This is a genomic window from Dactylosporangium thailandense (genome assembly GCF_059739745.1).
Genome location: NZ_AP029195.1, coordinates 115343 through 172678, shown reverse-complemented (window position 1 = coordinate 172678; position 57336 = coordinate 115343). Strand labels below are relative to the sequence as shown.

The 57336-nt window shown below is 69.5% G+C and carries 50 protein-coding genes and 4 pseudogenes (2 of these 54 only partly in view); 26 read left to right on the top strand and 28 right to left on the bottom strand.

Annotated elements, in window-relative coordinates; genetic code table 11:
- Together AC6JBM_RS00685 and AC6JBM_RS00680 are read right to left on the bottom strand one after the other, a co-directional pair.
- Window positions 1–21: the 5' end (the start) of an ABC transporter permease gene (locus AC6JBM_RS00685; RefSeq protein WP_497981661.1), read on the bottom strand. It extends 1641 nt beyond the left edge of the window; the window shows 21 of its 1662 coding nt (coding positions 1–21); it begins with the start codon at window positions 19–21; its stop codon lies beyond the left edge, outside the window.
- A gap of 13 nt (window positions 22–34) precedes the next feature.
- Window positions 35–1135 carry an ABC transporter substrate-binding protein gene (locus AC6JBM_RS00680; protein WP_497981660.1) on the bottom strand — a complete coding sequence of 367 codons (1101 nt, stop codon included), beginning with the start codon at window positions 1133–1135 and terminating at the stop codon, window positions 35–37.
- Window positions 1136–1429: 294 nt separating this feature from the next.
- On the opposite strand from AC6JBM_RS00680, the gene AC6JBM_RS00675 reads away from it, so the two are divergent.
- Genes AC6JBM_RS00675 through AC6JBM_RS00665 form a run of 3 tightly spaced genes read left to right on the top strand, consistent with a single transcriptional unit; the run spans window position 1430 to window position 5385 of the window.
- Entirely contained in the window at window positions 1430–3163 is a 1734-nt protein-coding gene (locus AC6JBM_RS00675) for a class I adenylate-forming enzyme family protein (protein WP_497981659.1), read from the top strand.
- 4 nt (window positions 3164–3167) lie between these two features.
- Complete coding sequence (locus tag AC6JBM_RS00670; RefSeq protein WP_497981658.1) at window positions 3168–4376, top strand: acyl-CoA dehydrogenase family protein; 1209 nt, start codon at window positions 3168–3170, stop codon at window positions 4374–4376.
- Window positions 4369–5385 (top strand): phosphotransferase family protein, encoded by a 1017-nt coding sequence (locus tag AC6JBM_RS00665; protein WP_497981657.1) that lies wholly within the window; start codon window positions 4369–4371, stop codon window positions 5383–5385. Before AC6JBM_RS00670 ends, AC6JBM_RS00665 begins: the two co-directional genes overlap by 8 nt.
- A 124-nt stretch (window positions 5386–5509) precedes the next feature.
- Here the strand turns inward: AC6JBM_RS00665 and AC6JBM_RS00660 are convergent.
- The 3 genes and pseudogenes from AC6JBM_RS00660 to AC6JBM_RS00650 form a co-directional block, all read right to left on the bottom strand.
- Window positions 5510–5881 (bottom strand): annotated as a pseudogene (locus AC6JBM_RS00660) (transposase); the annotation flags it as partial.
- A 267-nt stretch (window positions 5882–6148) separates the two neighbouring features.
- A pseudogene (locus AC6JBM_RS00655) lies at window positions 6149–7108 on the bottom strand (transposase); the annotation flags it as partial.
- A gap of 9 nt (window positions 7109–7117) precedes the next feature.
- Window positions 7118–8314: a TetR/AcrR family transcriptional regulator gene (locus AC6JBM_RS00650; protein WP_497981656.1), complete on the bottom strand. Its 1197-nt coding sequence runs from the start codon at window positions 8312–8314 to the stop codon at window positions 7118–7120.
- 159 nt (window positions 8315–8473) lie between these two features.
- Between AC6JBM_RS00650 and AC6JBM_RS00645 the strand changes: the two genes are divergently transcribed.
- The 7 genes from AC6JBM_RS00645 to AC6JBM_RS00615 all read left to right on the top strand — a co-directional run bounded on the left by AC6JBM_RS00645 (window position 8474) and on the right by AC6JBM_RS00615 (window position 15250).
- Window positions 8474–9406: an SDR family oxidoreductase gene (locus tag AC6JBM_RS00645; protein WP_497981655.1), complete on the top strand. Its 933-nt coding sequence runs from the start codon at window positions 8474–8476 to the stop codon at window positions 9404–9406.
- Between the two features lie 14 nt (window positions 9407–9420).
- Window positions 9421–9852 (top strand): MaoC family dehydratase N-terminal domain-containing protein, encoded by a 432-nt coding sequence (locus tag AC6JBM_RS00640; protein WP_497981654.1) that lies wholly within the window; start codon window positions 9421–9423, stop codon window positions 9850–9852.
- Window positions 9849–10265 carry a MaoC/PaaZ C-terminal domain-containing protein gene (locus AC6JBM_RS00635; RefSeq protein ID WP_497981653.1) on the top strand — a complete coding sequence of 139 codons (417 nt, stop codon included), beginning with the start codon at window positions 9849–9851 and terminating at the stop codon, window positions 10263–10265. The genes AC6JBM_RS00640 and AC6JBM_RS00635 overlap by 4 nt, the downstream gene beginning before the upstream one ends.
- On the top strand, window positions 10262–11320 hold the full coding sequence (locus AC6JBM_RS00630; RefSeq protein ID WP_497981652.1) for an LLM class F420-dependent oxidoreductase: 1059 nt from the start codon (window positions 10262–10264) through the stop codon (window positions 11318–11320). The genes AC6JBM_RS00635 and AC6JBM_RS00630 overlap by 4 nt, the downstream gene beginning before the upstream one ends.
- Before the next feature lie 171 nt (window positions 11321–11491).
- Window positions 11492–12913, top strand: coding sequence for an OB-fold domain-containing protein (locus AC6JBM_RS00625; RefSeq protein WP_497981651.1), 1422 nt, complete (start codon window positions 11492–11494; stop codon window positions 12911–12913).
- Window positions 12910–14103 (top strand): acetyl-CoA acetyltransferase, encoded by a 1194-nt coding sequence (locus AC6JBM_RS00620; protein ID WP_497981650.1) that lies wholly within the window; start codon window positions 12910–12912, stop codon window positions 14101–14103. The genes AC6JBM_RS00625 and AC6JBM_RS00620 overlap by 4 nt, the downstream gene beginning before the upstream one ends.
- 1 nt (window position 14104) lies before the next feature.
- The gene (locus AC6JBM_RS00615; protein WP_497981649.1) at window positions 14105–15250 is read left to right on the top strand and encodes an acyl-CoA dehydrogenase family protein; all 1146 of its coding nucleotides are present in this window, start codon (window positions 14105–14107) and stop codon (window positions 15248–15250) included.
- A gap of 769 nt (window positions 15251–16019) precedes the next feature.
- Here the strand turns inward: AC6JBM_RS00615 and AC6JBM_RS00610 are convergent.
- The 3 genes from AC6JBM_RS00610 to AC6JBM_RS00600 form a co-directional block, all read right to left on the bottom strand.
- The gene (locus AC6JBM_RS00610; RefSeq protein WP_497981648.1) at window positions 16020–16250 is read right to left on the bottom strand and encodes a hypothetical protein; all 231 of its coding nucleotides are present in this window, start codon (window positions 16248–16250) and stop codon (window positions 16020–16022) included.
- A gap of 271 nt (window positions 16251–16521) precedes the next feature.
- On the bottom strand, window positions 16522–17211 hold the full coding sequence (locus AC6JBM_RS00605) for a GntR family transcriptional regulator (protein ID WP_497981647.1): 690 nt from the start codon (window positions 17209–17211) through the stop codon (window positions 16522–16524).
- Between the two features lie 97 nt (window positions 17212–17308).
- Window positions 17309–19639: an ATP-binding protein gene (locus tag AC6JBM_RS00600; protein ID WP_497981646.1), complete on the bottom strand. Its 2331-nt coding sequence runs from the start codon at window positions 19637–19639 to the stop codon at window positions 17309–17311.
- Window positions 19640–19768: 129 nt separating this feature from the next.
- Here AC6JBM_RS00600 and AC6JBM_RS00595 point away from each other — a divergent pair, with 129 nt between their 5' ends.
- On the top strand, window positions 19769–20356 hold the full coding sequence (locus AC6JBM_RS00595) for an SGNH/GDSL hydrolase family protein (protein WP_497981645.1): 588 nt from the start codon (window positions 19769–19771) through the stop codon (window positions 20354–20356).
- Window positions 20357–20448: 92 nt separating this feature from the next.
- Here the strand turns inward: AC6JBM_RS00595 and AC6JBM_RS00590 are convergent, their stop codons facing one another.
- From AC6JBM_RS00590 to AC6JBM_RS00565, 6 genes are all read right to left on the bottom strand, one after another.
- On the bottom strand, window positions 20449–21408 hold the full coding sequence (locus tag AC6JBM_RS00590; protein ID WP_497981644.1) for an NmrA/HSCARG family protein: 960 nt from the start codon (window positions 21406–21408) through the stop codon (window positions 20449–20451).
- A gap of 278 nt (window positions 21409–21686) precedes the next feature.
- Complete coding sequence (locus AC6JBM_RS00585; RefSeq protein ID WP_497981643.1) at window positions 21687–22451, bottom strand: 2-keto-4-pentenoate hydratase; 765 nt, start codon at window positions 22449–22451, stop codon at window positions 21687–21689.
- A 292-nt stretch (window positions 22452–22743) separates the two neighbouring features.
- The gene (locus AC6JBM_RS00580) at window positions 22744–23277 is read right to left on the bottom strand and encodes a flavin reductase family protein (RefSeq protein WP_497981642.1); all 534 of its coding nucleotides are present in this window, start codon (window positions 23275–23277) and stop codon (window positions 22744–22746) included.
- Between the two features lie 11 nt (window positions 23278–23288).
- Window positions 23289–24029 (bottom strand): ABC transporter ATP-binding protein, encoded by a 741-nt coding sequence (locus AC6JBM_RS00575; protein WP_497981641.1) that lies wholly within the window; start codon window positions 24027–24029, stop codon window positions 23289–23291.
- Window positions 24026–26842: an ABC transporter permease subunit gene (locus AC6JBM_RS00570; protein WP_497981640.1), complete on the bottom strand. Its 2817-nt coding sequence runs from the start codon at window positions 26840–26842 to the stop codon at window positions 24026–24028. The genes AC6JBM_RS00575 and AC6JBM_RS00570 overlap by 4 nt, the downstream gene beginning before the upstream one ends.
- A 39-nt stretch (window positions 26843–26881) precedes the next feature.
- A complete protein-coding gene (locus tag AC6JBM_RS00565; RefSeq protein ID WP_497981639.1) occupies window positions 26882–28144 on the bottom strand; it encodes an ABC transporter substrate-binding protein in 1263 nt (420 codons plus the stop codon).
- Window positions 28145–28276: 132 nt separating this feature from the next.
- Here AC6JBM_RS00565 and AC6JBM_RS00560 point away from each other — a divergent pair, with 132 nt between their 5' ends.
- From AC6JBM_RS00560 to AC6JBM_RS00545, 4 genes are read left to right on the top strand one after another with little or no spacing between them, the layout of a single operon-like run.
- A complete protein-coding gene (locus AC6JBM_RS00560; protein WP_497981638.1) occupies window positions 28277–29095 on the top strand; it encodes a cupin domain-containing protein in 819 nt (272 codons plus the stop codon).
- Window positions 29092–29238 carry a nitroreductase family protein gene (locus AC6JBM_RS00555; protein ID WP_497981637.1) on the top strand — a complete coding sequence of 49 codons (147 nt, stop codon included), beginning with the start codon at window positions 29092–29094 and terminating at the stop codon, window positions 29236–29238. The genes AC6JBM_RS00560 and AC6JBM_RS00555 overlap by 4 nt, the downstream gene beginning before the upstream one ends.
- Before the next feature lie 35 nt (window positions 29239–29273).
- Window positions 29274–29522: a nitroreductase family protein gene (locus AC6JBM_RS00550; RefSeq protein WP_497981636.1), complete on the top strand. Its 249-nt coding sequence runs from the start codon at window positions 29274–29276 to the stop codon at window positions 29520–29522.
- A 46-nt stretch (window positions 29523–29568) separates the two neighbouring features.
- The gene (locus AC6JBM_RS00545; protein ID WP_497981635.1) at window positions 29569–30603 is read left to right on the top strand and encodes an alpha/beta hydrolase; all 1035 of its coding nucleotides are present in this window, start codon (window positions 29569–29571) and stop codon (window positions 30601–30603) included.
- 40 nt (window positions 30604–30643) lie between these two features.
- Here the strand turns inward: AC6JBM_RS00545 and AC6JBM_RS00540 are convergent, their stop codons facing one another.
- Window positions 30644–31561 (bottom strand): SDR family NAD(P)-dependent oxidoreductase, encoded by a 918-nt coding sequence (locus AC6JBM_RS00540; RefSeq protein ID WP_497981634.1) that lies wholly within the window; start codon window positions 31559–31561, stop codon window positions 30644–30646.
- 31 nt (window positions 31562–31592) lie between these two features.
- Window positions 31593–32786 (bottom strand): LLM class flavin-dependent oxidoreductase, encoded by a 1194-nt coding sequence (locus AC6JBM_RS00535; RefSeq protein ID WP_497981633.1) that lies wholly within the window; start codon window positions 32784–32786, stop codon window positions 31593–31595.
- Between the two features lie 211 nt (window positions 32787–32997).
- Between AC6JBM_RS00535 and AC6JBM_RS00530 the strand changes: the two genes are divergently transcribed.
- Window positions 32998–33915 carry a TIGR03619 family F420-dependent LLM class oxidoreductase gene (locus AC6JBM_RS00530; protein WP_497981632.1) on the top strand — a complete coding sequence of 306 codons (918 nt, stop codon included), beginning with the start codon at window positions 32998–33000 and terminating at the stop codon, window positions 33913–33915.
- 60 nt (window positions 33916–33975) lie between these two features.
- A pseudogene (locus tag AC6JBM_RS00525) lies at window positions 33976–34428 on the top strand (SMP-30/gluconolactonase/LRE family protein); the annotation flags it as partial.
- Window positions 34429–34443: 15 nt separating this feature from the next.
- Here the strand turns inward: AC6JBM_RS00525 and AC6JBM_RS00520 are convergent.
- Entirely contained in the window at window positions 34444–37086 is a 2643-nt protein-coding gene (locus AC6JBM_RS00520; protein ID WP_497981631.1) for a CaiB/BaiF CoA transferase family protein, read from the bottom strand.
- A gap of 147 nt (window positions 37087–37233) precedes the next feature.
- Here AC6JBM_RS00520 and AC6JBM_RS00515 point away from each other — a divergent pair, with 147 nt between their 5' ends.
- The 4 genes from AC6JBM_RS00515 (at window position 37234) to AC6JBM_RS00500 (ending at window position 40696) form a co-directional block, all read left to right on the top strand.
- Entirely contained in the window at window positions 37234–37866 is a 633-nt protein-coding gene (locus AC6JBM_RS00515; RefSeq protein WP_497981630.1) for a GntR family transcriptional regulator, read from the top strand.
- 8 nt (window positions 37867–37874) lie between these two features.
- A complete protein-coding gene (locus AC6JBM_RS00510) occupies window positions 37875–38285 on the top strand; it encodes a Zn-ribbon domain-containing OB-fold protein (RefSeq protein WP_497981629.1) in 411 nt (136 codons plus the stop codon).
- The gene (locus tag AC6JBM_RS00505; RefSeq protein WP_497981628.1) at window positions 38282–39418 is read left to right on the top strand and encodes a thiolase family protein; all 1137 of its coding nucleotides are present in this window, start codon (window positions 38282–38284) and stop codon (window positions 39416–39418) included. Before AC6JBM_RS00510 ends, AC6JBM_RS00505 begins: the two co-directional genes overlap by 4 nt.
- Window positions 39419–39481: 63 nt before the next feature.
- Window positions 39482–40696: an amidohydrolase family protein gene (locus AC6JBM_RS00500; RefSeq protein WP_497981627.1), complete on the top strand. Its 1215-nt coding sequence runs from the start codon at window positions 39482–39484 to the stop codon at window positions 40694–40696.
- Between the two features lie 77 nt (window positions 40697–40773).
- Here AC6JBM_RS00500 and AC6JBM_RS00495 read toward each other — a convergent pair whose 3' ends face one another.
- From AC6JBM_RS00495 to AC6JBM_RS00485, 3 genes are read right to left on the bottom strand one after another with little or no spacing between them, the layout of a single operon-like run.
- Window positions 40774–42078, bottom strand: a complete 1305-nt coding sequence (locus tag AC6JBM_RS00495; RefSeq protein ID WP_497981626.1) for an aspartate aminotransferase family protein — start codon at window positions 42076–42078, stop codon at window positions 40774–40776.
- Between the two features lie 24 nt (window positions 42079–42102).
- Complete coding sequence (locus AC6JBM_RS00490) at window positions 42103–44136, bottom strand: hydantoinase/oxoprolinase family protein (protein ID WP_497981625.1); 2034 nt, start codon at window positions 44134–44136, stop codon at window positions 42103–42105.
- A gap of 2 nt (window positions 44137–44138) precedes the next feature.
- Window positions 44139–45815: a hydantoinase B/oxoprolinase family protein gene (locus AC6JBM_RS00485; RefSeq protein WP_497981624.1), complete on the bottom strand. Its 1677-nt coding sequence runs from the start codon at window positions 45813–45815 to the stop codon at window positions 44139–44141.
- A gap of 148 nt (window positions 45816–45963) precedes the next feature.
- Between AC6JBM_RS00485 and AC6JBM_RS00480 the strand changes: the two genes are divergently transcribed.
- From AC6JBM_RS00480 to AC6JBM_RS00460, 5 genes are all read left to right on the top strand, one after another.
- Window positions 45964–46785: a beta-keto acid cleavage family enzyme gene (locus AC6JBM_RS00480; protein WP_497981623.1), complete on the top strand. Its 822-nt coding sequence runs from the start codon at window positions 45964–45966 to the stop codon at window positions 46783–46785.
- A gap of 5 nt (window positions 46786–46790) precedes the next feature.
- On the top strand, window positions 46791–48200 hold the full coding sequence (locus AC6JBM_RS00475) for an aldehyde dehydrogenase family protein (protein WP_497981622.1): 1410 nt from the start codon (window positions 46791–46793) through the stop codon (window positions 48198–48200).
- Window positions 48197–49519 carry a hypothetical protein gene (locus AC6JBM_RS00470; RefSeq protein WP_497981621.1) on the top strand — a complete coding sequence of 441 codons (1323 nt, stop codon included), beginning with the start codon at window positions 48197–48199 and terminating at the stop codon, window positions 49517–49519. Before AC6JBM_RS00475 ends, AC6JBM_RS00470 begins: the two co-directional genes overlap by 4 nt.
- Window positions 49516–50433 carry an SDR family NAD(P)-dependent oxidoreductase gene (locus AC6JBM_RS00465; protein ID WP_497981620.1) on the top strand — a complete coding sequence of 306 codons (918 nt, stop codon included), beginning with the start codon at window positions 49516–49518 and terminating at the stop codon, window positions 50431–50433. Before AC6JBM_RS00470 ends, AC6JBM_RS00465 begins: the two co-directional genes overlap by 4 nt.
- A gap of 83 nt (window positions 50434–50516) precedes the next feature.
- Window positions 50517–51287 (top strand): crotonase/enoyl-CoA hydratase family protein, encoded by a 771-nt coding sequence (locus tag AC6JBM_RS00460; RefSeq protein ID WP_497981619.1) that lies wholly within the window; start codon window positions 50517–50519, stop codon window positions 51285–51287.
- A 13-nt stretch (window positions 51288–51300) separates the two neighbouring features.
- Here the strand turns inward: AC6JBM_RS00460 and AC6JBM_RS00455 are convergent, their stop codons facing one another.
- The 8 genes and pseudogenes from AC6JBM_RS00455 to AC6JBM_RS00420 all read right to left on the bottom strand — a co-directional run.
- The gene (locus AC6JBM_RS00455; RefSeq protein WP_497981618.1) at window positions 51301–51675 is read right to left on the bottom strand and encodes a hypothetical protein; all 375 of its coding nucleotides are present in this window, start codon (window positions 51673–51675) and stop codon (window positions 51301–51303) included.
- Window positions 51676–51679: 4 nt separating this feature from the next.
- Window positions 51680–52516, bottom strand: coding sequence for a fumarylacetoacetate hydrolase family protein (locus AC6JBM_RS00450; RefSeq protein ID WP_497981617.1), 837 nt, complete (start codon window positions 52514–52516; stop codon window positions 51680–51682).
- Window positions 52513–52842, bottom strand: coding sequence for an SDR family oxidoreductase (locus AC6JBM_RS00445; RefSeq protein ID WP_497981616.1), 330 nt, complete (start codon window positions 52840–52842; stop codon window positions 52513–52515). The genes AC6JBM_RS00450 and AC6JBM_RS00445 overlap by 4 nt, the downstream gene beginning before the upstream one ends.
- 59 nt (window positions 52843–52901) lie before the next feature.
- Window positions 52902–53069 (bottom strand): annotated as a pseudogene (locus AC6JBM_RS00440) (thiolase family protein); the annotation flags it as partial.
- Window positions 53070–53233: 164 nt separating this feature from the next.
- Window positions 53234–55015 (bottom strand): flavin-containing monooxygenase, encoded by a 1782-nt coding sequence (locus AC6JBM_RS00435; protein WP_497981615.1) that lies wholly within the window; start codon window positions 55013–55015, stop codon window positions 53234–53236.
- Window positions 55012–55935, bottom strand: coding sequence for an alpha/beta fold hydrolase (locus tag AC6JBM_RS00430; RefSeq protein ID WP_497981614.1), 924 nt, complete (start codon window positions 55933–55935; stop codon window positions 55012–55014). Before AC6JBM_RS00430 ends, AC6JBM_RS00435 begins: the two co-directional genes overlap by 4 nt.
- A gap of 75 nt (window positions 55936–56010) precedes the next feature.
- Entirely contained in the window at window positions 56011–56550 is a 540-nt protein-coding gene (locus AC6JBM_RS00425; protein ID WP_497981613.1) for an aromatic-ring-hydroxylating dioxygenase subunit beta, read from the bottom strand.
- Window positions 56551–56572: 22 nt separating this feature from the next.
- A protein-coding gene (locus AC6JBM_RS00420; RefSeq protein ID WP_497981612.1) for an aromatic ring-hydroxylating oxygenase subunit alpha crosses the window boundary here: on the bottom strand, window positions 56573–57336 show its 3' portion. Its footprint extends 601 nt past the window's final position; 764 of the gene's 1365 nt are visible here — the last part of the coding sequence; its start codon lies beyond the right edge, outside the window — the gene reads right to left on this strand; the stop codon is at window positions 56573–56575.

Genomic DNA, 57336 nt, shown 5'->3' with positions numbered 1-57336 from the left:
CCGGTTCTTGGGGGACTCCATGAGGACGAGGACCTCAGCGACCCAGGCTCGGCAGGAAGTCGCCGTCGTAGAAGTCAGACTGCTCGGGGGTCAGCACGCCGTCGGTTAAGTGGCTGCCCTCGGGGATCGAGGTCATGGTCGAGGGCACGTCGCCGAGCTCAGCCTTCTGGAGGGGCGTCCACGCATTGCCCTCGCCGAAGAGCGCGACCTGACCCGCCGGCGACAGCAGCCAGTTGACGAGCACCTGGGCGGCGTTCGGGTGGGCGGTGCCGACGATCCCGGTGTAGCCGCCGATGGCGATCGCGGGCTCGAGGGGCACGAACTCGATCGGAGCGCCCTGGTCGGCCAGCGCCTGGGTCGCGGACTTCGTCGCGTAGAAGCCGACGGCGATCTCGCCCGATCCGACATCGGTCGCCAGCGGCGTGGTCCCGTTCTCGTAGGCGCGCGGCTGCAGCGACGCCAGCTGCTTGAGGGCGTCGGGGCCACCCATCTCCTGGGTGGCGTAGTACCACCACTGCTCGGCGGCCGGCGAGCCCTCCCCTGGGACGATGCCGATGTTGCGGCTCAGCGCGGGCTGCAGCAGGTCCTTGTACCCGGTGATGGGATCCGCCTTGAGCTCCTGAAGGCGGTCGGCATTGACGGCGGCGCCCAGCGGCGTGGCGCCCGACAGGACGTACTTGTCGCCGCCGAGCACGTACGACTTCTTGTCCGACCAGTACTTGTCGAGCGCCGGGCCCGTGATCTGGGGCAACCGATCGACGTTGCGGTCCCACCAGCCCTTGGACGACGCCATCGCGACGTCGGCGCCGGTCGAGGTCGTCCCCTTCTCGGCGTCCAGCTTCGCGGTCAGCTCGCCGGACGCATAGTGGACGACGACCAGCTTGATGTCCGGGTAGGCCTTCGCGAAGGCCGGCGGCAGCGTCGTCGCCGCGCCGTCACTGGCCGTGTACAGCACCACCTTGCCCTCGTCGTTCGCCGCGTCGACGATCTGCTGCCACTCGGTCCCGCCACCCAGGTTCGGGTCGACGCCGCTCGTCGGTCCGGCATCGTTGGACTCCGAGCCGCACCCGGCGGTGAAAAGCGCCACGGCACAGAGCGCCGGCGCCAGAAGGAGGGTTGCCCGCTTGAGGATCACGCTGTTACCCCTTTGACTCTCCGCAAAGTCTGATGTACGAGATATGAGATTCTGACCCTAGAGAGTCGACGCGAAGATGCGCAAGGTTCATCTTCATGGGGGCGCGCGGTGGGGAACACTTGATCGTGAAGACACCGATTTCCGCATGCCGGAACGACCTGAGTGGCCTCCGGATCGCCGATGAGCTGTTCCGGTTCGTCGAGGAGGAGGCGCTCCACAGGTTCGGGCGTGCCCCCGACTGGAGTTCGATGTACGGTATCTCGGATATCACGACAGGCCGGAGAGGTGTGAGGCATGGAGGATGCGGACCTGCGCGCCACGATCGTGGCGCAGCTCACGGGACCGGACGGACCCTTCCCGGTGCGTACGGCGCGGATCCGCGGCGTCGACCTCCGCATCTACTCGACGACCCCGGACAGCATCCGGGACGTGCTCGTCTCCGGCCGGCACTGGGGCGAGCGACCCGCGCTGACGTACGAGGACGAGCAGTACACCTGGTCGGAGTACGTGCACCTGGTCGGCCGGTTCGCGAGCGCCCTCGTCAAGCGCTATGGAATCCGGCCGGGCGACCGGGTGGCCGTCGCCGCGCGCAACTACCCCGAGTGGGTGATCGCCTTCAGCGCGAGCGTCAGCGTCGGCGCCGTCTGCGTCCCGCTCAACTCCTGGTGGACGGCCGCCGAGCTCGCCAACGCCCTCGCGGACTGCGCGGCTGCCGTCGTCGTCGCCGACGCCGAGCGGAGCGAGCTGATCCACCGCGAACGGCACCGCCTCCCCGCACTACGCAGCGTGGTCGAGGTTCGGCCCTCCCCAAAGCCCAGTGGCGACGACACCTGGGCCGCGGTCCTGGACGACCACCGCACCGAACTGGACCTGACCGCCGTCCCCCTCGCCGCCGAGGACGATGCGACGATCATGTACACCTCAGGCACCACCGGCACACCGAAGGGTGCCGTCGCGACGCACCGGGCGCACCTGAGCACGATGATCAACATGCGGCTGTACAGCCAGGTCGAGGCCCGGCTGGCACAGCTGCGCGGCGAGCCCGCTCGGCAACCGCCGTCGGTTCCCACGGCACTGGTGGTCGGACCCCTGTTCCATGTCGCCTCACTGCCGCGGATCATCTCCGCCGCGGCGACCGGATCCCACCTCGTGCTCATGCGCAAGTGGGATGCCGGGCGGGCCGTGGAGCTGATCCAGCGCGAACAGGTGGACACTGTCCCCGGCGGTGTCCCGACAGTCATCTCCGCGCTCCTCGACGAGGTCGAGCGGACCGGCGTACGGCTGCCCTCGCTCCGCAGCTTGACGTCCGGCGGAGCGCCCCTCACCTCCGCTCTGGTCGCCCGAATCGGGACCGTCTTCGACCGCCGAGTGGCGGGGGGATCGGGTTACGGCCTGACCGAGACCTGCGGCCCGATGGTCATGATCGGGTCACACGACTTCTTCGAACGTCCCCTGTCGGTGGGGTCGACCTTCCCGACGACGGAGATCCGGGTCGTGGGGGTCGACGGGAACGACGTCCCGACCGGACAGGTGGGCGAGGCCTGGCTGCGCGGCCCGAACTCCGCCTACCGGTACTGGAACCAGGAGAGCGACGCGTTCGACGCCGCGGGCTGGTTCCACTCCGGGGACCTCGTGCGCATCGACGAGGATGATTTCGTCTACGTCGTCGACCGGATCAAGGACGTCGTGATCAGGTCCGGCGAGAACGTCTACTGTGCGGAGGTGGAGGACGTGCTCAGCGCCCACCCCGATGTCGAGGACAGCGCGGTCCTGGGCCGTCCGCACGATGTCCTCGGCGAGGAGGTCGTCGCGGTCGTCCGCATACGACCGGGGTCCGCGACGACCGCGGCGGACCTCCAGGTGCACGTCGGCCGGCACCTGGCCGCGTTCAAGGTTCCCGCCGAGATCTACCTGCAGGCCGGGGATCTCCCGCGCAACGCGGTGGGCAAGATCCTGAAGCGGCAGCTCCGGGACCGACTGGCACGACTGGATGCCGCCGCCGCGTCGCGGTCGGCCGAGTGGAGGTGACGACGTGGACTTCGAGATGAGCCCCCGGGCTGCCGAGCTGTACGAGCGCCTACAGCTCTTCATGACCGAACGGGTCTATCCGGCCGAACGCGTCTACGAGGAGCAGCTGGCCGCGGCGGGCCCGCACGCCCAGCCGCCGATCATGGAGGAGCTCAAGAGCGCGGCCCGCGAGGCCCGCCTGTGGAACCTCTTCCTGCCGCACGCGACGGAGGCGGGCGGAGGGTTGAGCACCCTCGACTACGCGCCGCTCGCCGAACTGAGCGGTCGGAGCATGATCGGGCCGGAAGCCCTGAACTGCTCGCCTCCGGACACCGGGAACATGGAGCTGCTGGCCATGTTCGGCACCGACGAGCAGAAGGAACGCTGGCTCGCCCCGCTGTTGGAGGGCACGATCCGTTCGGCGTTCCTGATGACGGAGCCCGATGTCGCCGGATCGGACGCGACCAACATCCGGTGCAGCATCGTCCGCGACGGAGACGACTACGTCATCAACGGCAGGAAGTGGTGGATCTCGGGGGCGGCCGACCCCCGGTGCAGCCTCGGCATCGTCATGGGGAAGACCAATCCCGACGCGCCGACGTTTCGCCAGCAGAGCATGGTCCTGGTGCCGTTCGACTCCCCGGGACTCGAGGTCGTCCGGGACCTGCTCGTCCTCGGCTACAACCACAAGGCGGGGCACTGCGAGGTCACCCTCGACGACGTCCGCGTCCCCGTCTCCCACCTCCTCGGCAGCGAGGGCGGCGGCTTCGAGATCGCCCAGGCGCGGCTGGGGCCGGGGCGGATCCACCACTGCATGCGATCGATCGGTGCCGCCGAGCGCGCGCTCGAGCTGATGTGCCTCCGCGCGAAGAGCCGGGTGGCGTTCGGCCGCCCGCTGGGCGAGCAGGGCCTGATCCAGAAGTACATCGCCGACAGCCGCATCGAGATCGACCAGGCGCGGCTGCTCACCTACCACGCGGCCTGGCTCATGGACCGGGCCGGGAACAAGGTGGCCCGGTCCGCCATCTCGGCCATCAAGGTGGCGGTCCCGGCCATGGCCAGTCGCGTCCTCGACCGGTCGATGCAGGTGCACGGCGGCGCGGGCCTGTCGCAGGACTTCCCGATGGCGGAGGCCTTCGCACGACAGCGGGCGCTGCGTCTCCTGGACGGACCCGACGAGGTGCACCTGCGGACGGTCGCGCGCATCGAGCTGGCTCGGTACGACGATGCATGAGGCCGAGGTGCTCCGGGCGACGCGCTGGATCTCGGGTCACGGGATCCCCCTCGACGGTCCCGCCCGGGCCACGCTGATCGCGGGCGGCCGCTCGAACCTCACCTACAGGATCGAGGACACCGCCGGCCGGGCGTACGTGCTGCGCCGGCCGCCGACCAGGTCCGCGCAGCCCCGGGCACACGATGTGGAGCGCGAGTACTCCGTCCTCTCCTGCCTCCAGGGCAGTGCGGTGCCGGTGCCGGAGCTGTTCGGGCTGTGCTCGGACCCGTCGGTGCTGGGAGCGCCGTTCTACGTGATGGAGTACGTCGACGGGGTGGTCCTGACCAACGACGACGACGGCGCCGCCTACCCGGTCGGGTCACGGGCAGCCGCGACGACCAGCCTCGTCGACGCGCTCGCCGCGATCCACGAGCTCGACGTCGATGCCGTCGGTCTCGGACAGCTCGGGCGGCGCGAGGACTACCTGCCGCGACAGCTCGCTCGCTGGCACCGGCAGTTCCACGCCGTCAGCGAACGGTCGCTGCCGGTCATCGACGAGGTCTGGACGCGGCTGGGCGCCACCACCCCGCCGCAGCGGTACACCGGCCTGGTCCACGGGGACTTCCGGTTCGGCAACCTCCTGGTCGGCGAGGACGGGCGAGCTCGCGCCGTCCTGGACTGGGAGCTGTGCGCACTCGGGGACACGCTCGCCGACCTCGGGTGGCTGACGGCGCTGTGGCGCGAACCGGGTGAACCCGAGGTCTCGCCGTCGCCGACCGGGCACCCAGGCTACCCGACCCGCGACTCCGTCATCGACCAGTACGGGGCACGCACCGGGCGCGACGTCTCGGACATCGGGTGGTACCAGGCGTTCGCGCTGTGGCGTCTGGCGTGCATCGGCGAGGGCATCTACGCTCGGTACCGCGACGGCGCCATGGGAGACACCGAGTTCGACGTCGCGGCGCAGCGGGACCACGTCGTCGACCTCGCGGAGGCGGCCGCTCGAGCGCTGCCCCGCGACACCGTCTAGGTGGCTGGTGTCAAACGATGGTCTGGCCCTCCGGGCCAGACCATCGTTTGTGTTGGCTGGTGGGTGCGGGAGTGGGGATCTGTTGCTGGGTTGGGGTGTAGCCGGGGTGGGTTCGGTGTTCAGGTTAGGTTGAAGGTCCAGCCTCGGGTGGTGTGGGTGAGGCCGAGGGTGGCGAGTCTGGCGAGGTTGACCGCGGCGGCGAGGAGGTTGAAGTCGGCGGCGACGCGGATGCATCCGCGTATCTGATCGGCTCGAACCAACCGCGGGGGCGCGTCGGCCGCCGTAGCGGCGGCGCATGAGGTGCGCAAGTTTGCGTTCGACTTTGGGTCGGGTGGCGCGGTATTCGGCCTTCCAGGCGGGGGTCCTGTTGGCGGGTGCGGGCGGCGGTGAGGCGGGCCTCGTGGTGGCCGATGGTGATGCTGCGGCCGGTCTTGGAATCGGTGCATTGCCCGCGTAGTGGGCAGGTGGCGCAGGCTGCGCCGAAGTCGGCTTTGCCGGCGTGCCGGGCGTGGTCCTTGACCTTCCGGATGGGCGGGGAAGGCTTCTCAATGGCCGTCTGTGCGGCAGTTGGGTCCCAGCGCGTGGCTGGACAACGAGCTTGCCTTCCCTCTCCTGGGTTGAGGTTAGCCGGGTGTCGCGGGTTCAGATGATGGCCCAACCGTCGGGGTAGTGGTGGAGGCCGAGGTTGATCAGTCGGCGGAGGTTGAGGGCGGCCATGCGGGTGTGCAGCCACCAGTCGTTGGCGGTTACGCCGCGGTAGCGCGGTGTCGGCGGTCTCGTCGATGGCGAAGTCGTCCAGGGTGAACCCGCCAGCAACGGCGGGGGTGAGCGGCCCCGGTTTGATGATCGCGGTGTGTCCCGCTTGGGCGAGGGCGGCGCGGGCATCGCCGGTGCCGTAAGCCGAATCACCCAACACTTCGAACCCGTCGGGCGGATCGACCGGGTCGTTGTCCAGCAGGTTCAGACCGACCACGGCGTCATGGTTGTCCTCGCCGCAGGTCATGGTGAGCTCACCAGCGGTGAACAGCCCGGTATCCGATTCGATCGCGACGTGGGCCTTGTAGCCGTCCTGGCGGTGGTGCACGGTCTTGTGTCCGTGCCGAGCCTGCGTATCGACGGTGGAGATGACCCGGTCTTGCGCGACCCGGTGAGCGATCCGCCATCCGCCGTTGGTGCCATCGGAGCCGTCGGCGGGTTCGACGTCCTGCCCGGCCGCCAACGCCAACAAGGCCACCGCTTGGGCGGCCGACTCGTCCAGCTCGACGCCGGCCAGTTCGGCCACGATCGTGTCCGCGTCCTTGACCAACGCCGAGACCAGCGCATCCCGGGCCGCCCTGTCATCCCACGCCATCGCAGGCTTGCCCGCATCGTCCCAGTCGTGCGCGTGGCAGCGGGCCGCGATCAAGTCAGCGGCACCAGGGATCAGGCGGTGGACCCGGCGGACCGCGGCGATCGACTGGGTCACCGTGTCTTTCGTGGCCACTGCGTCATCCAAAACCACCGAGTCCAACGCCCGCCGGACCTTGCCTGACAGGACACCGGTTTCGGCGACCACGTGGCGGACCGCTTCGAAGATCCGGTCCGGACGCTCCCAGGCGCGCAGCCGGTTGCGCCACACCGTCAACGTGGTCGGGTGGAACGTCGGGTCGAACCCCGCGTGGTCGATCGGCAGCCCACCCGCCACCTTCCACCGCAGATCACACCGCAACGCCGTCATAGCCTCGCCACGCCACTATTCAGGGGTCCCCGGCAGCGCGATGGCCGAGGCGATGCGGAGGAGATTGGCAGAATCGGCCACGGCTCCCCTCCGCACGCCACCCACGATCGCCTCGTTCAAGGCACCGAAGGCCGCGCCCGCCCTCAACCTGCTCGCCGCGCGTCCGCTCTCGGGGTCGCCGAGCTCGAGAACGCGCGCCAGCTCGTCGACGTACACCCGGTGCCGCTTGCGCCGCTCGGACCGGTACTCGGCCGATAGCGCGTAGGGCTCGATGTTCTGCACGACGACGAGCTCCGGGAAGTCGACCGCGAGGGAGACGTAGCTGGCCAGCATCGCCCGGGCCGCCTCGCTCGCCGAGGCCGATCGCCGCAGCGCGAGCGCGACCCCGGCGGAGATCTGCTCGCTACCGCGCAGGATGGCCGCGGCGAGCAGATCCTCCTTGCTGCCGAACTGCCGCGCCACGGCGGAGCCTGTGATCCCCAGGGGCGCACCGATGTCGCCGAGGGAGACGGCCGCGTAGCCCCGCTCGCAGAACAGAGGGATCGCCACCGCGAGGATGGCCTCCCGGCGGTTCACGTGCGTGAGCGACGACCGCGGGCTCGGCGCCGCCGCTGCGCGACCGACCGACCGCAGGGTTAGGGAGCTCAGGTCCTCGATGCTCTGCCGAGCCAGGACACCGCGCTGGGTCTGGGAGCCCGCGCGCGCCAGGGACAGGTGGGTGAGCGCGCCGGCGATGGCGCGGGCCCGCAGTGCCTCCGCGGACCACGCCTCATGCTCGCCGATCGGCGGCAGCAGGCCGTCCCACCCGGCGTCGAAGCGCTCACGCCGCCGGCGTACCCGGACGAGAGGCTCTCCCGTCAGGAGACCTGCGTACCTGACCGTGACGTACATGGCGTTCGGTTCCCGCATCGCGGCGCCCACCAGCGCCCGGATCGATGCGGCCGGGCGTGAACCACCGTCAACCCGAGCGTGCGCGTCGTGCTCCTCCACGATGCGATCGAGGTGGCCGGCGATGATCTCGGCGAGCAGCGTCTGCTTGCTGTCGAAGTAGCGGTAGAGAGCAGGGCCGCTCAGCCCGATCTCGGCGCCGATATCGTCGATGCCCACCTGCGCGAAGCCGCGCTGGCGGATCAGGTGGGCGGCGGCCGCGAGGATCGACGACCGGCGTTCGCCCTGTCGATCCCGGGCCGCCTGCGGGGCCGAGGACGTCACCGCGCCGCCATTGGGTTGTTAACGTTCATTGCAATCAAACCTCAGTTCGGGCTATGGTCGTGCGGACGCACCGGCACCGGTCAGCACGGGTTTTCCCCAGCCTATACCGCCGTTCTCACGGCGGGCGTCCACTCGTCAAACGACCAGCGGAGATAACGCATGTCAACTTTCTCAGGACGGACCGTGCTCGTCACCGGCGGCGGCCGCGGGCTCGGGCGGGAGCACGCCCTGCTGTTTGCCCGGCTAGGCGCCAACGTCGTCGTCAACGACAACGGATCGGGATCGGACGGCTCGGCGGCAGACCAGACGCCGGCGGACGAGGTGGTCGCCGAGATCGAGGCGACCGGCGGCCGCGCGGTCGCACACACCGGCAGCGTCTCGGACTGGGACAGCGCGGCGGCGATGGTCGAGCTCGCGGTCGAGACGTTCGGCGGCCTCGACGTCCTCGTCAACAACGCCGGCATCCTGCGCGATCGGTTCACCGTCAACATGTCCGAGGCCGAGTGGGACTCGGTCATGGACGTGCACCTCAAGGGACACTTCTGCCCGCTGCGGCACGCCTCGGCGTACTGGCGGGAGCAGGCGAAGCTCGGGGAGCCCGTGAATGCCGCCGTGGTGAACACGTCGTCCCCGTCGGGCCTGCGCGGCAACCCGGGGCAGCTCAACTACGCGGCGGCGAAGGCCGGGATCGCGGCGATGACGCAGGTCGCGTCGCGGGAGCTCGAGCGCTACGGCGTCCGCGTCAACGCCATCGCCCCGGTGGCGCGCACGCGGCTCACCCTCGCCTCGCCCGAGTTCGCGACGAAGCTGGCGGTCGCCGACGGCGAGTTCGACCCGTGGGACCCGGCCAACATCTCCCCGCTGGTCGCCTGGCTGGCCGCCCCGGACTGCCAGGTCTCAGGCCAGGTGTTCGTGGTGGTCGGGGGGCACATCGGCTGGCAGCAGAGCTGGACCGAGGCCGAGGCGTTCGACAAGGACGAGCGCTGGACCGTCGACGAGATCCATGAGGCCCTGAAGCACCTGCCCGCCGGCGCCCCGGAGTTCGTCTCGTCGCTGCAGGCCAAGGAACAGCGGGACGCGGCGAGCCGATGACCCTGCGGGATGCCTTGATCGCCACTGAGCTCGCCGCGTTCTCGGTCGTCGTCGAGCGCAGCCAGCTCCAGTTCTTCGCCGCCGCGATCGGCGAGGACGGCGGCGTGTACGTCGACTTGGACCGTGCGCGCGCGATGGACTACCCGGATCTCTTGGTGCCGCCGACGTTCCTCTTCAGCCTCGAGCTGAAGCGTCCCGACCCCTACGCGGCGCTGCGGGCGGCCGGCGCGCAGCTCTCCCAGATCCTGCACGCCGAGCAGGCCTTCGAGTACCACCAATTGGCGTTCGCCGGCGACGAGCTGTCCTTCGCCCCGCGGATCACCGACTACTACGAGAAGAAGGGCGGCACGTTGGCGTTCCTCACCCGGACCACGACCGTGACGCGCCACGGCGAGCCGGTGGCCGAGCTGGTCAACCTGGCGGCCATCCGGAGGTCGGTCCCATGAGCACCACCGGCACCCCCTCGGCCGGCGCCCCCACGTCCGGCACCCGGATCGGACCCCTGGCGCTGCCGCCCATCAGCCGCACGACGCTGGCGCTCTTCGCGGGTGCGTCCCACGACCACAACCCGATCCACATCGACATCGACGCGGCGCGGCGCTCGGGCTTCGACGACGTGATCGCGCACGGCATGCTCTCAATGGCGTACCTGGGCCGGCTGCTCACCGGCTGGTGCCCGCAGGCACGGCTGCTGAGCTGGCGTGTTCGCTTCACGGAGATGACCCCGGTGCTCGCGACCCCGACCTGCGAAGGAGTGGTGACGGCGGTCTCCGACGGCATCGCCGAGGTCGACCTGGTCGTGCGGCTGGAGGACGGGAGCGTGACGTTGTCCGGATCCGCCCGCGTGCGGATCTCATGAGCACCGACGCTGCCGCCCGTCCTCCGCGGTCGCTCGAGCTGGGCCTCGGCCTCGGGTACTGGGGTGCCGCGCAGCCGCCCGGCCAGGCTCGGCTCGTCGAACTCGCCGAGGACCTCGGCTACAACTCCCTGTGGACCGGTGAGGCCTGGGGCTCGGACGCGTTGACACCGCTGGCCTGGCTCGGCAGCCGGACGCGTCGGCTACGGCTCGGTACGGCGATCCTCCAGATGGCCGCGCGGACCCCCACGGCGACGGCGATGGCGGCGATGACGCTCGACCACCTCACCGAGGGCCGGTTCGTGCTCGGCATCGGAGCCTCGGGGCCGCAGGTCGTGGAGGGCTGGTACGGCCAGCCCTACCTGCGCCCGCTCGAGCGCACCAGGGAGTACGTGGAGATCGTCCGCCAGGCGCTGCGTCGCGATGTCGTCCGGTTCGAGGGCCGGCACTACCAATTGCCGGCCCCGAACGGCACCGGACTGGGGAAGCCGCTGCGTTCCACGATCCACCCCCGCCGGCCCGAGCTCCCCGTCCTGCTCGCGGCCGAGGGACCGAAGAACGTGGCGCTCGCGGCAGAGATCGCCGACGGCTGGCTGCCGCTCTTCTACTCCCCGTACGACGACGCCCAGCACCGCGCGAGCCTGACCGACGGATTCGCCCGTCCGGGCGCGCGAGCGACCGCCGAGACGTTCGAGGTCGTCTGCCCGGTCGACGTCGTCGTGGACGAGGACGTCGAGCACGCGGCCGACGCCGTGCGGCCGCGGCTCGCGCTCTACATCGGCGGCATGGGGCCCAAGGAGCAGAACTTCCACTACAACGTCTTCGCCAGACTCGGTTTCGAGGCTGACTGCGAGCGGATCCAGGAGCTGTACCTGGGCGGCCGCAAGGACGAGGCGGCCGCGGCCGTTCCGCTCGCCATGGTGGAGCGGGTCGCCCTGGTCGGTCCAGCCGCGAAGCTGGCCGACGAGGCCTCGGCCTGGCGCGACTCCCTCGTCACCACGCTCGTGGTCCGGGGCGGCGCGAACGCAGTCCGGGCAGCGGCCGATGCGTTCCTGTAGTCGACGCAACCGCAATAGTCGTTAACTTGGCGCATCACCGCACGGGCGTCGTTCACGGTCACGAGCAGTACTGTCCAGGCAGACGGAACGCCGTCATTGAGAGCCAGATCAGGTTGATATACGTTCACTGACAGGCCCCGGCCCGCTCGCTCTTTCTCATCGGAGGGTTCCATGACCGGCTCGATCGGCGTGTCCGACTACGGCGTCTACGTTCCGTACTGGCGGCTCGAGCACGCGGCCATCGGCGTCGCCACCGGCAACCGCGCCGGCAAGGGAATGCGCGCCGTGGCCGGCTACGACGAGGACACCACCACCCTGGCCGTGGAGGCCAGCCGGCGGGCGCTCTCGGCCACGGCCCGCTCGACGCCGCTGAGCAGCGTCGTGCTGGCGACCTCGGCCCCGGTCTACGCCGACAAGACCAACGCCGGCGCGGTGCACGCTGCGCTCGGGCTGGACCAGTCCGTCCGCGTCGCGGACTCCTGCGGCGGCGTCCGGTCCGGAGTGGCGGCCCTGTTGACGGCGATGCACCAGCCCGGTGCGAACCTCGTCGCCCTGTCCGACCTCCGCACCGGGCCGACCGGCAGCCTCGACGAGGCGACGGGCGGGGATGCCGCGGCGGCGTTCGTCCTCGGCGGTTCGGACCGCCCACTGGTGGCCGAGCTCCTCGGCTCCGGGTCTGCGAGTCGCGAGTTTCTCGATCGCTGGCGCGAGCCCGGCGCTCCGTGGAGCTCCACGTGGGAGGAGCGCTTCGGTGAGGACATCTACCTGGAGCTCGGAGCGGCGGCGTTCGAGGACGCCCTGAAGAGCGCCGGTGTGGCGGTCGACGAGATCACCCTCTTTGCCACCACCGGCCTGTCGCGCCGGGCCGCTGGCAAGCTCCCCGACCGGCTGGGCATCCCCGTCGACAGGCGTCACGACGGCCTGGTCTCCACCATCGGCAACGCCGGGACCGCGCACTGCGGGGTCCTGCTCGGCGCGCTGTTCGACGCCGCGAAGCCCGGTGACGTGGTGGCGCTCGCCGTCCTCGCCGACGGAGCGGACACCTTGGTGTTCCGGATGACGGACGCGCACCGGCCCTCCGGCGCGGTCGCCACCGAGATCGCCCGTGGGGCCGGACGCGTGGGGTACGTCGACTTCCTCAGCTGGCGCGGTCTGATCGAGCGCCAGCAGCCGCGCCGGCCGGACCCGGACCGGGCCGTGCCCCCGGCGACGAACCGCCAGCTCGAGTGGAAGTTCTCCTTCAGCGGGAGCGAGTGCGAGGCCTGCGGCACCAGGCATCTGCCGCCCCAGCGGGTCTGCCTGCGATGTGGGACGCAGGACCGCATGCAGCTGCGGTCGCTGGCCGACACCCGGGCGACGATCGCCACGTTCACGGTCGACCACCTCGCCTTCTCACTCGCGCCGCCCCTCATCGCGGCGGCCCTCGACTTCGACGGCGGCGGAAGGTATCTCTGCGAGCTCACCGATATCGACGCGTCGGCGATCGCCGTCGGCCAGCGGGTCGAGATGACGTTCCGCCGGATGTCGACGACCTCCGGGATCCACAACTACTTCTGGAAAGCCCGTCCCGTCGCTGAAGGAGCCGTCTCGTGACCTCGCATGGCATCAAGGATCGCGTCGCGATCGTCGGAATGGGCTGCACCCGGTTCGGCGAGCGGTGGGAGTCGTCGACCGCCGACCTGGTGGTCGAGGCTGCCGCCGAAGCCTTCGACACCTCCGGCATCGACAAGGACGCCGTCGACGCCTACTGGCTCGGCACCATGAACGGCGGCTTCTCGGGCATGGTGCTGTCGAGCGCGCTCAAGACCGACTACAAGCCGGTCACCCGGGTGGAGAACTTCTGCGCCACCGGGTCGGAGGCCTTCCGCAACGCCTGCTACGCGGTCGCCTCGGGCGCGTACGACATCGTGATGGCGCTCGGCGTGGAGAAGCTCAAGGACTCGGGGTACTCCGGCCTCACGCGCGCCAATCCGCCCTCGGACGGCACCAGCACCACGGTCACCGCGCCGGCCCGGTTCTCGCTGCTGGCACCGGCGTACTCGGCGAAGTACGGCGTCAGCCGCGGCGACTTCAAGGCCGCCATGACACACGTCGCCTGGAAGAACCACCTCAACGGGGCCCGCAACCCGCGGGCACAGTTCCAGTCCGAGGTGCCGGAGGCCAAGATCGCCTCTGCTCCGCAGATCGCCGGAGATCTCGGGGTGTTCGACTGCTCCGGCGTCAGCGACGGTGCCGCAGCGGCGCTCATCGTGCGAGCCGAGGACGCGTTGAAGTACACAGACAAGCCGCTCTACGTGAAGGCGCTCTCCTTCGTCGCCGGCCCGGGCACCGGGCCGATCGACCCCAGCTACGACTACACGAGCTTCGAGGAGGTCGTGCGATCGGCCACGGACGCGTACTCCCAGGCGGGCGTCACCGACCCGGCCACTGAGCTCATGATGGCGGAGGTGCACGACTGCTTCACCCCCACCGAGCTGGTCCTCATGGAGGACCTCGGGTTCTCCCGGCGCGGGGAGTCCTGGAAGGACGCGATGGCTGACCGGTTCGCGCTGGATGGCGAGCTCCCCGTCAACCCGGACGGCGGCCTGAAGAGCTTCGGCCATCCGATCGGTGCCTCCGGGCTGCGCATGCTCTTCGAGTGCTGGCTCCAGCTGCGCGAGGAGGCTCCGGCGGAGCGGCAGATCAAGCCCAAGGGCCGCCGCTACGGCCTGACCCACAACCTCGGTGGCGCGCCGGGCGACTGCGTCTCCTTTGTGGCCATCGTCGGAAGCGGGCTCGGCTGACATGCGCCGCCTGATCTACGACGACGACCACGAGCAGTTCCGCCTGGTCGTCCGCCGCTTCATCGAGAACGAGGTCGTTCCTCAGTACGGCGAGTGGGAGAGCGCCGGAGCTCCGCCGCGGTCGTTCTACCGGCGTCTGGGCGAGCTGGGCATCCTGGGCATCCGAGTTCCCGAGGCATACGGCGGCGCGGGCGTGCGCGACCTCAAGTACAGCGCGGTGATCTCCGAGGAGGCCGGCCGCTTCGGGGTCACCCTCGGCGCGCTGCGCATCCACACCGACCTGGTGCTGCCCTACCTGCTGCAGCTGGCCACCGAGGAGCAGAAGCAGCGCTGGCTCCCGCGCTACACCACCGGCGAGTGCATGGCCGCGATCGCCATCACCGAGCCCGGCGCCGGGTCGGACGTGGCGGCCATCCGGACCACCGCGCGGCTCGAGGGCGACCACTACGTGCTCAACGGCGCGAAGACCTTCATCACCGGCGGCTTCAACGCCGGCCTGGTTCTCGTCGTCTGCCGGACCTCGCCGGCGCCCGAGAACGACCGCCGCCGTGGGCTCTCGATCCTGCTCGTCGACGCCGCGGCGCCGGGGTTCAGCGTGGGACGCCGGATCCGGAAGATCGGCCTGCACGGGCAGGACACCGTCGAGCTGAGCTTCGCCGACGTCCAGGTGCCGCAGGCAGAGCTGCTGGGCGAGGAGGGCCATGCCTGGGAGTACCTGACTCGCAACCTGGCCAAGGAGCGCCTGTCGATCGCGCTGGGCTGCTACGCGGCCGCGGCGGGCGCGGTCGAGATGACGAAGGCCTACGTCGCCGGGCGGGAGGTCTTCGGGCAGCGCCTGGACAGCTTCCAGAACACGAAGTTCGTCCTCGCCGAATGCCGCACGCAGGTGCTCGCCGCGCAGGCGCTTATCGACACGTGCCTCACCCTCGACCAGACCGACGAACTCACCCCTGCCGACGCCGCGGTCGCCAAGCTGTTCTGCTCCGAGGTCCAGGGGACGGTCGTCGACAAGTGCCTGCAGCTGCACGGTGGGTACGGGTACACCCAGGAGTACCCGATCTCGAGGCTGTACGCCGACGCGCGTGTGACCCGCATCTACGGCGGCACCAGCGAGGTCATGAAATCGGTGATCAGCAAGGAGCTGTGATAGCCCGGCTCCTGCCTAGGCTGGCGACCGTCCCGCGTCCGACCGGTCCGGTCGCCAGCACAGCGCCAGGAGGAGGCTCCGCGCCCGCGGTTCCGGCCAGCCGGTCCGGTCAGGAGCCCGGGCCGGCGCGGGTCCTCGATCCCGATGAGCCGGTCGAACGAGATCCTGCCCGGGCCGGTCCCCGCGAGGCCCATTCCCGCAGCCGCGAGCACCATGACGTATTCGTAGCCCTCGCCCGGGCGGAAGACGAAGAACCCGTTCCTCGCGTGGTTGATCACCCACGCGACGACGATCGCGCCGACGACGCCCGCGCCGGCGACCGGCGTGAACAGGCCCCAACAGGAGCAGCAGGCACGATCTGATCTCCACCGCGCTCGCGACGACGGCGTCCGACCGGTTCGAGGTCCGGAAGAGCAGGACGCACACGACGGCCGCGACGGCGAGCGGCGCCGACCATGAAGGTGTCGCCGACCGAGGCGCCGAAAGCGCTGCTGTACGCGGTCCGCACGGCCTGGTGGAGGTCGGCCAGGACGGGGATCTCCCCGTGCCCGGGATCGGACCGGGGCGATCCTGCGGACGCAGCGCCGCCAGCGCGTCGCCGAAGTGCGTCCAGGTGCGCTCGGCGAGCACGGCTCCCGTGGCACAGACCCCGATCGCGCCGCCCATCGAGCGGAAGAGACCGACGGGCTGCTCCTGATGCAGGGGCCCTGTCCGAGGAAGTCACGAAGGACGGCCGGACGTTCACGCGATCACTAGCCCCCGACCGCCGCTACGTGTGGGCGATCCCTTCGTGCTGCCGGGCCGGGCGCACATGTTCGTCGGGCACGTCGGTCACGTGATGACGACCGACGCGGTGCTCGACCAGGACGGCGACCCGGTGCCGGAAGGACTGCTCGATGCGCTGGTCGCCACCATGCAGGCCGACAGCATGGCGCGGATGCTCGTGGAGAAGACGGAGCACCCCGAGGCCGGAGCGACGTGCCTGGGTCCCCTCCCCCACCGCAGCCACCCTGCACTACCGCCAGGTCGACGTCTGGGCTCGCCAGGCCGATCCGCGACTGCGCGAACCGGTCGACCTCGCCGACCTGCTTACCATGCCCGTGCTCGAGGACGTCCGTTCGCTGGGCGAGGACGACATCGAGCCGGTCCGGCCTTCCGGGCGGTCCACGAGCTCGTCTTCACCGGAAGGGTGCAGGCCTCCGGCTACACCGAGCCGGTCCTGCACCGGTGGCGGAGCCAGGTGAAGGCGGCCGAGCAGTCCGGCACGAGACCTAGATGAGCGACCGCAGGCTCGGGGTGAGCTGCGCCAACGCGCTCTCCGCCTCCTGGGCAAAGGCGTCGAGCAGCTGCTCCATTATCCGGAGGATGTGCCCCGAGATCCGGTCCGCGGCGGTCGCGCCGTCGCCGGTCTTCAGGGCCCGCGCGATACCCAGGTGTTCCTTCGCGTCCGGCCTGAAGTCCCGCTGGACGTGGACGTCGCGCTGCCGCAGCACCTGGGTGAGCACGATCGCATCCTCCACCGCGCGGTGCAGCAGGCCGTTGGCGGTGGCGGCCGCGATGGCCAGGTGGAAGGCGGTGTCGGCCTCCCGGAAGGCCTCGTGGTCGCCACTGGCCTGGGCGGACTCCCGGGCGAACTCCTCGATCTCGGCCTTCTGCTCGCGGGTGGCGCGCTCCGCCGCGAGGCGAACGGCTGCCGCCTCGAGGCCGGCCCGCATCTCGAACGCGTCACGGATGATCTGAGCAGTCGGCACGACGACGCGGAGGCCGCGGCCGGTGCTCTCGACCAGCCCGATGTGCCGCAGCTGCAGGAGCGCCTCGCGCACGGGGGTCTTGCTGACCTGCAGGTCCTTGGAGAGCATCGCCTCGCTGACCGAGCTACCCGGCGGAAGGCTCGCGTCGACCAGGCGGCGGCGGATCGCCGCGAAGACGAGGTCAGTGAGGTTGTCCGGCCGCTCGATCATCGACGCCTACTTTCTGCGGGTCCATGGGTGATGCGCGATACAGCATATGTCAGCGGAGCCGACCAGCCGGTCAGCGCCGGACGTGCGAGGCGGCCCGTCAATCCTGGATCAGGCGGAGCCGATCGGTCACCCAGGCAGCCACTTGCGCACGGCTTCCGAAGGCGAGCTTCTGGAGTATATGAGCCATATGGGCGTCCACGGTCCGCGGTGAGATGGCGAGCCGGCCAGCGATCTGGCGGTTCCCGAGCCCGTGGGCGACCTGCCGGGCGACCTGCCACTCTCGCCGGGTCAGGGGCCGGATGACCTCGTCCAGGTCTTCCTCCGTCGTCGCGGTCTCCGACGAGCCCTGGGCGAAGGCCAGGGCCTGCGCGGACGACAGCTTCGCGCCCGCCGCCATAGCGCGGCTGACGTCGCCCTCGGACAGGCGGTCGTGGAGATTGTCGAGCGTCTCGTCGCGCAGCCTTCGCAGCGCGTCGACGCTCGCGATCGATGCCCCGCTCCGCCGCCATGCGGTCTGCGCGCACCCGGCGAGCTTGGCTGCTCGTCGCGGGTCGTCAGCGACGCTGAACCGAGCCAGCATCTCCAGGCACACTGCTTGGGAGACGTGTTCCTCGTCCTGCACCTTGAGCACGAAGCCTTCGAGCACCATGGCCTCCGCAGACTCGGGTTCGCCGGCATCCCATAGGACCATGCCCAGGTGCAGCAGTGCACTCGAGTGGAAGGTGCGCTCGGCGTGCTGCCCGGTGAGGAGCAGGCATTCCTCGAGGAGTGCCTGGGCCGACGCCAGCTCGCCGCACAGCCACTGCGTGAAGCCATAGCTCAGCAGGACGTGCGCCCGCCCGAGGAGGTCGTCACACGAGTCGATCAGCCGCAGGGCCTCGGACAGCGGTCCCTGCGCCAGGTGCGCGTCGGTCTCGCCGAGCTGGATCAGCCCTTCCACGAGGAGGAGGTGGGCCAGGTCCGCGGGCGCGGGTTCCGGCCCCACCTCGGCACGCGCCTCGCAGAGAAGTCGCGGGACGTCATCGCGGTCACCGAGGTAGAAGCAGAAGTAGGCGAGCCAGCACAGGGCGGTGGCGCGGCCCGGGGTCCCTGGCTCGGACTCCTCCACCCCTCGTCTGAGCCAATGACGGCCCTCTGACGACAGGCCGACCGCGGTCCAGTGCGAGTAGAGGTCGGAGGCGATGCGCATCGCCAGCTCGGCACTGCGACCGTCGAGCGCGAACCGCAGCGCCGTGGCGACGTTCTGGTGCTCGGCGCGCAGCCTGAGCAACCACTCTCGCTGACCGGGCCCGAACCAGCTCCGGCGATAGTCGGCGGCGAGACGCGAGCACCATGCCACGAGCCGGTCTCGGGCGGCATCGGCGTCACCCGAGTCGAGGAGACGCTCGTGCCCGAACTCTCGTATGGCGCCCAGCATCCGGTACCTGGCTTCACGGTCTCCGTCGTCATCACGGGACAGGACTGACTTCTCGACCAGCTCGGTGAGCAGGTCGATGACGTCGTCCACCGGTATGTCGCCACCCGCGCAGACCGACTCGACGGCGGAGACGACGAAGCTGCTGGGGAACACCGAGAGTCGCGCCCAGAGCCGCTGCTCAGCCTCGGAGCACAGGTCGTAGCTCCACTTGATCGAGGCGAGCAGGGTCTGGTGGCGTGCCGACGCGCTTCGGTCGCCCGTGGTCAAGAACCGGAGCCGAGAGCTCAACCGGGCGCTGATCTGTGCGACCGGGAGTGCCCGCACCCGGTCCGCGGCGAGCTCGATCGCCAGCGGGATCCCGTCAAGCCGCTGGACGATCTCGGCGATGTGCGGCGCGTTCGAGTCGGTCATCACGAATCCCGGGACGCGTGCAGCCGCCCGGTCGAGGAACAGCGCGACGCCATCATACGGCGCCAGGTCTGCTGCTTGGGGGACCACCTCTCGCGGCGGGACGGGAAGCGGCGCGACGGCATAGGTGTGCTCGCCAGCGACCTTCAACGCCTCCCGACTCGTGGTGAGCACGTGCACGCCCGGAGCACGGGCGAGAATCCGCCCGACCAGGAGAGCGCACGCCACGATGAGGTGCTCGCAGCTGTCCAGCACCAGTAGCAGGTGCTGGTCCGCGAGCCGCTCGGCCAAGGCGTCCTCGGTCCAGCCGGAGCGCTCGTCGCGAAGACCCAGCGCCTGGGCGACAGCATGCGGCACGAGCTCGGCGCTCTGCACCTCGGTGAGCTCGACGAGCACCACTCCGTCGGGAAAGGCACGCAGCGCCTGGTGGGCGATGCGCACCGCCAGGCGTGTCTTGCCCACTCCCCCTGGCCCGGTCAGCGTCACGAGCCGCGAGGCGGAGAGGAGATCCCTGGCCTGCCCCAGCTCATGCCGACGACCCACGAAGGTCGTGGCCTCAGCGGGCAAGGAGTCACCGTGGATTCGGTGGGCGGATTGACCCATCGTTCGGATCATAGCCCGACATACCTAGGTCGGTGAGTAGGTAGATCTGCGCATGGCAGGGCACTCCCGGCTGGTGATGCTGAGGCGAGCCGGGTGCGACGCACGGCATGATACCAGGGGGTTTCGACCATGACCGAGTTGAGCCAGGAGCCGCCGCGCCGAGCCATCGCCGCGCCCCGGCGGCGATCGAGCACGGGCGCGGACCGCTGCTACGTGCGCTTCGCCGTCCTCGGCGACCGCGCCGGCGCGCTCGCGCCCTGGCGGGACGGCTGGCCGCTGCTCCTGGCCGACCTGGTGGCCGCGCGTCACGACATCTCCTGGTGTGACGCGTCGGCGGCACGCGCGACCGCCTACGACGTCCGACGGGTACAGCTGCGCGTGGCGGTCGCGCACCGTCCGCACCTCGTCGTCCTGGACGTCGGGCACGGGTGGTCGGCGCGGCGCCATCGAGACGTCGAGGACTTCCGCACCCACCTGACCCACTGCGTCCGGGTGCTGAGCGCGCGGGGCGCAGTGCTGGTGACGGCCCGATCCCACCGCGGGCCGCTGGGCCACGCCCGGAGGCAGCAGCTCGACACCGTCTACGAGGGGCTGGCCCGAGACTTCGGAACCATCCACCTCGACCTCGCGACCGGTGCAGCCGGGGTAATGGACCAGTTCGCCGAGGCCGCGAGCGCCCGAGGCCTGGAGCTCGGGCGGGTCAGGGACCTTCGATGACCGGCAGCACACCCTAGAAAGGGCGTACCGCCGGCGGCCGTCGTGGAGGCGTCCACCTCACGTGGAGAGGGGGGCGGCTGAGCGGCCTGAGCTCACGGCGTGCCGACACCCCGCGCCCACTCCTCGAACGTCGACGGCTCGACGCCGAGGGACCGGAGGTGCTCAGGCTTGGCCGGGTAGCCCACGTCCCGGATCCACTCGAACGACTGCACGATGGGCGGGACCTGGCCCTTGGCCAGCGCCTCTTGCGCCGTCATCGGGAGCTCGGGCGGCAAGATCCGGGTGCCCCAGGCTCGCGACAGCACCTCGGCGATCTCCTCCAGGGTGAGGACGTCACCGGCGAGGTCGAGCTCGACGCCGTTGAACCGGTCGGGATCCGCGATCGCCGCCGCCGCCGCGCGGCCGATGTCCTCCACCGCGATCAGCGCGCACGTCGTGTCGGGGTTCACCGGCGCGACGAGCCGGTCCCCGATTCGATCCTCGAAGTAGACCGAGGGCCGGATGAACATCTCCATGAACATCGAGGGAAGCAGGATCGTCCAGGCCCGGAAGCCGGCCTGGCGCACGAGCTCGTTGACGTCGTCCTTGCTGATCCAGTAGTCGCTGATCGGCGGCACGGCCTCGTGGTAGGAGCGGTGCCAGCGGCCCTCCTCCCAGCCCGGCGCCTCGAGGTGCCGGCCGACGCCGGAGACCGAGGTCTGGACGAAGTGGGGAACTCCCGCGGCAACAGCCGCCCCGACCAGGTTGCGGGCATGGGTGCGCTCGGCGTCGGCCTGAGGATCCGTCATGTCGGGACGCAGCACCGAGAAGACCGCCCGCACCCCGGTGCACGGCTCCGCCAGCGACGCGGCGTCGTACAGGTCACCGACCACCAGGTCAGCTCCAAGGCGGGCCAGCGCCTTCGCCGGCTCGGAGTCGGGGTCGCGCACGAGAGCCCGGACTCCGATCCCGTCCCGGAGCAGGGAACGTGCGGCGGCCCCGCCCTGCTTGCCGGTCGCTCCGATCACCAGGGCGGGGCGGTCGTCGGCTGTCTCGGGTCGTACGTCGTTCATCGGTACCTCCGTGGATGGGGCGAGATCGACGGCTGTGACGGCTCGGCCGTTACCGTTCCCGAGCTCGCGTGCGCGCTGACGAGCACCTCGCCGCGCGGGTGCCGCACCGACCTCACGACGGGTCCGCGGGTGGGTGACCGAGACGCGCCGTCGGTCTGCGTGCTCCTGGCACCAGGCTGCCAAGGAAGGCGCGGGCGGTCGAGGGAGGCGTTCAGCGGACCGGACCGGCCCTGCGCCTCGACGGGCCGCCCGGACGAGCCGGTGTCGCGCGATCGACGTTAGGCCGTCACGATGCGGACACCCGACTCCGGCGCCGAGGCATGGGCGTCGAGGACCGGTCGCCAGTCGTCGTCGGTGATGCCCAGCGCGGACCGGAGCCACGCACACGTCGCTCGCCGGACGAGGTCGACGCGCAGCTGGCCCAGTCCGCTCAGCTCCACCAGCACGTGGTCGCCCGGCTGGACGGACACCATAGGTCCCATCGCGCCGGACAGGACGATGTCACCGGCCCGCAACGGCGCTCCGAGGTCCAGCGCGGTCCCCGCCAGCCACGCCAACGCCGCGAGGGGGTCGCCGAGGCACTGGGACCCGTCGCCGGTCGAGACGACCGAGCCATTGAGCGCCATGCTCATCACGACCTCGCGCGGCTCCAGCCCGGAGAGGGGAAGCGCGGTCCGGCCGAGGACGAACAGGCCGCTGGACGCGTTGTCCGCGATGGTGTCGGTGATGGTGATGTCCCAGCGCTCGATCCGGCTGTCCACGATCTCCAGCGCCGCGGCGGCGTTGTCGATGCTGGACCTGATTGAATCGCTGCCGACCGCCGGGTCGAGCACGTCCTCGGACAGCACGAACGCGATCTCGGCCTCCGCCTTGGGCTGCAGCAGGCGCGCCAGGTCGACCGGGCGATCGGAGGCGCACCACATGTCGTCCAGGATGACACCGAAATCGGGCTGGTCGACGCCGAGCTGAGCCTGGACGGCCGGCGAGGTGAGCCCGATCTTGCGTCCCACGATGTGGCGGCGCGCCTCCAGGCGACGAGCCACGTTGACCGACTGCACCGCATAGGCGGTCCGCACGTCGGTGGGACCGATCAGGTCTCGGACGGGCGGCAGGCGGCGAGGGACTCCTGCGCCGTGACGAGCCGGTCGGCTGCCTGTCGCACCGCGTCCGGCGCAACAGCCCGGACCCGCGCGCTGGAAGTGGCGATACTCTCGGAAGTGAGCGTGCTCCTGACTTGCGGTCGTGGTCACCGTCCGCCGTCCACCCTCCACCGGAACGGGCGATCGGGCCATCGCCCGGTTCCGGCGGGCTGAACGGATCTGGGGCGCGGCCGACTCAGGTGATGTCGGCCTCGCCGAGCGGGCTCAAGGTGACGAAGGCGCTCTGGTGGAACACCAGCGGCGCCACGTCGTACGACAGGCTCACGGCCCGGATCCGGAGCAGGACCATGCTGTGGTCACCGGCCGGCGTCTCGCTCTCGGGAACGCAGTCGAACCGCGACACCGAATCGGCGAGGAAGACGGCACCCCCTTCGGTGACGTTGCCGAGGTCGATGCCCGTGAACCGGTTGCCCTCGCGCGCAGCCAGCTGTCGAGCCTCGAGCTGCTGGTTGGCGGCGAGCACGCTGACGCCCAACGACGGGAGCTCACGCAGCACTGCCCAGGTCCGCGAGGTGTTCTGGACCGCGACGCCGATCAGCGGGGGGTCGAGCGAGACCGGGATGAAGGCGCTGATGGCCATGCCGACGGTCTCCCCGTCCGGTGTCGTGCCACACAGCGCCACCACGCCGCTCGGGAACGTGCCGAAGGTCCGCCGCAGCACCTCCGGCGTCGGATGGGTGTCGTTGAAGTACGGAGTGTCCCTGGTCATCTCAGTCGTCCTCACACCAGTCCCTCGGCGATCGCGGAGTCGATGCTCGACTTCTCGCCGAGATAGCTCGCCTCGAGCAGCTCCGCGTCGCGGCGAAGTTCCTCTACCGTGCCCTCGGCGACCACGGAGCCGTGCGCCATTACGTAGCCGCGGTCCGCGACGGACAGGGCGGCGAGGATGTGTTGCTCGACGAGGAGCACGCCCATGCCCTTTTCGTCGGCGATGCTCCGCACGATCGGGAGCAGCCGTTCGACGATGATCGGGGCCAGACCCAGACTCATCTCGTCGAGGAGAATGACTTTTGGGTCGGCGATCAGAGCTCCGGCGAGAGCCAGCATCTGCTGCTCACCGCCGGACAGCAGCGCCGCGCGCCTATCCATCAAGTTCTCTAGCACGGGGAAGTGGCCGAGAACCTCCTCAAGAGAGACCGTCGAGCGGCGGTGCCAGCGCAGGCGGAGGTTATCCGCCACGGTGAGGCGGTAGAAGAGCCCCCGGCCCTCGGGCACAAGCGCGAGGCCGCGGCGTGCTACGACGTAGGACGCCGCGGGCGTCGCCATGCCGCAGACGTCGACGGTTCCGCCCAGCTTCGGGAGGGCACCGGCGATCGTCAGCATGCTGGTCGTCTTGCCGGCTCCGTTAGCCCCGAGGAGACACACGACCTCGCCGGCCTCGACCCTCAGATCGAGGTCACGGACGACGGGCAGCTTTCCGTAGCCGCACGTGAGTCCTCGGGTCTCGATGAGTGCGGTCACGATCCGACCTCCTCTTTGTCGATCCCGACCTCAGTCGCGATGTCGACGGTTTCGAACGACTGGCTTCCCAGGTAGGACTCGAGGACACGTGGGTCGTTGCGCACCTCGTCAGGAGTGCCGTGGGCGATCTGCTTGCCAAACTCGATGACGTACACGCGGTCGCAGACGCTCATCACCAGGTGCATGTCGTGGTCGATGAGTAGACAGGCCATCCCTGTCGCGGCTATCCGACGTAGTTGGTCACCAAAGACTCGGCTTTCCTCGCTGTCCAGTCCCGCAGCTGGCTCGTCGAGCAGCAGCACTTGCGGCCGCATCGCCAGGGCGCGGGCCATGCCGACTGCCTTCTGCCGGCCGAGGGGCAGTTCCGACGGCCTGCGGTCCGCGACGTCGGTCAGCGACATCAGCGCCAGCGCCTGATCTACTTCGGCGGCCGGAGGAGAGGTGGGGCGGAGGGTGTCGCGCAGCATGCCCAGGGCCTCGTTGCCCGTCTCCTGCGCGACCCGGACGTTATCGGCGACGGTCAGGTCTTCGAACAGCTCGCCAGCCTGCCAGGTCCTGACCAAGCCACGGCGTGCGCGTTCATGCGCGGGGCGGCCATCAAGCCGCTCCCCAGCGAGAGCCACCTCCCCGGAACTGCGAGTGAAACCAGTCAGGGCATCGACCAAGCTTGTCTTGCCAGCGCCGTTCGGGCCGATCAGGCCGACAATCTCCCCGGCCCGCACGTCGACCTGAACGTCGGATACGGCGACGACGCCGCCATACCGGACCGTGATGTCGCGAGCAGAAAGGATCACGTCGCCAACCTGCCGCGCGGCCGCGGACTCGGCAGCGTCGGATCGCACATTCGTCCCAAGGACGAACTTGGCATGCTCCTTGCTCGGCCGGAATCGGGTACGCAACTTTTCGTAGTCTTCGCGGGTCTTGCCCGCGACGCCGACGGGGTTGAACAGGACCGTCAGTAGCAGCGAGAAACCGGAGATAAGTAGGTAGTACTTGCCGACGTGCAGGTTCTGGTCCACGAACACATAAACAATGCCAAGGGTCGCACCGAGCCCGCCGACTACGGCACCCGCTACGCTGGTAATGCCGGTCATGTAGGCTATAGCGAGGAATCCCAGTCCGACGAACACGCCGAAGGAATCGGCAGACAGCTGACCCCGGCTGTAGCCGATGAGCGCGCCGGCGAGTCCGGCCAGGAACGAGGATGCTGCGAACGCCGCCAGTTTGACACGAGGGACGTTGATGCCGACGGCCGCGGCAGCGCGCTCGTTCGAGCGAATCGCGAGCATCGTGCGGCCGGTGCCCCCGCGCAAGAGGTTCCCCACGCAGACAAAGGCGAGCACGACGATGACAAGCACCATGATGCCGAAGGGCAGACGCGCGACACTCTCGCCGCCGCGCACCGACAGGTCCCATCCGAAGATTGACGGGTCGGGGATGAAGTTGCCAGTAGCGGAGACGAGCTGCGGGTTGTTGATGACGAAGTCTTGGAGCGTTAGAGCCGCCGCCAGGGTGACTACGGCGAGCTGAGCGCCGCGAATGCGCAGCGCCGGGATCCCGACAAGGACGCCCGCCACGGCGGCGAGCGTCGCTGCGATGAGGAGCGAGAACGGGAAGGGCACCGAGTCACCGAACTTGGACAATGCGATGCCGGCAACGCCAGCGAAGGCCGCCTGGGCCAGCGAGATCTGGCCGAGCATGCCGGTCAGCAGCACAAGGGAAAGCATGATCAGCGACACGGCCAGGCTAGTGATGAGGCCGAACCGATAGGTACCGGACGTGAGCAGTAGGCCGAGCACGCCGAGAATGAACCAGATCGCCACTGTGCGGGGTCGGTTGCGCGGGAGCGTCACAGTCGGCAAGGCCGTCCGGACATCGTCCCCGCGTGTGGGGATCGAGCGCCCGAGCGCGAAGAGCGCCACGACGATTACGACGAACGGAACCACGTTGGTGAGCCCTTGCTTCGCCCAGTCCGGCCACCATTCCATGTTGTTGGATAGGTAGAGGAGCTCGGCCTGGGCCACACCGAGCGCCATGGCACCTAACAGGCCCAGCGGGAGCGAGCTCATTCGGGCGAGGAGAGCACCGGCCAGTGCCGGGACCACGAGAAGCGGCATGGTCTGCGGTGACAGTGTCCCGGTGGCGGGGCCGGCAAGCACCAGGATGAAGGCCGTGAACATCGACGACACGGTCCAGGTGACCAGGCCGGTCGCTGACGGCGACAATCGGGCGAATCCGGCCGCGCGCTCGTCTTCCGCGGAGGCCTGGATCGCCAGCCCCATTCGGGACTTCTTGAACCACACGGCGAGCGCCGCTGACAGCACCACGGTGATGCCGATCAGCCACAGGCGGTCCTCGGCGAGGTTGACCCCGGCGAACTCCACCACTCCCTGAGGGAGGGACACGCCTCTGAGCCGGGGCTTGGTGTCGTACTTGAGCCCGACGGCGGCTTGGAGCGTTAGCAGGATCCCGACCGCCGCGACCACCTTCGCCAGCGGCGGCGCCTTCCGCATCGGCCTCGAGACCGTCAGCTCGACGAGCGCCCCCAGCACACCGGCCGTGGCCACCGCGATGGCCACGGCCAGCGAGGTGGGTGTCTCCCCCACCTCGAACGAGGGCAGCCATGGGACCGGCAGCGTGAGTCTCCCGTGCCGCAGCTCCTCGTAGACGTACATAGGCACCGCAGCCATCGCAGCCGCGGCGAAGTTGATCATTCCCGTGCCCTGATAGGTCAAAACGATCCCGAGGGTCAGGGCGGCGAATACCGCCCCGGCCCCCAGGCCGAGCACGAGGAACAAGAGGATCTGGTCCACTACGCACCTCTCAGTTGGTCACTCGACATGACGGCACCGCTACGGCAGGACCGCGGAGATGTCGACGGGCTGGCCGGACAGCGGCACGAGGAGCCCGCCGTCGTTCGGCTCGGCGTTGATGCCACCGGTGCCGCAGGCGGTCGTGCCGGGCCACGAGGGCTTCGAGCAGTCCCAGCCGTTGGTGCGGAACGGCTGGCGATCACCCTTCGAGGTGGCCAGACCCCGGTGGACCGCCTCGGCCGTCAAGGGATCGGCCTTCTCGGCCAAGTCGGTGAGCGCCCGCGCCGCGACGAGCGCGACATAGAAGCCGTTCTGACGCTGGCTGATGCTGCTGGTCTTGCCGATGCCCGACTTGGCGTAGGTGTTGAAGGCGTCGATGTCGGGCTGCACGTCCTTCGGGATTTCCGGGAACTCCGGCAGGTAGTACGGAGAGTTGAAGATCGTCTTCTTGAGCACGGACGCGTCGAGCTGCGGGATGATCTCGACGTTCGACCCCGCGGTGAAGTAGCCCCTGAACCCGGCGGTCCGGAAGGCCGGCAGAGCTGCCAGCGCGTCGGCGGCGATGTAGCCGGCGATGGCGTCCGGCTTCCAGGCGAGTACCGTGGCCGCCTGCACCGTCCAGTCGGACTGGGCGGGCACGTAGAACACCTTGGCCTGAAGGCCCAGCTTCTTGCCGGCGGGCTCGATGACCTTGTCGTACGTCTCGTGGCTGGCCGGGTTGTCGACCATCAGTACGGCGATCTTCTCGGCGTGGAGCTTCTGCAGCTGGACGAGGTTGCCTGCGTAGCCCTCCTGGGCGGAGTACTCGAAGAAGAAGGCGTCGCCCACGGCGGAGTTCATGCCGGGGGTCAGCGGGAAGCTGCCGAGCTCGGCGAGCCCGGCGGACTTGAGCACGGGGAGCATGGCGTCGGCACCGAAGTCGGCGCCCTGCACGGCCAGCACGGCCTTCTTCTCGACGAACCGGTTGGCGCAGTTGACCGACGCCTCCGGACTACCGTCGGTCTTGCAGTCGATCGCCTCGAGCGGGTGGCCGTTGATGCCCCCCAGGCGCTCGTTGACGTACTTCACGCCGGCCTCGAAGCCGATACGGACGTCGGGGAGCGAGATGGAGCCGCCCTCGAGATTGTGGAAGCCGACCGTGACCGGGGACTTCGACTCGTCCGCCGACGTTCCCGTCGGCAGCGCGGCCGAGGACTTCGAGTCGGTCGCGACGGGCTTGTCCGCCGAGTCGCTTCCACAAGCAGAGCTCACAGCGAGCAGGGCGGCGAGAACGACTCCCGCCGCGAACTTGGATGTCCTCACTGTGTCACCTTTCGGATCAGTAGACGGTCGCCCGCCTGTCCCGGCTGCGCGTGCGATTCACGTCACAGTGCCGTAGGGCACCGTACGGTACATGAGATATCGTACGTTGCACCAGAGCCTGACGGAGGAACCTTGAAGACACTTCGTGTTGGCAGTGACGGTCAGGGGCTCCCCCGGCTGGAGTCGCTGGCCCTCCCGTTCCTCGCCCAGGGGCCGAGCGCCACACCTGCCGATCAGGAGCGGGCACCCCAGCCGGACATGGCCGCGGCGGTCCGGCGGGTGCGCGCCGTGAGCGGCCCCGCGGGGACGCTAGAGGTGGTCGATGGCCCTAGCCCGCGGCGGCTCCTCGTGCTGGTCTCGGGATCGCTCGTGGTGAGCGTCCCCGAAATGCGAGCCCGGCTCGGCGCCGGCGACGTGCTCTTCCTGGACGCGCCCGAGCCGCTCGGGGCACCGGCACGGGTGATGGCGGAAACGCCGTGCTCCTACCTCGATGTGGAGGTCGAGCCGGAGTGGCTGCCCGTCGGCACCGTGCCGCCCGCCCTCGATGAGGGGCGGCGATCGGCCTGGACCGCCCCGCGAGTCCTGCGGATGACCTCCGACGGCGAGCGAGCGCACCTGGCGCCGTTCAACGAGCTCTTCGCGGAACCGCCTGCGCCCTCCCAGGACGTCGACGCGCTGACGTTCGTGTCTCTGTCGCCGTCCCTGCGCTCCGGCTGGCACACCGAGCCCGCGGTGAGCCTGGTCGTCGTGTTGGCCGGCGGCTTCGAGCTCGAGGTGGGCGGCTACGGCGGCCGCCGGACCCTGCGAGCCGGCGACGTCTGCCTCGTCGAGGACTTCGAGGGGCAGGGCCACAAGAGCTCGATGGACGGCGAGACCCGGTTCGCCGCCCTGAGACTTCCTCGGAACCATCGCTGGAGCCGGGACCCAGCCAGTGGAGAGTCCCCCGCATGAACGAGGAGTTCGACCTCTTCGAGGCGATGGAGACCTGTCGCTCAATCCGCCGGCTCAGCCCGGATCCCCTGCTGGACGCCCACATCGAGCGGCTCATCCACTACGCCACGCGCGCGCCGAGTGCGGGCAACCGCCAACTGTAGAAGTTCCTCGTCGTCACGGCGCTCGAGGACCGGCGGTGGTTCCGCTACCCGCGGCGCGCGGCCTCGGCCTCGGCGCGGCCATGACCACGGACCACCTCGAGAACGAACCCGCCGTCCGGGAGCACTTCGGCATCCCGTCGAACTTCGAAATCGGCGCGACCATCCCGGTCGGCTACCCGGTGGGCCGCTACGGCCCGCGGTCCCGGAACCCCGTCGTACCGACGATGTTCCGGGACCGCTTCGGGATGGCGTGGCTGGCGACGCGAACGGCCTGTGAGATATGAGATCTGGTATGGAATATATGGTCTACGTTGCCTATCATCGGCGTCCATGGAGTTGGTAACCGATCCGCGGCTTCGCGAGATCATCGAGCAGATCCGGCCTCACGTCGAAGCGAACCCGGCTCCGGCCGTCCGGCAGCCCCCGAGCAACCCGGCCGAACGCGACGCGTGGTTCGCCGACGTCACCCAGGAGCGGCAACGGCAGCAGGACCAGACCGTGCAGATGAGCGGCGGCGGTGCACCCGCCCCGGACGGGGTCGAGGTCACCGACGTCCGCATCCCCGTCACCGGGACCTGCGGCTGGGCGGGCTGCGGCCCGTGCACGGCGGGCGCGATCGACGCGATCGTCTACCGTCCCCTCGGCGCCCACGACGCGCCAGCCCAGCTCAACTTCCACGGCGGTGGCTTCTGGATCGGCGGCGGACTCGAGATGCTGCGACTCAGCGCCCCGGTGCTCGGCGCGCGCGCCCTCAAGCTCGGCGTGGTGGTCGTCGACGTGGACTACCGGATGGCCCCGACCCACAAGTTCCCGGTCCCGGTCGAGGACTGCTACGCGGCGCTGACCTGGGTCGCCGCGAACGCCGGTCAGCTCAGCGCGGACACGAGCAGGATCGCGGTCGGCGGCAGCAGCGCGGGCGGGACCCTCGCCGCCGCGGTCGCGTTGATGACACGCGACCGCGAGGGCCCGGCCCTGTCCGCGCTGGTGCTGCACATCCCGGTCACCGACAGCAGCTGCAACACCGCCTCGATGCGTCAGCTCGCCGAGGGCTACACGATGACCCGCCAACACGCGCTGGAGATGTGGGACATGTACCTGGCCACCCCGGCCGACGCCCACCACCCGTACGCCTCCCCGGCGCACGCCGCGACCCTCCGCGGCTTGCCGCCGGCCCTGTTCGTGCTCGGCGACTACGACGTCCTGCGCGACGAGGGCCAGGCTTTCGCCCAGCGGCTGGTCGACGACGGGGTCACCGTGACCGTGCGGCGCCTGCCGCAGACCCACGGCGCCCTGCTGCCGGAGAACTGGCCGGAGACCGAGCGGCTCGTCCGTCAGCACCTCCGCGCCAACCTGCTGGGTCCCTGACCAGGCACGGGTGCCGCGACGCGGCGAGCACCCTCGGTGGTCAGAGCGAGGCGCCGCCGTCGCTGCCGACGACCTCCCCCACCATGGCGCTCGCCGCGTCGGAGGCCAGGAACGCCACCACGTTCGCGGTCTCCTCGTGCAGCAGGTAACGGCCCAGCTGGTTGCGGATCATGGCGTAGAACCACATGTCGTTGAAGGCCGGGATCTTCGCCTTGGTCCGCACCATCGAGCCCGGGTTCACCCCGTTCACCCGAATGCCGTGCTGGATCGCCTCCGCCGCCAGGAACTTGGTGAACGACGCGAGCCAGCTCTTGCCCGTGCCGTAGAGGAGGTTCCGCGGCGCGGTCGGCGTGTTCGCGGAGGCGCTCCCGATGTTGATGATATGGCCGCGCCCCTGCGGGATCATGTAGTCGAGCACGGCGCGGCTGGCGTACATCGGTCCGGCCATGGTGCCGCGCAGCGACCTGTCGATGTCCTCGCGGCTGGCGATGCTGAAGTCGACGACGGCGACGTCGACCGCGCTGTTGACCAGCACGTCGATCCCGCCCAGCAGGTCGTCGCACTCCGCCATCCACCGCTGGATGTCGTCCCAGTCGGTGGCGTTCCCGTACACCCCGAAGGCGCGGGTTCCCCACTTCTCGGACACGCTCGCGGCGACACCGTGCGGGTCGGGCCCGACGTAGTTCGGCATGCTGCCGCTGACGTCGGCCGAGTCGACCTCGATGTCCACCAAGGCGACGTCCGCGCCGAGCCCGGCGAAGCGGTTGGCACAGGCCTGGCCCAACCCCTTGCCGCCACCGCCGGTGATCACCACCTTGCGTCCGCGCATGTCGAGCAGATCGGTCACCCTGCTCTCGATCGAGCCGAACGGCATCCGCCGCTCGTCCCACAGCATATCCAGGCTGTCGCCCGCCTCGACCGCTCGGGCGTAGAGCGTCTTGAAGTAGTCGCTGGTCATCGGCGTGTCGACCTCCGTGCAGGCGCCTGGTTCACAAACCCAGCCGGGTCGGCTCTTCGGTCCCGCCGAACGCCACGTGCGCCTCGCCATCGACCGCCCCGCGCATGTTGTCCGCCAGCGGGGTCTCCAGCTCGTGGAGCCGCGGCAGAACCTCCTTGGCGAACAGCCGCAGCGAACGCTCGGCCTGCTCGATCGGCATCGCGCCGAACCGGACGTTGAGGACGAACTCGTCGGCGCTGGTCTTGGCCTGGATCTCCTTGAGCTTCTCGAAGACCTGGTCCGGTGTGCCGTAGGCCTGCGGCCGCGCACTCTTCTCGGCCAGCGTCTCCTGGTCGGTGATGGCGTTGCTCAGCTTGGCGTACTGCTCGTACCCCTTGGTGTTCTTGAACCGCTCCGGGTCGTCGAACTGGTAGTGGTGCTTGCTGCTCTCCCCGGCCTCAAGGGAGTGCACCCTCATCGCCTTCCACGCCTCCTCCTCGGTCTCCGCGCACACCATCCGGATCACCACCGTGGGCTGGGTCGGCTCGAGACCGTTGCCCGCCCTGATGCTGTTGAACGCGGCGACGTCGCCGGCGTAGTCGTCCCAGCTCTTCTGGTTGGTCATCAGCATGCCGAGCCCGGCGTTGGCGGCGATCGGAAGCGTCTCGGGACTGGTCCAGGCGATCCGCATCCGGTCCATCAGGCGCTGCGGGTTGCGGAAGGACGGACGGATGGTGGTCTCCGGGATGGTGAAGTGCTCGCCCTCGTGCGAGAACCACTCGCTGGACATCGCCTTGCGGAGGATCTCCAGGGTCTCGTTGAAGCGGCTGCGCGCCTCACTCATGGGCACGCGGAACGCGTCGAACTCCCGGATCGCGGCACCCCGGCCCATGCCGAGCGTGAGCTGGCGGCCCTGCAGCAGGTTGTCCAGCGCACTGATCTGGTCGGCGACCACGAGCGGGTCGTACCAGGGCAGCACCACGATCATCGTGCCGAAGTCGATGTTGCTGGTCCGGCCGGCCATGAAGGTCAGGTGCTGCAGCGCGCCGCCGGTCATGACGTACGGCGTGAAGTGGTGGTCGATCGCCCAGTACGAGTCGAAGCCGAGCGGCTCGACGAGTTCGGCCAGCGCGATCTCCTCGTCGTAGATCTGCTGGTCGGTGACCTTCGGCGGGCCGGGCGCCTTCGCGAGGAAGCGGTCCCAGTCGTCGTAGTTCTGAAAGTTGAGGTGAACGCCGATCTTCACAGTCTCGCCTCCAGCGTCGTCCAAAGGCGCGCCCCAGTGCCGCAACCCGTGAGCCCGGCGGACGCCCGGTGCTCGGAGTCAAGCACCAGCCGGGACGCGGCTCCACGACTTCGTTCCGGCACACAGAACATGTCGGAACGCGGTCCGGTCGTTCTGCTCTGCGAGACGTCACGCTGGTCGGCCAGGAGCTTCGCGCCGGAGAGTCATGCGAATGAAGATCGGCGCACAGCTCGCTGTCACGACGCACACGATCGACGCCGTCACCCTGGCACAGGAGCTCGAGGCCCGGGGGTTCGAGTCGTACTGGGCTCCCGAGCACACCGTCGTGCCCAAGCACCCGGGCATCGCCTTCCCCATGACCGGGGGAGAGATCCCCGACGTCTACCACCAGATGGCCGATCCGTTCGTCGTCCTCAGCATGATGGCCGCCGTCACCAGCAGGCTTCGGGTGGCCACCGGAGTCTGCCTTGTGCCGGAGCACCCGCCGCTCACCCTCGCCAAGGCCGTCTCGACCCTGGACGCGTTCAGCGGGGGCCGCTTCCTGTTCGGCCTCGGCACCGGATGGCTCCGCGAGGTCACCGAGCTCCACAACCCGGCGGCGGCCGCCAAGCCCTGGGGTTACACCATCCAGGCCGTCGCGGCGATGAAGGAGCTGTGGGCAAACGAGTCGGCGAGGTACGACGGAGATCTGGTCACGTTCCCGGAGATGGTCTGCGATCCACGGCCCCGGCAACGCCCGCATCCCCCGGTGATCGTGGGCGCGCAGCCCACGCCGGTCGCCGCGAGCCGTATCGCCGCGTGGGCCGACGGGTGGCTCGCCACCGGCGTAACACCGGCACAGGTAGCCGAGTTCCGGGCAGCGCTCGATGCCGAGTGCACACGGATCGGCCGGGACCCCGGCAAGGTGTCGATCACGGTCGGCGTGCGCGACCCCAGCGAGGACATCCGTGAGGCGTACGCCGCGGCCGGCGTCGAACGGCTGATGGTCCTGCTCTACAACCACCCGGGTACCCGCATCCCGCTGGAGGACTGGGCCGCGGTCGGAGTGGCGACCCTGTCGGCCCCGCCGCCGACCCCTGACCAGACCCTGCACGCGCTCGACGCGGTAGCAGCCATGGCGGGGCTGTGAACCGCGGGCTCCCTCAGCCGCTGCTCGACGAGCACTGAGCCGCGACCCGTTGCCGCGGACGGCGTCGTGATCCTGGTCGAGCCGGATGGCAGCGCCAGGGTCGTCGCCGAGCGGCTCGACGCCCCCAACGGGCCGGCCCTCCTCGATGGGGGCAACACCTATGTCGTCGCCGAGTTCCCGGCCCAACGGCTGACGGCGTACGACCGAGGTCCGGACGGCTCGCTCTCCGCGCGCCGACCGTGGGCCGACCTCGCCCCGGGCAGCGCCGACGGGATTGCGGCCGACCCGGCCGGTGGGATCTGGTGCGCGTCGCCGTGGACGTCCGACTGCCGGCGGGTCCTCGAGGGCGGCGCTGTCGCCGACGTCGTGGACTTCACCGACCGGATGCCGCTGGCTTGCGCTCTTGGCGGTCACGACGGTCGGACCCTCTTCGTCCTCAGCTGCGTAGGCGGAGCCGAAGCCATCGCCGCCCGGACCTGCACCTCGGTGATCGAGACAGTCCGCCTCGGCTGAGCCGATCCGGGCGGGTCAGAGCGCTCCGTCGGCCCGGAGCTCGGCGATCCGGTCGGCTTCGAGCCCGGCGAGATCCTCCAGCACCCGGTCGGTGTCCTCGCCGTAGCTCGGTCCGGACCGGTCGTACCGGCCGCCGATGTAGGTGGGCGTCTCGGAGAACCAGGTCGGATGCTCCTTGACCGGCCAGCGGCCGAGCTCGCTCTGGTCCAGCTCGACCAGCCAGCCGAGTGCATCCAGCTGCGGGTCCGACTCGTAGCGGTCCTGCGCGGTCTGGCACACGCCAGCGGGCACTCCTCGCGCTTGCAGCTCGTGCATGAGCTCGAAGCCGTCCCGAACCCGGGTCGTCTCGGCCACGAGCCGGTCGAGCGCGTCGGCGTGCTTGATCCGGTCCGCCAGTCTGGTGAACCGGTGGTCGTCGCGCAGCTCCTGGAGGCCGAGCACGTCGGTCACGTCGTACCAGTGGGCTTCGGTGAACGCCGCCAGCGCGAGCCACCGGTCGTCGCCCTGGGTGGGGAACGCGCCGTGAGGAGCGGCTTGCTTGTACGGCGAACCGTTGCCGTAGCGAGCCCAGTCCCGGCCGTTGGCGGTCTTGTCCAGGATCGCGGTCCCGGTGAGGTAAAGGCCCGTCTCGCCCTGGGAGGCGTCGATATGGCAGCCCAGCCCCGTGACGTCTCGACGGTAGAGCGCAGCGAGCATCGCCGTCGCCATGTTGTATGCCCCGAACCAGTCCAGGTACGAGTAGCCGATCCCCGCCGGCGGGAACGGTGCCGGTAGCCCGGACATGTCGCTCATCCCCGAGATCGCCTGAGCGCTCGGGCCGAAGGTGCGCACCTGGCCGTAGCTCCCCCGTTCGCCCAGGCCGCTCTGCTGCACGTAGATGATGCGGGGGTTGAGCTCGCGGAGCCGGCCGTAGCCGAGTCCCATCCGAGTCATCGTGCCGGGCGAGAAGCCCTCCACGACCATGTCGGCATTCCGGATCAGGTCCTCGAGGATCTTCCGCGACTCGGGATGCTTCAGGTTGAGCGAGAGCGACCGCTTGCCGGAGTTGATCTCCATGAAGGAGCCACTGCGGTTCGGGCTGCCGTCGTCCCCAAAGTATGCCGGCGTGGGCAGCGCGTCGACCGCAGCGTCCCGCTCGGCGCGGCCTCCGGGCGGACAGGCGCCGAGCGGGCTGAACCGCATACGGTCGGGTCGGCTGATGTGCTCGACCTTCACCACGTCGGCACCCATCGCGGCGAGGAACCGACCCGCACCCGCGCTCGCCAGCATCCAGCTCATGTCGACGACGCGCACGCCGGACATTGCAAACGGCTTGCCGTGCGGGCTGACGATGGTCGCTTCGTTCCGGGGCGACGTGTACGCCGGCCGCCGCTCCGGCAGGCCGCGGCTCCACTCTGCCTCGACCTCGTCGGTGTGCTCACCCACCAGCGGCGGACGCGGTCCCCGCGGCCACTCGAACTCCTCCGTGACCCACTTCCCACCGGTGTAGAGGAACGTGCGGTCGAGCTCGGGGTGCCGGACGTCGAAGAACGCGCCCCGTTGCAACCAATGCTCGTCCGTGGCGTTCTCCTCGGGGCGCCGCACCGGCGTCCAGGGGAGGTTGAGTGCCTGCGCGTCACGCCAGACGTCTCGCTCGAACAGGGTCTGCCCGAGGAGGAGGTTGACCTGGTACGCCAACCGGTCGCGCGCCTCATCGCTGTTGCGGTAGTCCGTGGCGTACTTGGGGTCGTCCAAGTTGGCCTCGAAGCCGTACTTGCGGAGGAGCTTGACGGTGGCGTCCCATTCGTCGCCCTGGGAGCGGACGTAGGTCCGGTAGGGCAGGACGTAGCGACCGTCCTTGGTCAGAGCGATCGACGGACTGCGAGCGGAGGTGGTCGAGTGCCTGCACGTGACGCGGCGGTGCACCTGCTTGAGGTAGATCCAGTCCGGCAGGTCGGTCTCGGTGTTCTGGCTGACTGCCTGGTGCACGCTCGTCGAGAGTGCCTGCCCTCGTCCCGTGTGGAGCCGGTAGGTCAGAGCGGCCAGGATCGACATCGCCGCCATCTCACCGGCGATGTAGTACGCCTGCCACATCTGGGGTGCGATGGGCGGGGTGTCGTACCCGCCAGTGGGGTCTGGGTCGTATCCGCAGTTCATCATCACCCCGCCCAGGGCGAGGTGGACCAGGTCGCTGCCGGCGTAGTCGCGCCACGGGCCGATGTCGCCGAACGGAGAGATCCTCGCGTGGATCAGCCCAGGCTTGGCCTCGCGCAGCACGGCGTACCCGAGACCACGTTCGAGGAGGTAGCCCCGCGGCCGACTGTCCAGGATCACATCGGCCTGGGCGGCCAAGCGGCGGAAGCGCTCCTGGTCGCTTCCCGAGTCGAGGTCAAGGACGATCGAGCGCTTGCCCAGGTTGTGGTGCCAGAAGTACAGGCTCCGGTCGGGGTGCGGCTGGTCGTCGAGGAACGGGCCGTACGTCCGGGTCTCCGCCCCGCCCGGCGGCTCGACCCGCACCACGTCCGCGCCGAGGCCGGCCAGCACCTTCCCGCAGTACTCACCCAGCTCGTCGCCGACCTCGAGAACCCGCAACCGACCCAGGAACGCGAGGTGCCCTTGGGGCTCGCGGCCCGCCAGGTCGCCGGCCCAGGTAGTCCCCTCTTGTGGTGCGTAGCTCATGACAGCCTCCTAGGTTTGAGATATGATATCCCATACAGCACACGTCGCCATGTCGCATCTCATGCTCAAAGTGACCTGGCACATACGCGAGCGAGGCGAAAGGGCGGTCCCCGCATGATCGAGAGGCCTGACAACCTCACCGACCTCGTGTTCGCGGCGATCCGCGACCGGATCGTCGATGCATCGCTGCCACCCGGCAGCTCGGTCAGCGAGGCGACGCTCGCCAAGGAGCTGACTGTGAGCAAGACGCCAGTCAGGGAAGCACTGCTGCGGATGCGCCGGATCGGGCTCGTCGAGCCGACGTCGCGGGGGCTCCGCGTGACGCTGCCCTCGGTCCGGTCGGTGCGGCACGCGTTCGAGTACCGCGCGGTTTTGGAGTCGGGCGCCGCGACCTATGCGGCTCGCCACGCCACGGGCGAGCAGCTCGACGCCGTCGCGCGCTGGGCCTCGGAGTCCCTGGGCTACGCACAGGACGGCGATCCGGCCAACTTCAGGCAGACCGACCATCAGTTCCACGTCGCGGTGGCCAACGCCTCAGGGAACGAGTTCATGCGTTCCGCGATCGAAGACGCGTTCGTCCTCACGGTGGCACTGCGTCAGCGTGACGTCAGCCTGGTCCGCGACTTCGTCCCGGACGCGCTTGAACACCTCGAGATCGCCGACGCCCTGCGCGCCCGCAACTCCGCCGCCGCGAGCGCTCTCCTCGCGAGCCACGCACTCCGCATCATGGACCAGCTGCTCGACGCGATGGCGAAACCCGCCGCCGTACCTGCTGGTTGAGCCCCGCCATGCGCCCCCTACCGCGACCCACCGCCCTGTCGCGCCCGTTCTGGGACGGCTGCCTCGACGGAAGACTCCTCGTGCAGCGCTGCTCTAGCTGTGCGCGTTGCTTCTTCATCCCCAGCGCCTTCTGCCCCCACTGCCTGGACGCCGATTACGAGTGGATCGAGTCCTCCGGACGGGGCCACGTCGTCACCTGCACTGTGGTCTGGAGGCCGCCGACCCCGGCCTTCGACCCGCCGTACGTCGTGGCCGTCATCCGGATGGAGGAGGGGTACGACATGTTCACGAACATCGTCGACGTCGAGCCGGAAGCGGACCTGATCGGCGCCGCAGTCCGGGTCCGGTTCCATCAGGAGTCCGAGGACATCGTCCTGCCGTTCTTCGAACTCGCAGCGACGAATGGGCGGCACCCGTGAGAAGCCGGCAGGCCGTCATCGTGGGTGCGTTCAATACGCGACAGGCTCGGAAGCTGAGTGGGGAGACGTCCGACACCGTGACCGCGGCCGCGATCCGAGGCGCATTGAGCGACGCCGGCCTCACTGTGGGAGACGTCACCGGTGTCAACATCCTGCCGGGACTGGACTATCAGAACGGCTCGCGCAAGTTCGGCTACGCGATGGGCATCCCCTACTTCTGGGCTGGCCGGGCCATGCCGGGCACCGCGTCGGTTCTCGAAGCGGCCACCGCGATCGAGGCCGGCGTCACCGACGTCGTCGTGGTCGCCGCCGGCGAGGCGGGGATCCACCAGGACTCCGCGAGCACGGCGCCCTGGACCCGTCCCTCAAACGAGTTCATCGAGTGCTGGGGGCTGATGACTCCCGCCGAGTTCGCCCTGTCAGCAAAGGAATACATGCACAGGTTCTCGGTCGACCCCGCGAAAGTTGCTCTTGTTGCAGCGGTGATCCGGAACAACGGCGCGCGGAACCCGGAGGCTGTCTACTACGGTCGCGGCCCGTTCTCAGCGGAGGACATCCTGGCCTCGCGCATGGTCGCGGACCCCTACCACCTGCTCGAGTGCGCCACGACCGCAGAGGGAGGCAGCGCCCTCGTCCTCACCACAGCGGAGCGGGCTCAGGACCTCCCGGGGGTCGCCGTCGCCGTCCTCGGGGGCGGCTCTGAAAGCTGGGGGCCGAGCTACACGCACCCGCCAACCTATGAACGGGTCGGGATGCTGGGCAGGGACGCGGCCGACCGCGCCTTCGCGCGCGCCGGGCTCGCTCGTGAGGACGTCGACGTCTTCGAGCTCTACGACAACTTCAGCTGGGAGATCATCAGGTACTTCGAGGCGTTCCGGTACTGCGGCGTCGGCGAAGGACCCGACTTCGTCGCCGACGGCGCCATCGAGGTCACCGGTCGCTATCCGGTGGTGACGGATGGCGGCACGATGTCGCACTCGCACACCGGGGAGTCGCAGCGGATCCAGCGGGTCGTCCAGGCGGTGCGCCAGCTTCGCGGCACGTCCGCGGCAAACCAGCTGCCGGACCCGCAGGTCGCCCTCGTGGCCGCTCTCGGCGACGTCGTGCTTCTCGGGCGTCAGAGCTCTCGCTGAGACGTGATATCTGAGATATTGTTGGCGAAGGAGGCGAGTCCAGAAACGAAGGAGAGACCTGGGATGACGACCACCGAGCTGCCGAGGATCATCAGCGTCGACGACCACATCATCGAGCCCCCGACGCTGTTCCAGAGGTGGCTGCCGGCGAAGTACCAGGACCGGGCGCCGCGGGTGGAGCGTCGGCTGATCAGCAAGGAGTCGAAGCTGTTCAGCGGCTTGGTCGAAGACCCGGACGGGGACCCGGGGGACGTCTGGCTGTTCGGGGACTCCGCGTACGTGCTCAGACGGCCCATCCTCATCCTCGACGGCGTCGAGACCACGGCCGACATGCGCGGCAACGAGCCGGCGACGTACGACCAGATGCACCCCGCGTGCTACGACCCCCGAGCCAGGCTCGAGGTGATGACCTCCCAGCACGTCGAGGCCTCGCTCGCCTTCCCGACCTTTCCGCGATTCTGCGGTCAGGCGCTCAGCGAGCAGACCAGCAAGGACCGGGACTTCGGGCTCGCGTGCGTGGAGGCCTACAACAACTTCATCGTCGAGGAGTGGTGCGGCGACTCGGGCGGCCGCCACATCCCGCTCCCGGTCGTGCCCCTGTGGGATCCCGCGCTCGCCGCGGCCGAGGTGCGCCGCAACGCAGCGCGTGGCGCTCGTGCGGTCACGTTCAGCGAGATCGTCGGTCACCTCGGCTTCCCGACGATTCACCACGCCAACTGGGATCCGTTCTTCTCAGCCTGCGAAGAGACCGGCACGGTCATCTGCATGCACATCGGCTCGTCATCGAAGATGATGCCGATGCCGCCGGATGCACCCGACGTCGTCGCGACGACGCTCCAGTTCTCCAACTCCTACGCCTCGATGGCGGACTTCATCTTCTCCGGCGTGCTCGACCGCTTCCCGGCCCTCAAGCTCGCCTACTCGGAGGGCCAGGCCGGCTGGCTCCCCTACGCGATGGAGCGGATGGATCACGCCTACACCCACCACACGTGGGGGCACGGAGAGGTCAAGATGCAGGAGCTGCCCTCCACCTACATCCGACGCAACATGTACGGCTGCATCTTCGCCGACCGGCACGCCATCGAGCAGGCTCATCGGATCGGCATCGACAACCTGATGTTCGAGGTCGACTTCCCGCACGCCGACGGCCCCTACCCGCACACCCTCGAGCACCTTGCCGAGCAGTTCACCGGAATCGACGCCGAGACGACGTACAAGATCGTCCGCGGCAACGCGATCCAGCTGTTCCAGCTCGACCTGGACCGCCAGCCCGCCTGACGGCGACACCGGGCCACGGTCCTCACCATCGCCCCCGCCCCGGGCCTCCCGGGGCGGGGGCGATGGTGTGTAGGGGGCTAGCGGAGCACGCGCTGATGGGTGGACACGACGTCACCCACGGCATTCACGAACGAAGCCAGGTCGGCGTCGGTCACGGACAGTGCGAGCGCCAGGTAGCCCCTGCGGGCAATGTAGAAGCCGCGCAGCATGAGCTCGATGTGCAGCAGGGCGCGCTTGTCGGGCGCCGGGTCGATGTGGCGACCGCTGGCTATCGGGGAGCGCTGGAAGTGCAGCCCCAGGATGGAGCCGACACCGGTCGCCTGGACGGCGACGCCGAACTCGGCGAAGACGGAATTCAGCCGGTCCCGGAGTCGGTCACCCCGCGCGTTCAGCTCACCGACCACCTCGGGCGTGAAGACATCGCGCAGTCCCACCAGGCCGGCCGCCATCGTGACCGTGTTGTTGTTGAACGTCCCGGCGTGCGACAGGTTGCCCGGGACACTCGGGTCGAACCGCTCCATCAGCCGCCGATCGCCACCGAACGCGCCGAAGCTGAATCCCGCGCCGAGATACTTGCCGAACGTCGTCAGATCGGGCACGACGCCCAACCGTTGCTGCAGTCCGCCCGGCGCCAGCCTGGAGGTCATCACCTCGTCGAAGATGAGCACGACGCCGTGTCGAGTCGTCGCCTCACGGATCGAGCGGACGAACTCGGCGGTTGCGGGCACTGCGCCACCGCCGCCGAGCATCGGCTCGAGGATCACGGCAGCCAGGTCGTCACGGTGCTGCCGGATCGCGGCCAACGTCCCGGGCACGTCGTTGAAGTCGCACACGACGTAGGGGTACGGAGCGTTCAGAGGCGCCTCGCCGCGGAAGCTCAGCACGCCTCCGTGGTAACCGCTCTCGAAGACCAACACCTTGCTCCGGCCGGTCACCGCGCGGGCGGTCCCGATCGCGAAGAGGTTCGCCTCGGTTCCCGAGTTCGTGAACCGCAGCAGCTCGACGGAGGAGAACCGCTCCGTGATGATCCGCGCCAGCTCCACCTCATAGTTGTTGGGTCCGCCGTACGACAGCCCTTCGTCGAGGGCTCGGCGCACGGCCGTCAGGACCCTGGGGTCGGAGTGGCCGTAGAGGCCGGCTGAGTACTCACCGAGCAGGTCGACGTAACGGTGCCCGTCGAGGTCGGTGAGGAACTGTCCCTCCCCCGCCACGAACGTGACCGGGAACGGCGAGTAGTAGATCGAGGTCCGCGTGTTGCCCCCAGGTAGCACGGTCCCCGCGTCTCTGAACCGACGCTCACTCCGGGGGTTGCTCGCGACGTACCGCTGCTCGGCCAGGGTCAGCAGCTCGCGCAGCTCGGCCTCGACGTCGGTGGTGGTCATGCGCTTCTCCTAATGACGAACGGTCTAGGGCAGCCGGATGTCGAGCCATCCGTGCTCGTTGACGACCGCGGAGTCGCCAGCGCGAAGCAGGACCGTGGTGGTGGTCGACTCGAAGAGGGCGGGACCCGTGACCCTCTCCCCCTGCGCCACGGTCTCCATGCGGTGCACGGGAACGTCGATCCAGCCATCCAGGTAGACCTGACGCGCACCGGCACCCCGGCGGTGGCCGCTGCCCGTCGACAGCGGCTCGGCGCGCAGCTCCGGCAGCTTTCCGACGATGGTGGTCCGTGCGTTCACGATGACCACCTCCTGCCCGGGCGCGTTGTACGCGTAAAGCTCCTGGTGTCGCTTGTGGAACCTCGCGACGACCACGTCGATGAAGTCGGTCGCGTCGACGTCCACGTCGGTGATGGGCACGGTGATCTCGTAGATCTGCTCGCCGTACCGCATGTCGAGCGCACGCTGGGCCTCGATCTGCCCGTCGAACCCGTCAAGCCGGGCTCGGCCCTCGCGCTCCATGTCGAGCAGCACCCGACGCATCCCCTCGGCCGAAGTCGACGCGGCGTCCCCGATGTGGGAGCGCACCATCTCGTAGCGCAGGTCGGTGGCCAGCATCCCCCAGGCGGACAGGACGGACGCGACGTTGGGCACGACCACCCGCTTGATGTCAAGAAGCCGGGCCACCTCGGTGACGTGGATGCCCGCCGCGCCGCCGAAGGAGACGAGCGTGAAGCCGCGCGGGTCGACGCCTCGACGCACAGACACGATCCGGATCCCCTCGGCCATCGTGGTGTTGACGACCTTGGAAATGCCTGCGGCAGCCTCGACCATCGAGACCCCCAGAGCCTCGCCCACGGCTTCGACCGCCGTTTCCGCGGCGGCGGCGTCGAGAGGCAGATCGCCACCCGCGAAGCTGGCCGGGTCGAGCAACCCGAGCACGACGTTCGCGTCGGTGACCGTGGCCTCCGTGCCACCTCGCCCGTAGCATGCCGGACCTGGTACGGCGCCGGCGCTTTCCGGGCCCACATGGAGGATGCCGGCGTCGACCCGGGCGATCGAGCCGCCACCCGCGCCGAGCGTGTGGATATCGAGCGTGGGCAGCGAGACCTTGGCGATGCCGACCTGCTTCTCGGCGGTCAATGGCGCCTCGCCGTTCTGCAGCAACGCGATGTCAGTGCTGGTGCCGCCCATGTCGAAGGAAATCAGCTCACCGGTACCGACGAGCTTGGCGGCCTGCTTCGCGGCCGCGATGCCTCCAGCAGGGCCCGAGAGAACGGCCCCCGCGGCGAGCCGGCCCGACTCCGGGATCGTGGCCACGCCGCCGTGCGAGTGCATGATCATCACCTCGCCGGCGTAGCCCGCGTCGGCGAGGCGGCCGCTGAGCCGTGACAGGTAGTCTGCGAGCACTGGGCCGACGTACGCATTGACCACCGTTGTCCAGACCCGCTCGTACTCCTTGATCTGCGGCAGGACCTCGCTCGACAGCGACACATAGGTGTCAGGGAGCCTGTCCGCCAGCGCGGCGGCCGTCACCTGCTCGTGCTCGGGGTTGCGATAGGAGTGGAGGTAGCAGACCGCTATGGCCTCGGCTCCCGACGCGGCGGCTGCCTCGACCGCGGCTTCGAGCGACTCCGCCGCGAGGGGGATCGCCGCTGTACCGTCCGCCCGCATCCGCTCATTGACCCCGAAGCGTCGCACCCGCGGCACCAGCGGCTGGGGCGGCGCCATCCGTACGTTGTACCGGTCCTCCTTCATTCCCTCGCGCATCTCGATCACGTCTCGGTGGCCCTCGGTCGTGAGCAGAGCAACCTTCGCACCCTTGCCCTCCAGCAGCGCGTTGGTGGCCACCGTGGTGCCGTGCACGATCCGCTCGGTCTCACCCAGCATCTGCTCACGCGTGGTGCCCAGTGCGGCGGCGAGCTTGGTCAGCCCCTCGAGCAGCCCGTCCGAAGGGTCCCGCGGGGTGGAGGAGGACTTGGCGATCACCACCCTGCCGTCGCCGTCAACCGCGGCCAGGTCGGTGAACGTGCCGCCGATGTCGATGCCGATCCGGTACATGCTCAGGCCCCTGTCGTGAGGAGGGTGGTGTCGGTCGCGTCGTCCACCGAGACGAATCCGTTCTCGACGTCCCGCCGCCGCGCATCGGGAGATCGCTCGGCCGGCGGCCCGTAGCCACCACCGCCCGCGGACTCGACGAGGAACACCGAGCGAGGTGGGACCTCGATGTCGACCTCCTTGGTCCGGAGCTCCCGCACGTCCTCGCCCGCGAGGAGCCGGTACCGGTGCGGGTCGCCGTCGCGTCCACCACACGTCCCGAACGACGGGTGCCTGACACCGTCGCCCGCCGTGTTCGCCACCGCCGTCTCCTCGGTCTCCATCCGGAGCCGGAGCACCGAGCCGGCGCCTCCCCGGAACTGCCCGTCGCCGAACGAATCTGGCCGGAACTCGTGGTGCTCGAAGAAGAGCGGGAACCGGACCTCTGCCACCTCGACCGAGCCGAACTTGGAGGAGCCCATCGCCTGGCCCTCGCCTGCCGTCTCCCACCCGTCTCCCGCCGGGGAAGCACCTCCTCCCGGCCGCGCGTGGAAGAGGTGCCAGATGAACTGGCGGCCGGTCCGCGGGTCAACACCCTTGATAGCGATCCGGAACCGCCGGCCCCAGCCGGCGATCACCCGATCAGGACAGGCGCCCACCAGGGCCTTGATCACCGACTCGGCGATCTCCTGGGCGCAGTGGTTCGTGGCCAGCGTGACCGGCCCCGGGGGGCGTGCCCACACCACCGTGCCTTCCTTGGCCGTCACCGTGAGCGGCCGGAACGTCCCCGAGTTCTTCGGGGTCCGCGGCTCGATGAGGAAGGACAGAGCCATGTAGACCGCGGACATCATGTTCGGGTACGACGAGTTGATGAAGCCGGTGACCTGGGGGTGGGAGTCGCACAGGTCGACGTGGAGCGAGTCTCCCGACACCGTGACCTTGGCCCGGATGTAGACATCCTCGGCGCCGTGGCCGTCGTCGTCGAGCACGGCCTCGCCGAAGTAGACCCCGTCGGTCCAGGTCGAGATGCAGGCCCGGGTCTGGCGCTCGGCACTGTCGAGGATGGCATCGATGGCCCGGGTGACCGTCTCGGCGCCGTACTCCTGCAGCAGCTGGAGGACCCGCCTCTCCCCGACCCAGGACGAGCCGATCATCGCCCGGAGGTCACCCAGGAAGTCGTCGGCATGCCGCACGTTGGTCGCGATCATCTGCATGACGTCCTCGCGGACCGTCCCTGCGTCGTACAGCTTGAGAGGGGTGATCCGCAGCCCCTCCTGCCAGATCTCGGTCGCGCTCGGGTTGTACGCACCGTGCGTCGAACCACCAATGTCGCTCTGGTGGGACCGGTTGATCGACCAGAAGCGGAGCTCGTCCTCGAAGAAGACCGGCACGAACGTCGTCAGGTCCGGGAGATGGTTGCCACCGTGATAGGGGTCGTTGAGGAGGTACACGTCCCCGGGCTTGATCGAGTCGCCGAAGAAGTCCGTGATGGCCCGGACCGCCCACGGCATCGAGCCGACGTGGATCGGCACGTGCTCCGCCTGTGCGACCAGCCGCGCCTCGCGGTCGGTGATCGCCGTGGAGAAGTCCCTGCTCGAGTTGAGGATTTGCGAGTAAGCGGTGCGCAGCATCGCTTCGCCCATCTCCTGCACGATCGCCTCGAACCGGTGCGTGATGACGGAGACGGTCACGGGATCGACCACGGGTTCCTGCTTTCTCTTCCTGGTCCCGAACGTCTCGCGAGCTGCTGAAGACGGAGGCGGGATGGACGGTTGCTGAGATACCATACTCCATATACCGTACGTCTGTGACGAGGAATCTTCAGGCTTCCCAAGTCCTCAGGAGGCGGGCGTGAGCGTGATCATCACCGTGGCGCCGACGGGACCCATCGCGACGAAGCAGGACAACGCCTGGCTGCCGACGCAGCCCGACGAGATCGCCGACCAGGTCGCGGAGGCATACGCGGGCGGGGCCTCGGTGGCCCACCTCCACCTGCGCGACCGCGACGATCGGCCGACCGCAGATCTCGACATCGCGGCCCGCACCGTCGAGCTCATCCGGGAGCGCTGCCCCATCCTGGTGCAGCTGTCGACCGGCGTGGGCCTGACTGTTCCGTTCGAGGAGCGCGAGCAGCTCATCGAGCTGCGCCCGGAGATGGCGACGTTGAACCCGTGCAGCATGAGCTTCGGCGAGGGCGAGTTCCTCAATCCGCCCGCTGGTGTTCGCCGGCTCGCCGCCCGGATGCGGGAGTTCGGGGTCAAGCCGGAGCTCGAGATCTACGACACCGGTCACCTTGACGCGTGCCTGCGACTCCGCGTCGAAGGGCTGCTGGCCGAGCCGCTCCAGTTCAGCATCGTCCTCGGGGTCCGCGGCGGCATGGCGGCGACCGCCGAGAACCTCATGACGATGGTGCGCCGGCTCCCGGAGGGTGCGGCCTGGCAGGTCATCGCCATCGGTCGGGCCAACCTGGAGCTGACGGCGATCGGGCTGGCGCTCGGTGGGAACTGCCGGGCCGGGCTGGAGGACACGCTCTACCTCCGCAAGGGAGAGTTGGCGGCGGGCAGTACACCGCTCGTCGCACGCGCGGCTTCCTTGGCGCGCGCCCTCGACCTCGACATCGCTGACGTCCACGCCGCTCGTCGCCAGCTCCAGCTGCCCTTCCAGGAAGGGTGACCGCGATGACGGACCAGGTCTCGATGACCATCGGCGGCAACGCCGTCGCCACGACAGGGTCGTTCGAGGTGGTCGACCCGGCCACCGGCGCACCGTTCGCCACGGCACCCGAGTGCACGGAAGCCCAGCTGGACCAGGCGATGCACTCCGCCCGGGACGCGTACCGGACCTGGAAGCAGGACGAGCCCGCCAGGCGGGAGCTGCTGCTTGCGGGAGCCGACGCCGTCCTGGCAGCGACCGACACGATCGCCCCCTTGCTGACCCACGAGCAGGGGAAGCCACTCGCCGACGCCCAGATGGAGGTCCGCTCGGTAGCTCTGTGGCTCCGTCACTTCGCCGGGCTCGAGGTCGACGACGAGATCCTCCAGGACGACGACAAAGCCCACATCCGCGTCGAGCGCCGCCCCCTCGGGGTCGTGGCCGCGATCACCCCGTGGAACTTCCCCCTGAGTCTGGCGGCTTGGAAGATCGCGCCCGCGCTGCGGGCGGGCAACACGATGGTGCTCAAGCCCTCGCCGTACACACCGCTGGCGACCCTGCTGCTTGGCCAGGTCCTGGCCGATGTGCTGCCGGCCGGCGTCCTGAACGTGATCAGCGGCTCCGACCCGCTCGGTGCGCTCATGACCGGGCACCCGATCCCGCGAAAGATCTCCTTCACCGGCTCCGTAGCCACCGGCAAGCGCGTCGCAGCCGCGGCGGCACCGGACCTCAAGCGCATCACGCTGGAGCTCGGCGGCAACGACCCGGCGATCCTGCTCGACGACATCGACGTCGAAGCGGTCGCCGAACGGCTCTTCTGGTCGGCCTTCCGCAACAACGGGCAGGTGTGCTCAGGGGTCAAGCGTGTCTACGCCCCGGAGCACCGCTACGACGAGGTCGTCGAGGCGCTCGCCTCCGTCGCCAGCTCGGTGCGGGTCGGCGCCGGAACCGATCCGCGGAGCCAGCTCGGCCCCATCAACAACGCGCCCCAGCGGGATCGCGTGGCCGGACTGGTCGACGACGCGGTGAGTCGGGGCGGGCAGGCCGTCGTCGGCGGAGCCATCGTCGACGGCCCCGGCTACTTCTACCAGCCGACCATCCTCCGAGAGGTCACGGACGGCATGGCCGTCGTCGACGAGGAGCAGTTCGGGCCGGTGCTCCCGGTCCTTTCCTACCGATCCGTCGACGAGGTGGTGGAGCGCGCCAACGACACCCATTTCGGGCTCTCGGGCTCGGTGTGGGGCACCGATGCCGACCGCGCGGCGGCCGTGGCCGACGAGCTGCATTGCGGCACCGCGTGGGTCAACACCCACCTCGCCCTCCGCCCCGACCAGCCCTTCGGCGGCGCGAAGTGGAGCGGCATCGGCGTCGAGAACGGGCAGTGGGGGCTGCACTCCTTCACTGAGGTGAAGGTGCTGCACCGGAGCCGTGCGTGAGGGAACCAGCGGCCGCGTCGGCGGTAGGCGCAGTTGCCGACGAGCCGCTGTCGGCCGACCAGCAGACCCGGCTGCACCAGGCCATCTGGGCCGAGCGCGGTCGCCGGTTGGACGTCGCGATCACGGTCTCGCCATGCCCCTACGACGACGCGGATCTGATCGAGCTGCGGCGCGAGGGTCGGGCCGTCGGCTTCCTGCCGCACGAACTCAGCTCGCACCTCACGAGAGATCGGTTCCGGACCGTGTTCCCGGACATGGACTCCTACGCCGAGTCGCCGGCGAACGGCTTCGTCAACGCAGCCGACGTCTGGGGCTGGTTCGACTACGAGACGGCCCGCGAAGCGCCCTGGCTCGACCTCGACGAGCCGGCAACCCTCATTGCGGTGGCCGCGGCCGGGCGCACCATGCTGACCCTCGACCAGTACATCGTGGCCAGCCAGGACCGGCACCTGCTGACCGGCCACCACCTCGACGACCGGCGCAGCTGGTCGCGGCTCGCCACGACGTACGACGGCCGCACCATCGCGGCACGGTTCGACGGTGACCGGCCGGAGGAGGGTCGCGAGGACGAGCCGCCCACCCCGGGCTCGCTGCTGGTGGCTTACGACCTCGCTCCCAGCGACAACGGCCAGATGCTCGGGGTCCGCACGCGATCGGCCACCCCACCCGTCAGGTCCCTCTGGGACGACCTGTGGACCCGGACCGCCGATGCCTACGTCCGGGCCGGGTACCCGGCCCGGCTCGGTACCACTCCTACCGACTACCTCGCCGGGCTCGCTCGCGTCCCGCAGCAGCCTTCCACCTACGCCAGCCGGTTCGCCGTACCCCTGGTCATCGATCCACGCATCCCGTGGCAGGAGCAGGCACGTCTCCTCGGCGTGCGGCTTTCGAGCCAGTCCCAGCGTTTCTCCTTCGAAGCCGTCGAACCGGCCGCGTGTCCGGAGGTGCCCTACGTGGGCTGGTTCAACGCGTGGCATGCCCGCTTCCCCGAGCCGATCAGCTCGATCGACGCCCGAGCGGAGCTCGCCGACGACGAGTGCGGCGCCACGCCGATTGAGCTCCTGGCGATGAACCTGGCCCTGCCGGACCTGGTGCGGACAGCTCGCTTCTTCGAGGCGGTCGGCTTCGTGATGACCACAGCCACCACGGAGCACATCACGAACCGCAGCCCTGGCCGCTGCCTATGCCTGTACCGCTGGCGGGGAGCACCGGAGCTCGGCGCCAACCAACACCCAATTCCCTACTCGATGTTCCGGCCCCTGATCCGTGGGCGGGACATCACCACCACCATCCCAGCGACGACCGAGGAAGGCCCATGACCACGCACTTCATGCAGCAGTTACTCCAGGACCACATCGACGCGGGTCACGGATCGCAGACGGTGTGGTGGGACGAGACGCGGATCCCACTCGACAGCATCGAGAAGCGTGTCACCGACCTGTTGGACCTACGGGGCCGACGCGCGGTCGTCACCGGTGGGGCGGGCATCAACCTCGGCCAGGCCTGCGTGAACAGGCTGGCCGGGCTGGGTGCAGACGTCGCGGTCGTCGACCTGAGCGCGGAGCAGGTACGTGAACGCGGCTTCTCGCGGCACCCTTCCGCGCCGGACGCAGCCGGCGTCGCTGCCGCGGCGGCCGAGAGATGGGGAGCGAAGGTCGTCCCGATCCACGGCGACGTCATGGACTGGGACGGCGTCCAGACCGTCATGGCCGAGGCCGCGCAGGCGCTGGGCGGCATCGACATCCTGGTCAACAACGCGGCCGACGTCGTCGTCGGCGAGTTCGTCGACTTCGGGCGCGAGGAGATCGACCGTTCCGTCCGCGGCACGCTGACCGGACCGATGTACTGCACGCGCGCGGTGCTCGACTACATGCTGCCCCAGGGGCAGGGGCGGATCATCAACATCGGCTCCGAGGCCGGGAGCTCTGCGATGCCCTGGCTCACCGTGTACGGCGCCCTGAAGGCCGGGCTCGGACAGTTCACCCGGTTCCTCGGCAAGGAGCTCGGCCCGCAGGGGATCCAGGTCCTCGGCGTCAACGCCGGCTCGATGTGGGGCCCGGGGCGACCACTGACCGAGGACCGTCCCGAGACGCTCTACGCGCGCGGGCGGACCGCCATCCAGCGCTACGAGCTCCCGGAGGAGGTCGCGAACATGGTCGCGTTCCTCGCCAGCGACGCCGCGAGCGCCATGAACGGCGCAATGATCGACATGGGCGGCGGCATGGCGGTCTGACCCGCCAGCGTCAGGACCCGACCGACCCGTGAACACGATGGGCCGGCCGAGCACCCCCGATTCTCGACCGAGCCTGGAGCGACATGACCGAGCCGGGTGTCACCACCGAGCGCATCCGCAATGGCATCCTCGTCATCGCGATCGACCGGCCCGCGGTGCGTAACGCGGTCGACGCCGCCACGGCCCGGCAGTTGGCCGAGGCGTTCGACGAGCTCGACTCCGATACTGCCCTGCGTGTCGGCATCCTGACCGGACGCAATGGCGACTTCTGCACCGGCATGGACCTCGCCGCGGCGACGCGCGGCGAGCGGCCGATCCTCCCGGGCCGCGGTTTTGGCGGCCTCACCGAGCGACCGCCGCGCACACCGCTCATCGCCGCAGTGGAGGGCTACGCGCTCGCCGGCGGTTTCGAGATGGTCCTCGCGTGCGACCTGATCGTGGCGTCCCGGACCGCACAGTTCGGCCTGCCCGAGGTGCGGCGCGGCCTGGTCGCGGGCGCCGGCGGCCTGCTACGGCTGCCGGAACGCATCCCGTACCACGCGGCCATGCGGCTCGCCCTGACCGGTGACCGGATTGACGCCGCCACGGCCGAGCGCTACGGCCTGCTGGCCGAACTGGTCGACGCGGGCGACGCACAGGCCGCGGCGATCGCGCTGGCCGACCGGATTGCTGGCAACGCTCCGCTGGCCGTACGGCACAGCAAGAGGATCGTCGCGGAACTCCGCCGGCCGGCGACAGCGGAGCTGTACGAACGGCAGAAACCGCTCCTCCGTGAGATCTACGACTCGGCCGATGCGAAGGAGGGCGTCCTCGCGTTCACGCAGAAACGGTCGCCGCGATGGCAGGGGCGCTAACCGTTCTCCGCCCCTACGGTAGGGCCTGGTCGCGCAGGAAATCTCGTGCCGAGGTCGCGGCGGCGGCGCCGTCAGCCGTCACGGCGTAACCCCCGAACCCCCTGCCGGCGTCCTCGTCCAGCAGCGATTCCAGCAGGCCCGTGTTGGGCACCATCCCGCTGTTCACGAACAGACCGGCCAGATTCATGTCGGTGACGGCCGCCGATCTCACGTCGCGAACCTGCACCGCAGCCAGCACCCCGCCGGATTCGTGCACTTCAGTCACCTCGGCATTGAGCGCGGCCACGACGACTCGAAACCGCTCCGGCGCACAGCCAGCCAAGACCGCATTGACAGCCGCCAGGCGGACTGTTACGTCGCGACGGCTCTCCTCGACAGCCAGCAGCACCTCATCACGATCCGCTCTCGTCCTCCGATTCACCGACGATCGTCTGTGCACCCCTATTCCGCGACGCGCACGATCTCTGCGGTTCGTCCGCGGCGACGGCGGCCACCACGGGGTTCCGCAGCGTCCCGATGCCCTCGACCTCGACCTCGACCACGTCGCCGGCCCGGAGGGGTTCGAGGTCCGGCGGCGTGCCGAAGCAGACCAGGTCGCCGGGACGCAAGGTCATGAACCGGCTCACCCAGCTCACCACCTCGTCGGTCGACCAGTTCATGCGGGAGGTGACCGTGTCGGTGACGACCCGGCCGTTGATGCGGGCACGGAGCGCCGTGTCGTCCGGGTCGAGCTCCGTCTCGACGACCGGTCCCAGCACACCGAAGGTGTCGAACGACTTCCCCGGAAGGAACGGGGAGTTGGTGGTCAGCCCGAGGTCCGTCGCCGTCACGTCGTTGACGCAGGTCCAGCCGAGGACGTGAGCACGCGCTTCGGAAGGGGTGACCTCGCGACAGGTCCGGCGGATCACGGCCGCGATCTCGGGTTCGTAGACCACGGTGCGGCACGTGGCCGGGAGGACGATCGCCTCGCCGTCACCGATGAGCGAGCTGGTCGGCTTCACGAAGAAGCTCGGGCCGTCCCGGCCGTCGCGGCCCTTCCAGTTGCCGAGCAGGCAGACCACGGTGCTGGTCGCGGTGACCGGTTTGACGACGTTGAGCCTGTCGGCCGGGCCGAGGTCGCGGCCCTCCCGCTCGAGGTCCTCGAGGTCCAGCAGCTCGACAGAACGTTCCGGGTCCAGACGCGCCCAGACCTCGTCGCCGGAGCCGACCAGGACCCGCCCGATCCTCATGCCTTCGGCCCCCCGGCGACGTAGAGCACCTGTCCCGAGACGAACGAGGCATCCTCGCCGACGAAGAACGACACCGCCGCGGCGATGTCCGCCGGCTGGCCCACCCGACCGACGGGGATCTGCGCGGCGCGCATGACGGTGTACCCGTCGTACGGCATCCCGATCCGAACCGCGGCGTCCTCGACGGCAGTGGCGCACGCCTCCGCAGAGAGGTCGAGGACGGCGACGGCGCAGCCATCGGCCGCCAGTCGGTTCGCGACCCCGCGGCCGATCCCTCGGGCTCCTCCGGTCACGATCGCCACCGGGCTCCTGTCATTGCCGAACACAATGATTCGTCCTTTCTCGGTGGAGGTCGCCGTGGCGGCGACCGCTACGTGGTCTGCGCTCAGCCGACCCGTTCGAAGATCGCGGTGAGCCCCTGCCCGCCGCCGATGCACATGGTCTCGAGGGCGTAGCGCCCTTCGCGCCGCCGCAGCGCTCGCAGCATCGTCGCGAGGATGCGGGCTCCGGTAGCGCCGACGGGGTGTCCGAGCGAGATGCCGGACCCGTGGACGTTGACCCGTTCCCGTCAGCTGCGCCGAAGCCCCACTCCTGCGTCACCGCCAGGACCTGTGCGGCGAACGCCTCGTTGATCTCGATCAGGTCCATCTCGGGCCGGCGACGATGCGGGAGAAGCCCGCGACGACGAGCCCCGACAGCGGCCCTTCGCCCGACATCTCAGCCATGCTCGGTCGGCTCGAAAATCAGCCCCTGCCACGTTCCTTCGGCGCGCCAGGCGCTGATGAGGTGGTCGAAGGCGACGATCCCGGGCCCGTAGGCCCCGTTGCGCCTCGATGCGGTCGCATTGGGCTGTCCTTCGTTGTTGTAGTAGCCCGGGGTGCACGACTCGAGGAACTCGAGGTTGGCGCGCGAGGACTCGAAGACGGTCTGGGCCCAGGCCTCCTCGTCCGCCACGACCACGTCGACCGCGCGGGCACCCCGTCGGTCGACCTCGTGGATGACCTGGCTGACGTGGCGGCTCTGGACGTCGAGCACGTGGGCGAAGTTCGAGCTAACGCCTACCTGGTTGAGCGCGATGATGAAGAAGTTCGGGAAGCCGCTGGTCTGCATCCCGTAGAGCGTCGAGATCCCGGTGGAGAACTTCTCGCTCAGCTTGCGACCGCCACGGCCGACCACGTCGTAGCCGAGCCTGGTCGCGAACGGCGCCCCTACCTGGAACCCGCTGGCGAAAACGAGACAGTCGACGTCGTACTCGGTGCCGTTGACCACGATCCCGGTCGGGGTGACGCGCTCGATCCCTCGGCCGTCGGTGTCGAGCAGGGTGACGTTCGGCCGGTTGAACGTCTCGAGGTACTCGTCGTTGAAGCACGGCCGCTTGCAGAGGGCCCGATACCACGGCTTCAACCCCTCGGCCGTGACCGGGTCGCGCACGATGTCGGTCACGCGGGCGCGGATCTCCTCCATCTTGGTGAAGTCGTCGATCTCGTCGAGCACACCGCCGCTCAGCGTCCGGAGGCGGTAGATGGCGGTCCAGCCGTCGTTGACCAGATCGGTCTCCGCGTCGCCGCCAGCCACGAAGGTCGAGAAGTTGTCCATCCGCTCGCGCTGCCATCCATGCCGGAGCGATGCGTACCAGGCCTGGTCGGTCGTCCGGTTGTTGCGCGCGTTGACCGCAGACGGCGTGCGCTGGACGACGTACAGGTGTCCGGCGCTGGCGCCCAGGTGAGGCACCGCCTGGATGGCGGTCGCCCCCGTCCCCACGATCGCGACTCTCTTGTCCGCGAGCCCCTCGAGCCGACCGGTGCTGTCGCCTCCGGTGTAGCCGTAGTCCCAGCGGGTCGTGTGGAACGTGTGGCCGCGGTAGGACTCGATACCGGGCACGCCGGGCAGCTTCGGCTTCTGCATCGCACCGGCCGTCATGCAGACGTAGCGGGCGGTGAACACGTCGCCACGGTCGGTCTCAACCGTCCAGAGTTTGGTGTCCTCGCTCCATGTGACACCCGAGACCCGGGTCTGAAGCAGCGCGTTGTCGTAGAGGTGGTAGTGCCGGGCGATCCGTCGGCAGTGCTCGAGGATCTCGGGTGCCTTCACGTACTTCTCGCTGGGCATGTAGCCCGTCTCCTCCAGCAGCGGGAGGTAGATGTAGGCCTCGGTGTCGCACGCGGCGCCCGGGTAGCGGTTCCAGTACCACGTGCCGCCGAAGTCACCGCCCTGCTCGACGAGCCGGATGTTGTCATAGCCCAGGTCGCGCAGGCGCGCGCCGAGGAGCAGTCCTCCGAACCCCCCACCGACGACCGCGACGTCGACATGGTCGGAGACCGCCTGACGCTCGATCCTCGGCGTGTACGGGTCGTCGATGAAGTGCGCGAGCTCGCCCTCGAGCGCCTGGTACTGGCGCGAGCCGTCCGGGCGCAGCCGTTTGTCCCGCTCGATCCGGTACTTCTCGCGCAGCGCGTCGGGGTCGAACCCTAGCGCCTGCTTGTCTGTCTGCACTGTCACCTGATGTCTCCTGGGAGGGCTGTTGCCCGGGCCGCGTTGCGACGGACCGCTGCGATGATCTGGGGCCAGGCTTCGGGCACGATGCCGTGGCCCATGCCGTCGACGACCTCGAGCCAGGCGTCCGGTACGGCGTCCGCGGTCGCCTGGCCACCACTGATGTCGACCAGGCGGTCGTCGCTCCCGTGGATGGCGACGGTCGGCACGCACAGGCCGCGTAGCGCGAGCGTCCGGTCCGCCGAGGCGATGACGGCCGCCTGCTGTCGGAGCCGGCCAGCCGGGTCGTGTGCGCGGTCGTGGGCCGCGGCCGCACGGGTCCGGGCTGCATCCTCGTCGAACGGGAAGCCGCTCCCGGCCAGCGCGCGCGACCGTTCCACAGCCGCCTCGACGACTCCCTCACGCGTGGCAGGAGCGGGTCGGCGCATCAGCTCCATGGTGGCTGGGTCCGCCTGGCCGACCGACCGGTCGCCGGTGCTCGACATGATCGAGCAGAGGGAGAGCACCCGCTCGGGCCAGTGGATCGCCACCAGCTGCGCGACCATGCCTCCCATCGACGCGCCGAGGATGTGGGCGCGATCGATGCCCAGCGCGTCGAGAAGTCCGACGCTGTCGGCAGCCATGTCCTCGAGGGTGTAGGGCAGGGTGGTCAGATCGCCGTGTCGGATCGCGGTGAGGTCAGGGGCTCCCTCGAGACGCTGGGACAGCCCGACGTCGCGGTTGTCGAACCGGATTACGAAGAAGCCCGAGTCGACTAGGTCGTCGCAGAAGCTCATGTCCCAGCCGTCCAGCTGGGTGCCTATGCCCATGATCATGAGGAGCGGCGGGTCCGCCGGGTCGCCGTACGTGGCGCAGCACAGGCTGATCCCGTTCGCGGTGACCAACCGCGTGGCCTCCGCTCGCAGGTCGTGGCGGGTCGATCCCACCGGGCCTCCTCTTCTTTGCGGCCGCCGGAGAGTGTCGGCCAAGTGGCCGGCGCCTGGCGCGCTCGTTCTGGTCTGTTAGAAGAAGTTGCTGAGGTTCTGCGACAGCAAGATGGTCTGGTCGAGGTAGATGTGGCGCCGGGCGATCCGGAACCCCTCCTCGGTACGGCGAAGCACGTCCTCGCGACGTCCGATCCACTCGTCGATCTCCGACTTCAGCCGGGTTCGGTAGAGGTGGAAGCAGGTCTCGACCGTCAGCTCGGTGCCCGAGTCTTCGACGATGCGGACATTGGTCACGAGGTGGCGAGTCCGGGACGGCGGGTCCTCTGCCCAGGCCGTCCCGGTCCCTAGCTTCTGTACCCGGCCGACGAGGGTGGCCTTGTCGTCGTCGAAGAAAGCCATCTCGCCGGGCTGCGTGAACTCCCGGGAGAGGTTGCGGCGCGGGACTGTCCGACGGATCGGCATGAAGTACGCCGTGTCGTCGGTGAACAGGTCGACCCACTCCTCGAATCTCTGGTGGTCCAGCAGGGCAGCCTCGTGGGTGTAGAACTGCTCGACCTCGTACTGCAGGTACATCGCCGCGATCTTTTCCGGCGCGATCGCCGTCTCCAGGTGCATGATTCCCATGGCTCGTCAGTCCTCAGATGTGGTCGCCGGGCGTGGTGGAGGAACGCAGCTCGTCCCAGCTGGTGCCCTTGACCCACTCGAGCCACGACAGGTAGGTCCACAGCTGTGCGTGCTCGTTGACGGGCGCCTCGATGCGGGCAACGCCGTCCTCGTGGATGATCTTGCCGCGGCCGAGCCCCATCTTGAGGAGCTGCGGGATGTCCCGGCTGACGCCGCCCCGGGTCTGCATCGTGCTCTGCGACCAGTTCTCGCCGTCCTCCTGCTCGAGGAAGCCCGCGGGGCCGAACGCGTGAATCTGTCGACCGAGCTGGGCCTTCTGCTCCTCGGGCGACTCGTTGCGGTCCTTGAAGCTGAACCACCACACCTCGGTGACAGCTGCGCTGCGCGGGACCCGAAGGCTGATCTGCGAGTCCATCGTGAACCAGGCGGTCGGGAAGAGGTGCGGGTGGCCGGCGAACCGTGACCCGACCGGGCCGAGTGCCGCGAGCGGACCGGGGTCCTGACGCCAGGTCACGAGCTCGTGCATCTCGGGAGGGAGGCTCTTCAGCATCGAGTCGAGGCTCGGGCCCGAGATCGCGTGTCCGTACTCTCCGACGGCAACCAGGGTGTCCAGGTCGGTGGGCAGCCGCTGCACGCCGAGGCTCTTGCCCTCGTCGGTCTTGGCGCCTCCGGTGTCGGTCACGTCGGCGCTGGGGATCATCCCGACGGCCTGCGCCGAGATGTGGGTGATCTGTGGGTGGTAGTAGTCGAAGGCGTTGTCCGCGGCGAACTTCCAGT

What these genes read in the sequence shown, in the direction of transcription:
- AC6JBM_RS00675 (WP_497981659.1), top strand. Translation starts at nt 1,430, where the DNA reads ATGGAGGATGCGGACCTGCGCGCCACGATCGTGGCGCAGCTCACGGGA.
- AC6JBM_RS00665 (WP_497981657.1), top strand. Translation starts at nt 4,369, where the DNA reads ATGCATGAGGCCGAGGTGCTCCGGGCGACGCGCTGGATCTCGGGTCAC.
- AC6JBM_RS00645 (WP_497981655.1), top strand. Translation starts at nt 8,474, where the DNA reads ATGTCAACTTTCTCAGGACGGACCGTGCTCGTCACCGGCGGCGGCCGC.
- AC6JBM_RS00635 (WP_497981653.1), top strand. Translation starts at nt 9,849, where the DNA reads ATGAGCACCACCGGCACCCCCTCGGCCGGCGCCCCCACGTCCGGCACC.
- AC6JBM_RS00630 (WP_497981652.1), top strand. Translation starts at nt 10,262, where the DNA reads ATGAGCACCGACGCTGCCGCCCGTCCTCCGCGGTCGCTCGAGCTGGGC.
- AC6JBM_RS00625 (WP_497981651.1), top strand. Translation starts at nt 11,492, where the DNA reads ATGACCGGCTCGATCGGCGTGTCCGACTACGGCGTCTACGTTCCGTAC.
- AC6JBM_RS00615 (WP_497981649.1), top strand. Translation starts at nt 14,105, where the DNA reads ATGCGCCGCCTGATCTACGACGACGACCACGAGCAGTTCCGCCTGGTC.
- AC6JBM_RS00605 (WP_497981647.1), bottom strand. Translation starts at nt 17,211, where the DNA reads ATGATCGAGCGGCCGGACAACCTCACTGACCTCGTCTTCGCGGCGATC.
- AC6JBM_RS00600 (WP_497981646.1), bottom strand. Translation starts at nt 19,639, where the DNA reads ATGGGTCAATCCGCCCACCGAATCCACGGTGACTCCTTGCCCGCTGAG.
- AC6JBM_RS00595 (WP_497981645.1), top strand. Translation starts at nt 19,769, where the DNA reads ATGACCGAGTTGAGCCAGGAGCCGCCGCGCCGAGCCATCGCCGCGCCC.
- AC6JBM_RS00590 (WP_497981644.1), bottom strand. Translation starts at nt 21,408, where the DNA reads ATGAACGACGTACGACCCGAGACAGCCGACGACCGCCCCGCCCTGGTG.
- AC6JBM_RS00580 (WP_497981642.1), bottom strand. Translation starts at nt 23,277, where the DNA reads ATGACCAGGGACACTCCGTACTTCAACGACACCCATCCGACGCCGGAG.
- AC6JBM_RS00555 (WP_497981637.1), top strand. Translation starts at nt 29,092, where the DNA reads ATGAACGAGGAGTTCGACCTCTTCGAGGCGATGGAGACCTGTCGCTCA.
- AC6JBM_RS00545 (WP_497981635.1), top strand. Translation starts at nt 29,569, where the DNA reads ATGGAGTTGGTAACCGATCCGCGGCTTCGCGAGATCATCGAGCAGATC.
- AC6JBM_RS00540 (WP_497981634.1), bottom strand. Translation starts at nt 31,561, where the DNA reads ATGACCAGCGACTACTTCAAGACGCTCTACGCCCGAGCGGTCGAGGCG.
- AC6JBM_RS00530 (WP_497981632.1), top strand. Translation starts at nt 32,998, where the DNA reads ATGAAGATCGGCGCACAGCTCGCTGTCACGACGCACACGATCGACGCC.
- AC6JBM_RS00520 (WP_497981631.1), bottom strand. Translation starts at nt 37,086, where the DNA reads ATGAGCTACGCACCACAAGAGGGGACTACCTGGGCCGGCGACCTGGCG.
- AC6JBM_RS00510 (WP_497981629.1), top strand. Translation starts at nt 37,875, where the DNA reads ATGCGCCCCCTACCGCGACCCACCGCCCTGTCGCGCCCGTTCTGGGAC.
- AC6JBM_RS00500 (WP_497981627.1), top strand. Translation starts at nt 39,482, where the DNA reads ATGACGACCACCGAGCTGCCGAGGATCATCAGCGTCGACGACCACATC.
- AC6JBM_RS00495 (WP_497981626.1), bottom strand. Translation starts at nt 42,078, where the DNA reads ATGACCACCACCGACGTCGAGGCCGAGCTGCGCGAGCTGCTGACCCTG.
- AC6JBM_RS00490 (WP_497981625.1), bottom strand. Translation starts at nt 44,136, where the DNA reads ATGTACCGGATCGGCATCGACATCGGCGGCACGTTCACCGACCTGGCC.
- AC6JBM_RS00475 (WP_497981622.1), top strand. Translation starts at nt 46,791, where the DNA reads ATGACGGACCAGGTCTCGATGACCATCGGCGGCAACGCCGTCGCCACG.
- AC6JBM_RS00465 (WP_497981620.1), top strand. Translation starts at nt 49,516, where the DNA reads ATGACCACGCACTTCATGCAGCAGTTACTCCAGGACCACATCGACGCG.
- AC6JBM_RS00460 (WP_497981619.1), top strand. Translation starts at nt 50,517, where the DNA reads ATGACCGAGCCGGGTGTCACCACCGAGCGCATCCGCAATGGCATCCTC.
- AC6JBM_RS00450 (WP_497981617.1), bottom strand. Translation starts at nt 52,516, where the DNA reads ATGAGGATCGGGCGGGTCCTGGTCGGCTCCGGCGACGAGGTCTGGGCG.
- AC6JBM_RS00425 (WP_497981613.1), bottom strand. Translation starts at nt 56,550, where the DNA reads ATGCACCTGGAGACGGCGATCGCGCCGGAAAAGATCGCGGCGATGTAC.